Origin of the sequence: Lysinibacillus canaveralius (assembly GCF_047301505.1) — a bacterium.
Classification (GTDB): Bacteria; Bacillota; Bacilli; order Bacillales_A; family Planococcaceae; genus Lysinibacillus_B.
Genome location: NZ_CP154840.1, coordinates 4186200 through 4243870, shown reverse-complemented (window position 1 = coordinate 4243870; position 57671 = coordinate 4186200). Strand labels below are relative to the sequence as shown.

General features: G+C 39.0%; 56 protein-coding genes (2 of these 56 cut by a window edge). 36 read left to right on the top strand and 20 right to left on the bottom strand.

The window, feature by feature from the left end; all coding sequences use genetic code 11:
* The 5 genes from AA0Y26_RS21350 to AA0Y26_RS21330 all read left to right on the top strand — a co-directional run.
* Positions 1-4004, top strand: partial view of an S-layer homology domain-containing protein gene (locus AA0Y26_RS21350; protein ID WP_413364018.1) — the 3' portion only. 1027 nt of this gene lie to the left of the window's left edge; the window shows 4004 of its 5031 coding nt (coding positions 1028-5031); its start codon lies beyond the left edge, outside the window; the stop codon is at positions 4002-4004.
* 266 nt (positions 4005-4270) lie between these two features.
* Positions 4271-7339 (top strand): ATP-binding protein, encoded by a 3069-nt coding sequence (locus AA0Y26_RS21345; protein WP_413364017.1) that lies wholly within the window; start codon positions 4271-4273, stop codon positions 7337-7339.
* Positions 7320-8426, top strand: coding sequence for a response regulator (locus AA0Y26_RS21340; protein WP_413364016.1), 1107 nt, complete (start codon positions 7320-7322; stop codon positions 8424-8426). Before AA0Y26_RS21345 ends, AA0Y26_RS21340 begins: the two co-directional genes overlap by 20 nt.
* Positions 8427-8515: 89 nt before the next feature.
* Positions 8516-8665, top strand: a complete 150-nt coding sequence (locus AA0Y26_RS21335) for a hypothetical protein (RefSeq protein WP_413364015.1) — start codon at positions 8516-8518, stop codon at positions 8663-8665.
* On the top strand, positions 8662-9123 hold the full coding sequence (locus AA0Y26_RS21330; RefSeq protein WP_413364014.1) for an acyl-CoA thioesterase: 462 nt from the start codon (positions 8662-8664) through the stop codon (positions 9121-9123). The genes AA0Y26_RS21335 and AA0Y26_RS21330 overlap by 4 nt, the downstream gene beginning before the upstream one ends.
* A 182-nt stretch (positions 9124-9305) precedes the next feature.
* Here the strand turns inward: AA0Y26_RS21330 and AA0Y26_RS21325 are convergent, their stop codons facing one another.
* From AA0Y26_RS21325 to AA0Y26_RS21315, 3 genes are all read right to left on the bottom strand, one after another.
* Positions 9306-10010 carry a diphthine--ammonia ligase gene (locus AA0Y26_RS21325; protein ID WP_413364013.1) on the bottom strand — a complete coding sequence of 235 codons (705 nt, stop codon included), beginning with the start codon at positions 10008-10010 and terminating at the stop codon, positions 9306-9308.
* 138 nt (positions 10011-10148) lie between these two features.
* Positions 10149-10346, bottom strand: a complete 198-nt coding sequence (locus AA0Y26_RS21320; protein ID WP_413364012.1) for a YwbE family protein — start codon at positions 10344-10346, stop codon at positions 10149-10151.
* On the bottom strand, positions 10346-10540 hold the full coding sequence (locus AA0Y26_RS21315; protein WP_413364011.1) for a hypothetical protein: 195 nt from the start codon (positions 10538-10540) through the stop codon (positions 10346-10348). The genes AA0Y26_RS21320 and AA0Y26_RS21315 overlap by 1 nt, the downstream gene beginning before the upstream one ends.
* Positions 10541-10831: 291 nt before the next feature.
* On the opposite strand from AA0Y26_RS21315, the gene AA0Y26_RS21310 reads away from it, so the two are divergent.
* The 4 genes from AA0Y26_RS21310 (at position 10832) to AA0Y26_RS21295 (ending at position 16565) form a co-directional block, all read left to right on the top strand.
* Complete coding sequence (locus AA0Y26_RS21310) at positions 10832-12187, top strand: TraB/GumN family protein (RefSeq protein WP_413364010.1); 1356 nt, start codon at positions 10832-10834, stop codon at positions 12185-12187.
* A 202-nt stretch (positions 12188-12389) separates the two neighbouring features.
* Positions 12390-13175, top strand: coding sequence for an ABC transporter ATP-binding protein (locus AA0Y26_RS21305; RefSeq protein WP_413364009.1), 786 nt, complete (start codon positions 12390-12392; stop codon positions 13173-13175).
* Entirely contained in the window at positions 13172-14806 is a 1635-nt protein-coding gene (locus tag AA0Y26_RS21300) for a hypothetical protein (protein ID WP_413364008.1), read from the top strand. The genes AA0Y26_RS21305 and AA0Y26_RS21300 overlap by 4 nt, the downstream gene beginning before the upstream one ends.
* A gap of 190 nt (positions 14807-14996) precedes the next feature.
* Positions 14997-16565 carry a histidine kinase N-terminal 7TM domain-containing protein gene (locus AA0Y26_RS21295; protein WP_413364007.1) on the top strand — a complete coding sequence of 523 codons (1569 nt, stop codon included), beginning with the start codon at positions 14997-14999 and terminating at the stop codon, positions 16563-16565.
* 100 nt (positions 16566-16665) lie between these two features.
* On the opposite strand, the gene AA0Y26_RS21290 is transcribed toward AA0Y26_RS21295, so the two are convergent.
* The 3 genes from AA0Y26_RS21290 to AA0Y26_RS21280 all read right to left on the bottom strand — a co-directional run bounded on the left by AA0Y26_RS21290 (position 16666) and on the right by AA0Y26_RS21280 (position 21121).
* Positions 16666-17781 carry an S-layer homology domain-containing protein gene (locus AA0Y26_RS21290; protein ID WP_413364006.1) on the bottom strand — a complete coding sequence of 372 codons (1116 nt, stop codon included), beginning with the start codon at positions 17779-17781 and terminating at the stop codon, positions 16666-16668.
* A gap of 398 nt (positions 17782-18179) precedes the next feature.
* Entirely contained in the window at positions 18180-20126 is a 1947-nt protein-coding gene (locus tag AA0Y26_RS21285) for an iron ABC transporter permease (RefSeq protein ID WP_413364005.1), read from the bottom strand.
* Positions 20127-20137: 11 nt separating this feature from the next.
* On the bottom strand, positions 20138-21121 hold the full coding sequence (locus AA0Y26_RS21280; protein ID WP_413364004.1) for an ABC transporter substrate-binding protein: 984 nt from the start codon (positions 21119-21121) through the stop codon (positions 20138-20140).
* Between the two features lie 119 nt (positions 21122-21240).
* Here AA0Y26_RS21280 and AA0Y26_RS21275 point away from each other — a divergent pair, with 119 nt between their 5' ends.
* The 6 genes from AA0Y26_RS21275 to AA0Y26_RS21250 all read left to right on the top strand — a co-directional run bounded on the left by AA0Y26_RS21275 (position 21241) and on the right by AA0Y26_RS21250 (position 26528).
* Positions 21241-22065, top strand: coding sequence for an ABC transporter ATP-binding protein (locus AA0Y26_RS21275; RefSeq protein ID WP_413364003.1), 825 nt, complete (start codon positions 21241-21243; stop codon positions 22063-22065).
* A 333-nt stretch (positions 22066-22398) separates the two neighbouring features.
* Entirely contained in the window at positions 22399-22878 is a 480-nt protein-coding gene (locus AA0Y26_RS21270) for a DUF2975 domain-containing protein (RefSeq protein ID WP_413364002.1), read from the top strand.
* Between the two features lie 10 nt (positions 22879-22888).
* On the top strand, positions 22889-23107 hold the full coding sequence (locus AA0Y26_RS21265; RefSeq protein WP_413364001.1) for a helix-turn-helix domain-containing protein: 219 nt from the start codon (positions 22889-22891) through the stop codon (positions 23105-23107).
* 462 nt (positions 23108-23569) lie between these two features.
* Positions 23570-23947 carry an enoyl-CoA hydratase gene (locus AA0Y26_RS21260; protein ID WP_413364000.1) on the top strand — a complete coding sequence of 126 codons (378 nt, stop codon included), beginning with the start codon at positions 23570-23572 and terminating at the stop codon, positions 23945-23947.
* A 58-nt stretch (positions 23948-24005) separates the two neighbouring features.
* Positions 24006-24989 carry an MBL fold metallo-hydrolase gene (locus tag AA0Y26_RS21255; RefSeq protein WP_413363999.1) on the top strand — a complete coding sequence of 328 codons (984 nt, stop codon included), beginning with the start codon at positions 24006-24008 and terminating at the stop codon, positions 24987-24989.
* Positions 24990-25481: 492 nt separating this feature from the next.
* Positions 25482-26528, top strand: coding sequence for an S-layer homology domain-containing protein (locus AA0Y26_RS21250; RefSeq protein ID WP_413363998.1), 1047 nt, complete (start codon positions 25482-25484; stop codon positions 26526-26528).
* Positions 26529-26948: 420 nt separating this feature from the next.
* On the opposite strand, the gene AA0Y26_RS21245 is transcribed toward AA0Y26_RS21250, so the two are convergent.
* Positions 26949-27866 carry an EamA family transporter gene (locus AA0Y26_RS21245; protein WP_413363997.1) on the bottom strand — a complete coding sequence of 306 codons (918 nt, stop codon included), beginning with the start codon at positions 27864-27866 and terminating at the stop codon, positions 26949-26951.
* A 126-nt stretch (positions 27867-27992) separates the two neighbouring features.
* Between AA0Y26_RS21245 and AA0Y26_RS21240 the strand changes: the two genes are divergently transcribed.
* The 5 genes from AA0Y26_RS21240 (at position 27993) to AA0Y26_RS21220 (ending at position 30549) form a co-directional block, all read left to right on the top strand.
* A complete protein-coding gene (locus tag AA0Y26_RS21240) occupies positions 27993-28685 on the top strand; it encodes a Crp/Fnr family transcriptional regulator (protein ID WP_413363996.1) in 693 nt (230 codons plus the stop codon).
* Complete coding sequence (locus AA0Y26_RS21235; RefSeq protein ID WP_413363995.1) at positions 28682-28873, top strand: hypothetical protein; 192 nt, start codon at positions 28682-28684, stop codon at positions 28871-28873. Before AA0Y26_RS21240 ends, AA0Y26_RS21235 begins: the two co-directional genes overlap by 4 nt.
* A gap of 747 nt (positions 28874-29620) precedes the next feature.
* Positions 29621-30187 carry a sigma-70 family RNA polymerase sigma factor gene (locus AA0Y26_RS21230; RefSeq protein WP_413363994.1) on the top strand — a complete coding sequence of 189 codons (567 nt, stop codon included), beginning with the start codon at positions 29621-29623 and terminating at the stop codon, positions 30185-30187.
* On the top strand, positions 30174-30341 hold the full coding sequence (locus tag AA0Y26_RS21225; protein ID WP_413363993.1) for a YvrJ family protein: 168 nt from the start codon (positions 30174-30176) through the stop codon (positions 30339-30341). Before AA0Y26_RS21230 ends, AA0Y26_RS21225 begins: the two co-directional genes overlap by 14 nt.
* Before the next feature lie 4 nt (positions 30342-30345).
* Entirely contained in the window at positions 30346-30549 is a 204-nt protein-coding gene (locus AA0Y26_RS21220; protein ID WP_413363992.1) for a hypothetical protein, read from the top strand.
* Positions 30550-31160: 611 nt separating this feature from the next.
* Here the strand turns inward: AA0Y26_RS21220 and AA0Y26_RS21215 are convergent.
* The 3 genes from AA0Y26_RS21215 to AA0Y26_RS21205 all read right to left on the bottom strand — a co-directional run bounded on the left by AA0Y26_RS21215 (position 31161) and on the right by AA0Y26_RS21205 (position 33505).
* The gene (locus AA0Y26_RS21215) at positions 31161-31703 is read right to left on the bottom strand and encodes an NADPH-dependent FMN reductase (RefSeq protein ID WP_413368342.1); all 543 of its coding nucleotides are present in this window, start codon (positions 31701-31703) and stop codon (positions 31161-31163) included.
* A gap of 69 nt (positions 31704-31772) precedes the next feature.
* Positions 31773-32756, bottom strand: coding sequence for a ring-cleaving dioxygenase (locus AA0Y26_RS21210; RefSeq protein WP_413363991.1), 984 nt, complete (start codon positions 32754-32756; stop codon positions 31773-31775).
* A 308-nt stretch (positions 32757-33064) separates the two neighbouring features.
* Positions 33065-33505: an Hsp20/alpha crystallin family protein gene (locus tag AA0Y26_RS21205; RefSeq protein WP_413363990.1), complete on the bottom strand. Its 441-nt coding sequence runs from the start codon at positions 33503-33505 to the stop codon at positions 33065-33067.
* A gap of 354 nt (positions 33506-33859) precedes the next feature.
* Here AA0Y26_RS21205 and AA0Y26_RS21200 point away from each other — a divergent pair, with 354 nt between their 5' ends.
* The 4 genes from AA0Y26_RS21200 (at position 33860) to AA0Y26_RS21185 (ending at position 36647) form a co-directional block, all read left to right on the top strand.
* On the top strand, positions 33860-35152 hold the full coding sequence (locus AA0Y26_RS21200; protein ID WP_413363989.1) for a M48 family metallopeptidase: 1293 nt from the start codon (positions 33860-33862) through the stop codon (positions 35150-35152).
* Between the two features lie 166 nt (positions 35153-35318).
* Positions 35319-35903, top strand: a complete 585-nt coding sequence (locus AA0Y26_RS21195) for a TetR family transcriptional regulator (RefSeq protein WP_413363988.1) — start codon at positions 35319-35321, stop codon at positions 35901-35903.
* Between the two features lie 75 nt (positions 35904-35978).
* Positions 35979-36320, top strand: coding sequence for a DMT family transporter (locus AA0Y26_RS21190; RefSeq protein WP_413363987.1), 342 nt, complete (start codon positions 35979-35981; stop codon positions 36318-36320).
* Between the two features lie 12 nt (positions 36321-36332).
* Positions 36333-36647 carry a DMT family transporter gene (locus tag AA0Y26_RS21185; RefSeq protein WP_413363986.1) on the top strand — a complete coding sequence of 105 codons (315 nt, stop codon included), beginning with the start codon at positions 36333-36335 and terminating at the stop codon, positions 36645-36647.
* 110 nt (positions 36648-36757) lie between these two features.
* Here the strand turns inward: AA0Y26_RS21185 and AA0Y26_RS21180 are convergent, their stop codons facing one another.
* From AA0Y26_RS21180 to AA0Y26_RS21165, 4 genes are all read right to left on the bottom strand, one after another.
* A complete protein-coding gene (locus tag AA0Y26_RS21180) occupies positions 36758-37339 on the bottom strand; it encodes a YdhK family protein (protein WP_413363985.1) in 582 nt (193 codons plus the stop codon).
* A gap of 118 nt (positions 37340-37457) precedes the next feature.
* Positions 37458-38192 (bottom strand): sulfite exporter TauE/SafE family protein, encoded by a 735-nt coding sequence (locus AA0Y26_RS21175; RefSeq protein ID WP_413363984.1) that lies wholly within the window; start codon positions 38190-38192, stop codon positions 37458-37460.
* Between the two features lie 124 nt (positions 38193-38316).
* Positions 38317-38994: a response regulator transcription factor gene (locus AA0Y26_RS21170; protein ID WP_413363983.1), complete on the bottom strand. Its 678-nt coding sequence runs from the start codon at positions 38992-38994 to the stop codon at positions 38317-38319.
* A 17-nt stretch (positions 38995-39011) separates the two neighbouring features.
* A complete protein-coding gene (locus tag AA0Y26_RS21165) occupies positions 39012-40376 on the bottom strand; it encodes a sensor histidine kinase (RefSeq protein ID WP_413363982.1) in 1365 nt (454 codons plus the stop codon).
* A 331-nt stretch (positions 40377-40707) separates the two neighbouring features.
* Here AA0Y26_RS21165 and AA0Y26_RS21160 point away from each other — a divergent pair, with 331 nt between their 5' ends.
* The 4 genes from AA0Y26_RS21160 (at position 40708) to AA0Y26_RS21145 (ending at position 43894) form a co-directional block, all read left to right on the top strand.
* Complete coding sequence (locus AA0Y26_RS21160) at positions 40708-41205, top strand: N-acetyltransferase family protein (protein WP_413363981.1); 498 nt, start codon at positions 40708-40710, stop codon at positions 41203-41205.
* A gap of 127 nt (positions 41206-41332) precedes the next feature.
* Positions 41333-42055, top strand: a complete 723-nt coding sequence (locus AA0Y26_RS21155; protein WP_413363980.1) for a cytochrome c biogenesis CcdA family protein — start codon at positions 41333-41335, stop codon at positions 42053-42055.
* 284 nt (positions 42056-42339) lie between these two features.
* A complete protein-coding gene (locus AA0Y26_RS21150) occupies positions 42340-42966 on the top strand; it encodes an HD domain-containing protein (RefSeq protein WP_413363979.1) in 627 nt (208 codons plus the stop codon).
* A gap of 169 nt (positions 42967-43135) precedes the next feature.
* Positions 43136-43894: a hypothetical protein gene (locus AA0Y26_RS21145; protein ID WP_413363978.1), complete on the top strand. Its 759-nt coding sequence runs from the start codon at positions 43136-43138 to the stop codon at positions 43892-43894.
* 38 nt (positions 43895-43932) lie between these two features.
* Here AA0Y26_RS21145 and AA0Y26_RS21140 read toward each other — a convergent pair whose 3' ends face one another.
* Both AA0Y26_RS21140 and AA0Y26_RS21135 read right to left on the bottom strand, forming a co-directional pair.
* On the bottom strand, positions 43933-45834 hold the full coding sequence (locus AA0Y26_RS21140) for an immunoglobulin-like domain-containing protein (RefSeq protein ID WP_413363977.1): 1902 nt from the start codon (positions 45832-45834) through the stop codon (positions 43933-43935).
* Positions 45835-45971: 137 nt separating this feature from the next.
* Positions 45972-46409, bottom strand: coding sequence for a YiaA/YiaB family inner membrane protein (locus tag AA0Y26_RS21135; protein WP_413363976.1), 438 nt, complete (start codon positions 46407-46409; stop codon positions 45972-45974).
* 507 nt (positions 46410-46916) lie between these two features.
* Here AA0Y26_RS21135 and AA0Y26_RS21130 point away from each other — a divergent pair.
* The 4 genes from AA0Y26_RS21130 to AA0Y26_RS21115 all read left to right on the top strand — a co-directional run bounded on the left by AA0Y26_RS21130 (position 46917) and on the right by AA0Y26_RS21115 (position 50653).
* Positions 46917-47744 carry a manganese catalase family protein gene (locus AA0Y26_RS21130; RefSeq protein ID WP_413363975.1) on the top strand — a complete coding sequence of 276 codons (828 nt, stop codon included), beginning with the start codon at positions 46917-46919 and terminating at the stop codon, positions 47742-47744.
* An 83-nt stretch (positions 47745-47827) separates the two neighbouring features.
* On the top strand, positions 47828-49039 hold the full coding sequence (locus AA0Y26_RS21125; protein WP_413363974.1) for a glycosyltransferase: 1212 nt from the start codon (positions 47828-47830) through the stop codon (positions 49037-49039).
* Complete coding sequence (locus tag AA0Y26_RS21120; RefSeq protein WP_413363973.1) at positions 49023-49757, top strand: HAD-IIB family hydrolase; 735 nt, start codon at positions 49023-49025, stop codon at positions 49755-49757. The genes AA0Y26_RS21125 and AA0Y26_RS21120 overlap by 17 nt, the downstream gene beginning before the upstream one ends.
* 584 nt (positions 49758-50341) lie before the next feature.
* Positions 50342-50653: a DUF5658 family protein gene (locus tag AA0Y26_RS21115; protein ID WP_413368340.1), complete on the top strand. Its 312-nt coding sequence runs from the start codon at positions 50342-50344 to the stop codon at positions 50651-50653.
* Positions 50654-50720: 67 nt separating this feature from the next.
* Here AA0Y26_RS21115 and AA0Y26_RS21110 read toward each other — a convergent pair whose 3' ends face one another.
* The 4 genes from AA0Y26_RS21110 to AA0Y26_RS21095 all read right to left on the bottom strand — a co-directional run bounded on the left by AA0Y26_RS21110 (position 50721) and on the right by AA0Y26_RS21095 (position 54001).
* On the bottom strand, positions 50721-51101 hold the full coding sequence (locus AA0Y26_RS21110) for a DUF378 domain-containing protein (RefSeq protein ID WP_413363972.1): 381 nt from the start codon (positions 51099-51101) through the stop codon (positions 50721-50723).
* A gap of 290 nt (positions 51102-51391) precedes the next feature.
* The gene (gene nhaC / locus AA0Y26_RS21105; RefSeq protein WP_413363971.1) at positions 51392-52771 is read right to left on the bottom strand and encodes a Na+/H+ antiporter NhaC; all 1380 of its coding nucleotides are present in this window, start codon (positions 52769-52771) and stop codon (positions 51392-51394) included.
* Between the two features lie 231 nt (positions 52772-53002).
* A complete protein-coding gene (locus AA0Y26_RS21100) occupies positions 53003-53278 on the bottom strand; it encodes a DUF1450 domain-containing protein (RefSeq protein ID WP_413363970.1) in 276 nt (91 codons plus the stop codon).
* Between the two features lie 276 nt (positions 53279-53554).
* On the bottom strand, positions 53555-54001 hold the full coding sequence (locus tag AA0Y26_RS21095) for a general stress protein (protein ID WP_413363969.1): 447 nt from the start codon (positions 53999-54001) through the stop codon (positions 53555-53557).
* 148 nt (positions 54002-54149) lie between these two features.
* Here AA0Y26_RS21095 and AA0Y26_RS21090 point away from each other — a divergent pair, with 148 nt between their 5' ends.
* The 4 genes from AA0Y26_RS21090 to AA0Y26_RS21075 all read left to right on the top strand — a co-directional run.
* Positions 54150-54833 (top strand): DedA family protein, encoded by a 684-nt coding sequence (locus AA0Y26_RS21090; RefSeq protein ID WP_413363968.1) that lies wholly within the window; start codon positions 54150-54152, stop codon positions 54831-54833.
* A gap of 285 nt (positions 54834-55118) precedes the next feature.
* Positions 55119-56153 carry a nicotinate-nucleotide--dimethylbenzimidazole phosphoribosyltransferase gene (gene cobT / locus AA0Y26_RS21085; protein ID WP_413363967.1) on the top strand — a complete coding sequence of 345 codons (1035 nt, stop codon included), beginning with the start codon at positions 55119-55121 and terminating at the stop codon, positions 56151-56153.
* A gap of 409 nt (positions 56154-56562) precedes the next feature.
* Positions 56563-57264 carry a polyphosphate polymerase domain-containing protein gene (locus tag AA0Y26_RS21080; RefSeq protein ID WP_413363966.1) on the top strand — a complete coding sequence of 234 codons (702 nt, stop codon included), beginning with the start codon at positions 56563-56565 and terminating at the stop codon, positions 57262-57264.
* A 16-nt stretch (positions 57265-57280) separates the two neighbouring features.
* Positions 57281-57671: the 5' portion of a DUF4956 domain-containing protein gene (locus tag AA0Y26_RS21075; RefSeq protein WP_413363965.1), read on the top strand. The gene runs 305 nt beyond the window's last position; the window shows 391 of its 696 coding nt (coding positions 1-391); it begins with the start codon at positions 57281-57283; the stop codon falls past the right edge of the window.

Genomic DNA, 57671 nt, shown 5'->3' with positions numbered 1-57671 from the left:
ATGGCCGTCTGATTGTTGAAGGGGAAGCCAAACGTGACCAGGAATCGGTTATCAAGCTAACCGACACAAATGTCAATGAAATCGTTGTAAACCGTGATAAAACAAAAATTATTACAAATCATGCGACACCAGCTATTGAAGTAGGAAGCAATGTGTCGGAAATTGAAATTGACGGCAAAATGAATTCGATAGATTTCATTGGTAATCAAGATGTACTTGTTAGAGGTGTACTAGAAACAAATGAATTAACTATCGAAACGCCAATTAAAGTAACACTTGAAAATAAGGCACATTTACCGGTAGTAGAAACGCAACAATATGGAAGTCAGCTAATTGTCCCGAATGATAGCACAATTGGGACGCTGATTAAGCCTAATAATATAAAAAAAGAAGAGGCTGTGAAATTCCCAAATGGTGGTCAGCCTAGTATTGGGAATATAAAGGATATATCGGATGTTGATCGGCCAACAGTTCCTCCAACAACTCCCCCTTCAACAGGTGGTGGATCAACAGGTGGAGGGAATCCTGGTGGTGTTACCAATCCATTTGTATCACAAACACTAACGGCAAATAATATCGAGGACGCGGATAATAAGGATCCACTTGCTGTAGGCATGATCGGTACAACAGTTGCATCAAGTAATCCAAATGTTGCTACAGCTGCATTAACGGATGGCAAAATTAACATCACATCAAAAGGACCGGGTACAGCCATTATTTCGGTAAAAGAAGATGCGCCATCTTTCAAAGAAGCACAAATCATTGTAACGGTGGATGCCTATGGCAAAATGACACATACAATTAAACGCCCTGTTGAGGTAGCACAAGAGAAAATAACTGCAACTCCAGCACCAGATGCGGCTGATTTAGTGAAGCTATTTGAAGGCATTGATATTAAGGGGATTACCCCGGAAAATGTCACAGCTGTCACAGCAGCAGTGAAAAAAGCCATCGCTGAAAAGGGTAAGCCATTAACAGAAGAAGAATTAAAGTTAACAGTTGATACGGCGTTACTCCCATCACTGATTAAAAAGGACAATCCAAGTTTGGAGCAGGTATCTACACCTCTTGACTTAATTACATCAGGTCCAAATGGTACAAGCTTTGAATGGAAGTCCGTCACGAAAGTGGGCGACCATAACGCAAGCATTGATCTTTCCACAGGCGGCGTAACGCAAGATGCAGCAGATGATGAGAATGATAAACTCACGCTAAATGTTACAGCAACAAATGGTGTCTCAATAAAAGAAACAACAATTGAAACAACCATTTTAGAATCGAAGAAGCCATATTTAGTTAGCGCCATTCTAAATGACTTAGATAATGATGGAGATACATCAGCTAATGACACGATCACCTTTACGTTTAGTGAACCGATTGCATACACAGGAAACCCGGAAGATATTGCTCAACAATTTTTTGGGAACCCTCATGCATTTGGAAATGGACCAATTGAGGTAACGTGGTCTGAAGATAAAACACAATTAACTGTAAAAGTGATCGGCGACGATCTTTCGAGTGTATTTAAGCTTGACGCCGATATCACTTTAGCTGCAGATTCTATAAAAGATATGAATGGCGAAGCAAACGAAGTAAAGACAGTAAAATTACAGCATGCGCCATATGATTATGAAATTGTTCAAAACGATTTAACAGGCGACTTCATTTGGGAAAACGATGTAGTTGTAAGTGAAGCAGCAGGGAAAATCCAAGGGGCAATCACTTTCTCGCGTAACGGGAAACAAGTAGACGGTGTAGAGATCTCATATACAGCTGAAGATATTTTAATAGATAGCGGCAGCATGGATTCGGGGACATTTAAATTAAAATCTATAAATGTTACGAAAAATGGAAAAACAGAAAAAGTGACCTTTACAAAGGGGGAAACACTCAATGTTACCACTTTACCTGTATTACGTGTGAAAAATACTAATGAATTTATCGAGAGTGTAAATAATCAATATGTAGCAGATAAGAGAGTAAAGACAGTAAAAGTAGATAGCACTATTACTACACCAATCGAACTTACATCAAATATTGATATTAAGTATCCTGTCAGTATCGATGGACAAAATCAACTAGTACTACAAGGGATACAAATTTCTGCTAATGATGAAAAGGTTAAACTTGAGAAATTAAGAGTAGAAGGTGCTTATACTAATTCAAGCTATCGTAGTTCGGTATTAGTTTGGGGAAATGCGAAAGTTGAACTTGATGAAGTTGAAATTAACCAGATTAATACAGGTGGCTATTCCTATGCTGGTGTTCTGTTACGAAATGGTAATGCAGAACTCGATGTCAATAACTCAAAGATTCTAGCAACCTTATTACGCAGTGGCAGCAATGGACAACATGGTTCAGGAATTAGAGCAGATGGTGCCAATGTAGTAATTAATATAAAAAATTCAACTGTTTCAGGAACAACTAAAAAGCAAATTCTCAATAATGGCAATCTTAATTATGGGTATAATGCTTTTGGCATACAGACAAAGGAAAACGCAACAGTAAATATTGAAAATAGTACAGTGGCTGCAGGAGCGGAAGAGGAAGTAGTAAATATAATTAAATCATACGGTATTTACTTAGGCCAAGGTTCTAGTTTAACAATGACAGGGACTAATAAAATTCATGTCATTGGACCAAATTCAAACGCTTATGGTATTGGTAATAATGACAAATACAATAAGCTTGATGTATCAACTGACTTCGAATCGGATAAAGAAGCATATCCTGAAACGATAAAGGAATTGTATGAATATGATATTAATACTGTAACAACACTTAATAATGCTTGGTCAAAAATTGATGAAAATTTAATTAAAGCTAATAATCCATCCATGGAAGAAGTAACAGAGGCTTTAAATCTACCAGTTGAGGTAGATGGTGTTGCAGTTTCATGGGTTGCTGATACAGTTGATGGTGCTACAGTTAATGCTGATGGTACAGTTACTAGAAGCAGCAATGATGATGAAGATGATGTTGTCACATTAACAGCAACACTTACACATAATGGGATGACAAAAGCGAAAGAAATCCAGGTAACTATTAAGGAAAATAAAGTTCCGACAATTACTTCAGCAACATTAATAGATGGCGATGCTGATGGAAAAGCTACTAAGGGTGAAAGCGTTGAGCTGACATTTAGTGAGCCAGTAACTTTCAGTGAATTATTTATTGGTGATCAAGAAATCAATCAGGAGTTGGGAATGTGGTCAGAAGATCATAAGAAGCTGACAATTACTTTACAAAATGACATTACAGCATCTGATACAGTAAATGTGAAGGTTAGTAACTTAAAGGATTCTGCCAACAATTCTACCGTTGAAAGTACAGTAGAATTAACAGTACCAAACGCAGTTGAAGCGTTTAAAATTTCTGATGTAGAAATTACCCAAAACGGCTCAGAGCCTATAACAGTAACACAACAAGGAATTTATGAGTTTTCTGTTGATATAAACCTTTCCACGAATGGAGAAGGATTTGCTGTAGGTGGTGTATATGTTGCTAGGGTAAGTGGCCAAGTTTTGCAGGAAATTGAAACTCCAGAGGTAACTGAAAAATATGATGTTAATGTTTCCGTGGATGATGGAAGAAATCCAAAAACAATTGTAACTGTAAAAGAAAAGGTGGCAAGTGGAAAAGATCCAGTGCTATCCAGAAAAATAGACTTTCCAGGAACTACGTATAAAGCGGAGATAATTCAACCAAGTTTAATCCCATCGCCTGGAGCTGAGCAAATTGCGTCATTTAATATATCGGATGCAATAAAGTTGGAGGGAGCAACTACACGCAACCAAACGATTGCAATCACTATAGGTGGAGCAGCAGTTGAAAAAGTAATGACATTAAACAGTGAAACAACAGATTCAACTCTTGCTGCAGCTATTGCTGAGACATTTGCAGATGAATTTTCGAATTACACTATTACGGCTGAAAATAGCAGTGTAACTATTACTGCCAACACAAAAGCGCAAAATGCAGTGATTTCAGCGGAATTAAAATAATAAACTTAATTTAGTTATTAGAGAATAATAACTAATAAATCTTAGCTGCATCAAGCAGCCGCCCCATTCAGAATGCCCCGTAAAGGAACATACTAACCTTCGCGGGGTGTTTTTGATGAATAAATGTTTCTCGAGAAAAAATCCTTTCCCGAGTTTTCTTCATCTATTTACCATAATATTTTAAAGGGCGTTGCTATAAAAGGGATAAAGAAATAAGATAAAACCATAAAAGTAATCATATAGTTGAAAAATTCGGAGGCATGGTAATGAAAAAAAATACTTTAATCATCGCAGGTATTATCATGCTATTTATCGTTGTATTATTTTATGGTAATTGGGGATATTTATCTGATACAAACTCTAAAATTGTAAAGAATGGAATTGTAAGCATTAGTAACGAGCAATTGGAGCAGCCCGTTAAGTTGGAAGGGAAGTGGGCCTTTTATCCAAATGTACTGATCCCGGCAGAGGAGTCACTAGATAACTATAAAGACAAAAGGCTGACCATTGACGTTCCATCAATCTGGCATGAATATGTTGAAAAGAATGAAGAAAGGCTTTATGTGGGGACTTACCATGTGAATGTTCAAGTGCCTGTGGATGGCACATATGGGTTATATATTCGAACAATTCGTCAAGCGAATCGCGTTTTTATTAATGGTGTCGAAGTAGGTGCAAAAGGGAATCCAAGTACGATTCTAAGCGAGTATGGTTCTGAAAATGATGATAAATACACTGTATTTGCCCGAAGTGAAAATAAAGAGCTGAATATTGTTGTTCATGTAGCTAATCATAATTATCCGCAAGCGGGAATTATTTACCCTATTGAATTTGGCACAATGGAAAATATTCAGTATCATTACCGATGGAAAGTGTTTATTGAGGCTTTTGTAAGTATTGGACATATTGTTTTGGGGGCAATCTATGTTTTGGGGTATGCACAAAATCGTAGAAGCAAAGAGGAACTATTCTTTGGTCTTTTCGCAATATTCCTGGGGCTTTATATATCTTTCGTGAATCATAAGGTATTTTTCCTATTGTTCCCTAACATTCCCCCTGTACATCAGCTCCGTTTGCAAATAGGGGTAATACCGCTTGCAATTATGTGTTTGACACTTTTTATTCATTCTATGTACCCGCAATTCCAGAAAAAGAGAACGATCTATTTCATTATGGCTTTATTAAGTATCGTTTTCGTTCTCTATGGTATTTATAATCCCATCACGCAAAATCAGAGAGCTTCATCTATGCTTATGACTACTGTGAGGAAGTTAGCTTATATAAGTGTGACAGCTCCAGTAATTTTGTATAATGTATGGATTCTTATGCGTGTTACATTGAAGCGGCTCGAGGAAGCTCGTTATATTTTAGTAATTTTGGCGGCTGTTTGCTGTTACGGGTTTTTGCTAAGCGTTAACTTTTTAATAGAAGTACCGATTGATTACGTTGGATTTGTCCTGTTTTTATTTGTGTTAGTAGGTTTTACTTCATTATTAAATTACCGGTCCAATGAAGCGTTCGTGAAAATTCAGATGTTATCGGATGAATTACGTATACACAACCAAATGAAGGATGAATTCCTAATCAAAACTGCCCATGAATTACGTACACCCTTGAATGGTATTTTAAATCTATCCAGATCATTAATGGAAGGTGCCCAGGAGCCATTAAAACGTACCCAGCAGGAACATGTCATTCTAATTCATAATGTCTCACAGCGTTTAGGCCATCTAGTGGAAGATTTATTATTTTCATCGAATCAAATGACGCGAGAAATAAGAGTTTCACCACGTGCGGTGTCGATAAGTATCATAAATGATGTAGTAGCAGAAATTCATAGCTTACTAAATACTAACAGTCATGTACGTTTAATTTCTGAAGTGGACTTATCAATGCCGGCTATGTTTACAGATGAACTGCGATTTAAACAAGTCCTCTATAATTTATTGAACAATGCTATACAGCATACAGAAACTGGAGAAATTAGCGTTAGGGCTGCTATTCAAGGTGAATATATGGTCATTCAAGTAAGTGATACAGGCACGGGTATTCCTTCGCAAGACTTAGATCGTATCTTTAATGCTTTTTATCAAGTAAATTATCATTCTAAAAAGGAAGGGCTCGGTTTAGGTTTGAGTATTGCTAAAAATATTGTAGAAAAATTAAACGGCCAAATAAATGTAACAAGTTCAATGGGGGAAGGTACGACATTTACATTTACAATGCCCCTAGCAACAGAGGAGCAAGTGGGCAATGAGCCATCAACACAAATTGTTACAAATCCAAATATAGAGGTAGTAAGGATTGATCTGCCGCTTATCTATAAAGGCGATGGGAAAAGAATACTTATCGTAGATGATAACCATGTCAATATCAAGGTTTTAGCTGATGCATTAGCTTTAAAGGGTTATACAGTGATAGCTGTTGATAATGGTTATGATGCAGTAGACTATATTAAAAATAATCAAGTGGACTGTATGTTAATTGATTTAATGATGAATGGTATGTCAGGGTATGAATTATGTAAGCAAGTACGTAAACAATATGACATGCTAGAGCTGCCTATTATTGTTTTAACGGCGATTATGAAGCATTCAGATTTATTATTATCACTGCAGGTTGGTGCCAATGATTATCTACAAAAGCCGATTGCTATGGATGAATTGCTTTTACGCATTGAATCCCTTTTAGCAGTCCGTCAATCTTCAATAGATGCAATCGAGGTTGAAATGAATTATCTGTATTCACAAGTAACACCTCACTTTGTCTATAATACTCTTAATACGATTATTGGATTGAGTTATACGGATATGGATAACACAAGAGAGGCACTTTACTGCTTAGCTACATATTTCCGGGCAAAACTTAATGTTCATTATCGGAACAGCATGGTTTCTATTGAAGAAGAGATGGAACTTGTAAAGGCTTATCTTTATATTGAAAAAATGCGTTTTGCTGACCGATTAACTATTAAATATGATATTGATGAATCGATCAAGCTGATGATTCCTGCGCTTTCGATACAGCCATTTGTAGAAAATGCTGTTTTCCATGGTATTTCAAAGAAGCAGGAAGGCGGCACGATTGAAGTAAGTGTTCAGCGGGAGGGACAATTCGTTCGTATCAAAATACATGATAATGGCGCGGGGATAGCAGAAGAAAAACTTCAGCAGCTATTAAATGAAGAAAGCTCTCGCATTGGATTCACCAATCCTTTAAAAAAGTTCAAACTGATGAAAAATGCTAGTCTGCGTTTATATAGTAAGGAAGGGAAGGGGACAACCGTTCTAATACTATTGCCGGAGGAGGGGGAGCATGAATATCATCATAATTGATGATGAGAAGATGGCTATAGACGTTTTAAGTATGATGTTAAAGCGACTGACAGAATTTCAAATTTCTATTAAGGGGGCATTTACGAATGCGTCAGATGCCCTTATCTTTCTTGAAAAAGAACAGGTAGATTTAATTTTCTTGGATTTTGAAATGATTGATATGCACGGTTTACAAGTAGCAAAAGAGTTATCAAAAAACCGACCATCCTTACAGATTATATTTGTGACAGCACATGCTCAATTTGCGGTAGATGCATTTGAAGTGGAAGCAACGGATTATTTGTTAAAGCCAGTTCATGAAAAAAGGCTCATGAAAGCCTTGGCAAAAGCACAGCAAAAAATATTATTAGAAGCACCTAAACAAAAGAAAGAAAACCTCTTATACGCTCATACATTAGGCAGCTTTTATTTACTCGATGTTCAACATGAAGTAGTAAAATGGCGTACAAGAAAGGTCAGGGAACTTTTTTTATATTTATGGCTTCACCAAAAAAAGCCCATGCTAAATGTCGTTATAATAGAGGAGTTATGGCCGGATCTAGAGTTTGAGAAGGCAGCAAGTAACTTACATACAACGATTTATCAATTAAGAAAACTTCTTAAGGAAAATAGTATGAAAGATCCGATACAGTTAATGAATAATCACTACCAATTAAATATAGAAATTAATAGCGATTTTACTGAACTCAATGAATTATTACTTCAGGAAGAGCATGATGAAACATCAATCCAGCGGTTATTAAATTGCTATGAAGGTGACTTTCTAGCAGAAGAGGAGTACCCTTGGGCAATCCAAATAAGGCTGCGCTTGAAGCAGAGCGTTTTACACGTCCTGGAAAAGTATATTGCCAATCATCCTGCAAGTAATCCTTTATTAAAATATAACTGCCTGCAAAAGCTGCTGGAGCTGGATGAGTTTAATGAACAGTACATGCTTTTATTGTTAGATTTTTTAATTAAAAAAAACAATAAACAAAAGAGCGTAGAGCATTTTAAATACATACAGGCAAAATTGAAAGAAATAGATATGCCCGTGCCAGAAAAAATCCGAAAAATGTATGACGATTACATAATCGGTGCAACTTAATTTTTCAATAGCCTGAAGCATCTTTCACAAAGAAAGATGCTTTTTTTTATGGTATTTAGCAAGAGCAAGAATGTATGTCACCGCATTTGATGGGGTATGATGAAAAACAATTAAAAGAGGGTAGACTGGAAGTTCGGAAAGCTAAACGATTAGAAAGTAATGTTTTGGGTAAATATCAGAGCGAGAAAAAGAATAAATTAGTGCCAGCCACAATACGAAGCAAACAGGAGGAACTATGAAAACAGTTCAGCATTCTAAGACGATTCAATCACATTTGATTTTACCCCCTGATACGAATCATCATGGGACAATTTTTGGCGGGAAAGTGCTTGCGTATATCGATGAAGTGGCAGCTATCACTTCTATGAAGCATGCAGGTCGTAATACGGTCACAGTATCCATAGACTCTGTTGATTTTTTATCACCAGCTCGGGTAGGTGATGTTTTGGAATTAGAAAGCATCGTCGTTTATACAGGCAGAACATCGATTACAGTGTTTGTTCGCGTCACTTCTTTCCAGGTTAAAACAGGTGAAAGGACATTAACGACGCAGTCATTCGTAACGATGGTCGCTGTAGACGAAAACGGGAAGCCGAGCCCGGTACCCCAGGTTGTTCTTGAAACCGATGAAGAAAAGGATCTTCATGAGCAGGTAAAGCTTCGCCGGGAGTTACAATTGAAGCATAAGAAAAAATAACGGCAGGTCTTTATGATAATGATGAGTTGGAAGTATGAAGGACGAACTAACCCTCAAATAGAGTGAGAGTGAAGACAAAGTCATTTTTGACTTTGTCTTTACGTTGTTACAGCTAGTTTTTAAAGTAAGGTTTTACCCAGCCTGAGAGTTACATTTAAATAATTCACTATTCAGTAGTATTTTTATTTTTGTTTAGAATCATCTTCAAGCACTAACGGAAGGAAGGCATAATCGCCATCTTGAATGATGTCTAAAGATTGTACGTGAATTGGTGAAGTAAAGAGCGGTCCGTTAATGACCGTTGTATGAAACTCGCCGCCTTCTCCACAAGGGTCAATGCCACGTGCTTCCAGCTCTTTTATGTAGTCGGGTGTTAATACTTTTCCTAAGTCATCGATTCGCATACCTAACGTTAAATTAACAGTCACAATCATTGTTGTGAAGCCTAAATTCATAAACTCTTCAACAACCTCATGATGATTCTCTTCCCATAAAGGCATACAAAGCTGCAGTCCCGCTTTTTTCGTTACTTCCTCATGCCAGCAGCCGTGCTCAGGCATATCTAAATCGCCTGTAACTAACACTTCTGCACCAGCTAGCTTTGCCTTCTCTAAAAGCCCTATAAATGTCTGTTCATAGTCAGACCAGCTAGAAGAGGCTGTGTAGACAGGAAGCCCAATGGATTTTGCCTGAGCTTGAATCAATTCAGGCGGCATGCCATGAGAGCGGGAGCGTTTTCCTTCTTCTTCAAGCATCACAATCAACCCGACAGCTTCACCGGCTAGCTTTGCCTTATACAAGGCAAGCACACTATCTTTTCCTCCGCTAAAGGAAGCGATGAATTTCCGATTATATGCGTTATGTTTCCAGTTGTTTTGTTCTGTCATATGTAACTGCCCCTTCTTAAAAATATACTATCTTCACCGTACGGATTTTTTTACGGATTTCAATTGAATATATCGATTCCTTCCAAGTAATCAGCAAAAGTAAAAGAAGCACCGCTGCTGGTACTTCTTTTTTGACCTCTATTCAGCGTGAATTTCCTTTACTCGTCCAATCTGTCCATCTGTCAGCCTTACTTTAATGCCGTGAGGATGAGTACCCGACTTCGTAAGGATATCTTTCACAACGCCTCTTGTCAGCTTGCCTGTTCTTTGGTCTTTTTTTAAAACAATATCCACAGTTGTACCTGGTACTATGTTCTTTCGATTTTGTCCGTCCATTACACACCCATTTTTCTGCGCGTATTGCTTGTTTTTTTCGTTTGCTGGCTTTTCATTTTTTGAGGTGAAAGGTCTGCCTTCATTTTACCGTTGCCCGCAGAAGACTTATTCTTTTTGTTTTCAAGCTGCTGTTTCACAGCGTCCTGCAGGCTCATTTTTTTCTTCGGTGCTTCCGGCTGATGCTTCTCAGTCATGGAAAATTCCTCCTTTTTAAGATAGTAGTTAGTCCAGTATAATCTATTTCGCCTTCTTTGTGAAAGAATAGCCTGGATATTTTATAGATCGGGTTACAATAAACGGTAATTTTTTGCAATACGATACATATTACCAATTGGATATGTTATACTTTTTGAGTTATATTTTACCTTTTAATGATGAATGAGAACTGTATCCTCCTTGTTTTCCAAACAAAGAGGTGTGAGAAGAAAAAGCGTAATCGGTAAAATAATAAGCTTCAAATCGAAATACAAGAAGGAGAGTGCAGAATGAAAAACATATGGAAACGTACAGGTGCCGTACTGCTTGGTACAACACTCATGCTGACAACAATTGCTCCAGCAATCCGAGCAGAAGAGCCATCGCAATTAACACCGTCAATTAGCGAATGGGCTATTGGAACATTAAACGAGGGTGAAAAATATGGAATCTATCCAGTGGAATGGTATTATGATGGATTCAAAAACGAAATCCCAGTTGAGAAAGTGAACGAGCTACTGGCATTAACAGAAAAGAAAATTGCTTCACTAGGCTTGGCGGAAAATAAACAGTATAAGCCCGTGAGTGTGAAAAACGACAACACACGCGGCGATATTGTAAAGCGCCTTTATAATATTGCGGCACAATATGATTTACCGGTTGGTTCAGATGCCATCAAATATATGCAAGAGCGCAACATATTACAAGGATCTTCAAACGGATTGCAGTTAGAGAAAAAGGCTACGACGCAACAAGCTGTTTTACTGGCTGTTCGATTCGTTAAAGATACATATGCGCTTGCACAGCAAGGGGCAAAGGGACTGGCCTGGGTAGTGGAAGATGAAGATACACAAGTGTATTTACTCGGCTCCATTCACGTAGGGACGCCTGATTTATATCCGTTCAATGAAAAACTTGTGGCAGCGTTCGACGAGTCGGATGCACTGTTAGTGGAGGCAAATGTTCTGGATACGGAAGGGCTTGAATACTATACAGAAAAGGCAATGTATAAAGATGGCTTAACGGTCAAAGATGCGGTTGCGCCGGAAACATATGCAAAGCTGGAACAAGTAGCAAAGCTGTATGAGCTGCCGATGGAACAGCTGGAGCTGCAAAAGCCTTGGATGTTGTCGAGCACGTTATCGTTATTGGGAATGGAAGGTTCTTTTGAGATGGCACCAGAAGAAATGGCGATGCTTGGCATTGATAATTACTTCTTGGTAAATGCTTTGCTGCAAGAAAAGCCCGTAATTGAATTAGAGGGAACAAAAGCACAGGTTGATATGTTTGAAGCATTATCACCAGAAGCACAAGAGCAGTCTTTAGTTGATGTATTAGATAGCATTCTTCAGCCTTCTGAAGAAAATGAACATGACATTATGCAGGAATGGTTTACAAGCTGGAAGCAGGGAGATGCAGAAGCATTTACAAAAAGCTACGTATCGCAGGCAGGAGATCTGTCAGAGTTCAATCAAATGTTATTTGGTGAACGCGATGAACAAATGGCAAAGAAAATCATGAATGTGCTTGAAGAGGAAGAAGGGACGTACTTTGTAGTCGTTGGTGCGGGCCACTTCACAGTCGATAAAAATATTCGCTATCATTTAGAGCAAAACGGGTATGAAGTAGAACCGTTTTATCAATAAGAAAAACCTAGAGCCAGTTCGTCATGAACTGGCTATTTTTATTAGAAAATAAGAGAAGCATTAATAGAGAGAAAGGCACTTTTAGAAAGTGATTGCTAGATTTCTTTCATAAGAAAAACGATACTGGTTATTTATGTTAAAATTGGAACGTTTATATTTTCTGTACGTATAAGAGATAGATAGGAACTTGGGGGGAGCTAACATGAATGAGCAGGAAGTGTTAATGATAGCGAATTTGACGAAAAGCTATGGGAATAAGGAAATATTAAAAGGCGTTAACCTAAGTGTTACACGGGGAGAAATCATCGGCTATATCGGGCCGAATGGTGCTGGTAAAAGTACAACGATCAAAATCATTTTAGGAATGGAAAGGGATTATGGCGGAGAGGTGAGGCTATTCGGAGAAAATATTCAGCAGGACAGCATTGAATATAAACGAAGAATTGGCTATGTACCGGAAATAGCAGATGTATATGATAACCTTACCGGCTACGAATATTTAACTTTTATCGGACAGCTTTACGGTCTGGATCTGGATATAGCTGCAAATAAATCGCAAGCCTTAATGGAACTGTTTGGTGTAGGGGAAGCATATCATGCGCGGATTTCTTCCTATTCGAAAGGGATGCGCCAAAAGCTGTTAATTATCTCCAGCCTTTTACATAATCCGGACATTTTATTTTTAGATGAACCGATTAATGGTTTAGACGCAAACAGTGTCATGATTTTTAAAGAGATATTGGCACAGCTCGCTGCGCAGGGAAAGACAATCTTTTATTCCTCTCACCTGATGGATGTTGTGGAGAAAATCAGCAGCCGTATTATTTTATTGCACGACGGGAAGGTAGCAGCGGACGGAACGTTTGAACAGCTGCAGGCAGCCAGCACAGGGGGAACATTGGAGGCCATTTTCAACCAATTGACAGACTTCCATAATTACAAGGAAATCGGTGAACAGTTTGTCGCTGTTGTTCAAGAGGTGGAATGATGGAAGATTTTAAAATACTACAGCTGCTGGATAAGATTCGGTTTCTTTATAGTAAAATAGGCATCGATTATGGACTCATGAGGAAAATTCTTCAGGTTAAGCTGACAATGGATGAGCGCAGGGTTCCTACTTTTTATAACCAGTCAGCAGGAAAGAAAAATGAAGATCAAAAGTACGGCTATATTAAGTCTTTATGGTTTTACGTGTTGATTAGTCTTATATTTATTCCTTTTATGGGATTTGGTGAAAACTATCTGTTCCAAATGAGTATTACGTATGCGGTTCTTATTTTTATGATTATGACAACGATGATTTCTGATTTTTCCACTGTCTTATTAGATGTAAGAGATAAAAGCATTCTTTCAACGAAACCTATTGATCCAAGAACAGTGAATGCTGCGAAGTTCATGCATATTCTTATTTATTTAACTTATTTAACGATTGCGTTAACGGCTATTCCGCTTGTTATCGGGCTGTTTAGACAGGGGATTTTATTCTTCCTTATAACAATTGTTGAATTAATATTGATCAATATTTTCATCGTTGTTCTTACAGCACTGCTATATATCGCTATTCTGCGTTTTTTTGACGGAGAAAAGCTAAAAGATGCAATCAATTATGTGCAGATAGGGTTGTCATTATTTTTAATGGTCGGCTATCAAGTCTTAATCCGCTCTTTTGAATTAGTTGATTTCACTATGGCAGTGGAGTTTCATTGGTGGAGTATATTTCTTATTCCCATGTGGTTTGCTGCTCCGTATGAACTGCTGCTAAATGGAGACGGGGCCTTATCCACAATCATCTTCAGCATGCTTGCCATTATCATGCCTATTATCTCTATATGGCTTTATATAAAGCTGATTCCAGCATTTGAACGCAACCTGCAAAAGCTGCTAAGCACAAGTAAGTCAAAGCGGGAAAAACGGTCTCGTCTGAAGGAAATGCTATTGAACTTAATTTGCCGAACAAGCGAGGAAAGAGCCTTCTACCGTTTCTCTTCTCTTATGATGAAGCAAGAGCGGGATTTTAAATTGAAGGTCTACCCTTCTTTAGGATTTGCCTTTATCGCGCCTTTTATTTTTATTTTTAATAGTATGAGAATAGATGATATAGATTTTTCCGTGAGCATGGGGTATATAAATATTTATTTCAGCATGCTGATTATTCCGACCGCTGTGTTAATGCTTAGTCATTCAGCGAAGTATAAAGCGGCTTGGATCTATCAGGTATTCCCGCTCACAGATTATACAGATTTAAAAAAAGGAAGTTTAAAAGCCTTTTTACTCAAGTTATATATTCCTCTCTATACCGTTTTAAGCATTATCTTTTGCTTTATGTATGGAACAAGAATCCTACCCGATTTAGCTGCTGTTTTATTTGCCAGCTGCTTGTACACAATCATTTGCTATATAGGCTTTGGAAGTAACGTTCCCTTTACCAAGCCGAATAATGAAATCGGGGATGCGCAGAGCTGGAAAGTATTCATCTTTATGATAATTGCTGCTATAATGGCTGGTATTCATTATTTCATGGCTTCAAAAATCATGTATGGTTCGATCATTTACTTGGTGGTGCTGGCCATCCTGAATTTTGCAGCTTGGAAAATTGTCTTTCGGGGCAGAAAGAAATAGATAATAAACTTAGCGGCGGTGTGGAGTGTTCATTTCATGCCGCTTTTTATTGTCGTAAATAGTGGACAGGGTTAAATCGATAAGCCTTGGCATTCCCTATGAGAGAATATTGAGTATTGCTTACTAGTCATTATTTGAAAAAGAATTATATAATAGTAGGAAATTGCTTTTATTAATATTGGAGAAATTCATGGCTGAAGAGTTGCTTGTATATGTTCTAATGATTGTCGTTGCAGGGGTGTTAAGCCTCATTTTATGCCTTTTTTCATATGTAAAACTAACAAATGCGCCAGGTGCCAGCCAGTATACGATTGTTACGTTGCTGTCGGCTGTCTTTTCTTTTTCTTATGTTTTTGAATTAACAAGTAATACATTGAAAGAAATTAAATTTTGGTTAGGAATCGAGTATTTGGTGATGCCTTTTCTGCCGGCTTTTATTTTATTGATGTGCTTTGAGTATGCAGGACATAAAATGAGAAAGCCATTCCTATATGTTTTGTTTGGTATTCCAATGATCACCGTATTTACTCACCATACGAATGAGCTTCATCATCTCTATTATTTAACTGTTGAACTTCGAAAGGACACCCCTTTTCCGGTTGTAGATTTAGAATATGGGCCCTTTTTTTACGTTCATTCTCTTTATCTTTTTTTATGTTTTTCGATGAGTATGATGATCTTACTGCTGCAGTTAAATAAATCGTTATTTCGGTTTAAGCTGCAAATCCTAACGATGGTTGCAGGATTACTTGTACCCATCGTTGCCAATCACTTTTATTTAAACAATCTAAGTCCTTACGGAATTGACCTGGGCCCGGTTTCTATGAGTGCATCCTTCATTCTTCACGGGGTAGCGCTATTTTCACTTCAAATGTTTAATGTAGTGCCTATAGCAAGGGAAAATGTATTCGAAAGTATGCTGGAAGGAATTGTCGTTTTAAACCAGCATGGGGCCATCGTTGATTACAATAAGGCGATTCTACAGGTGATGCCAATGTTAAACTCGTTTTCCATAGGCAAGCAAATAGAAGATATCCTAGGGGAAGATAAAGAGCTTGCTGAGGTAATTCGTCGTGGGGAGGAGAGTGACTATGAACGTGTGGAAAACTCCCTTCACATATATTACCAAGTTCGTTTTTCGCCAGTTTTAAAGAGGAAAAGCAGCAATGTAGGTACTATTATTACGTTTGTTAATATAACGGAAAAAGTAGAAATGCAGAAGAAGCTTTATCAGCTTGCAAGTTATGACGGATTAACGCAAATTTACAATAGAACGCACTTTATGGAGCAATCGGTAAATAAATTGGCAGCCATCATGCAACAAGAAGAGCATGCTTCCTTGATCATGTTTGATATCGATCATTTTAAGCATATTAATGACACATACGGACATGAAGCAGGGGATATCGTGCTGACCAATATCGCCAATTTGGCTAAGAACAGTTTAGGCCCGCAAGATATAATTGGGCGGTATGGCGGGGAAGAATTTGTCATTCTTTTACCAGGGAAGGATATGAAGAAAGCCTTTGACATAGCCAATACAATTAGGGATAGAATTTCGAAAAACATGACAAATTTTGATGATAAAACGATTTATGTTACATCCAGCTTTGGAATTTCGCAGATTGAATTTACGCAGCCTAAGCAAAAAGAAGCAATGAAAATGGCAATCAGAGAGGCCGATCATGCCCTTTATGCCGCAAAGAACACGGGAAGAAATAATGTTCAAATATTCAAGGAAAGAGTGCAAACAGTATAGACAGCTTACTAGTGGTCACTAAGGCTCTTTATATTGCAGCTTTTTTAAATATATAAAACCTAAAAAAATTCCGATCTCTCGAGAGATCGGAATTTTTTAGTTAATAATCAGCCATAGCTGTATCTAACATATTTTCATAGTCATCTTCATCATAGACAATATTATAAATTTTCCACGTTCCGCCTTCTGTTTTCTTTAGATAGGCAGTTCCCGATAGATCAATTGTCATTTCAAAATTCATATCTGGTTCACTCATGGCAACTTGAACCTTCAGATTGTCTACTTTCACTTCTGCAAAACGTTTATTTAAAGAAACGATACTGCTTGAATGCTCACCTATTTTTTTCATCGTAATGGATTCATCACTATACTCAGGATCAGTTAATAGACTAAGGTTATCAAGTGAGTAAGCTAGATAGTAACCCATTGTTGTGTCATGGTAAAGGGCTTCTAGCGCTTCAGTGTTTTGCTGCTCAGAGTACAGGAACTCTTCTGTGACGTTACGGTTCACCGTTTGAATGACTGCCGCTTCATCTTCAGCAGTACCAGGCTCTTGATGTAATGCACGGTCAATCATCAATACAGCTTGAGAACGTTTCGCAAAATCATTCGGTTTGAAAGTATCTCCATACCCTTTAATGATGCCAACCCCTGCAGTTTTAACAACAGCTTCATAAGCAAAGTTACGTTGTGTTACATCCTTGAACGTTTTTCCTAGTGCTGAAAAATCTACAGTAGGATTGAATGCACGATAAATCATAACAGCCATTTGAGCACGCGTGATTTTATCATTCGGTTTAAACGTGCCATCTACTTTCCCAGTAATAACCCCTCTGCTGCTGGCAATCTGTACATAATCATAATACCAATGGGAAGGTTTTACATCAGGGAATGATTTTTGGATCTCTCCAGATGTTAAATTCATCGCGTTAACTAAAATTTTTGTAAATTGGGCACGCGTGATACTGTTTTCTGGTTTTAAAAGAACAGATGTATATTCATATTCTTCTCCATCTTCTTCATAAATCGCTGTTTCTTTATAGCCATCTATAATATCAGCATATAAGAAACGTTCTAGCTCTTCATATGCTCCGTGATTATAGCTTACATCATCAATAAAATAATCATCCATTGTTTTTTCTGCTGCTAAAGCAGGTGTTGCTGCCAAAAATCCAAACGTCAAAAGTAAAGCCAATAAAATACGAACTGCCTTCAATCATGTAACCTCTCTTCATCGAAATATCTTGTACAGGAAGATATTACTCTATTTATATCAAAAAGAATATAGTGAAAAATATGGAAATGTTAATAATGTTTTATTGCTAGTATGAAAAGATTGAAAGCTATATCTATTATCCTGTATTGAGGTGGATTTACTTTTCAAAAGTAAGGAATTCATTCAGAAAAGTACTTTTATATTGGCAAGAAATAAGTTTCTTGAGAAGGATATAAATATATTTAATCAATTAAAAGTTCCCATGAAAAAGGAAGACTTTTCTTTGATAGAAATAGGTTATAACAACCGATTCTAGAGAAAATGTCTTCCTTATAGTACAGCTGATAACAAGTATTTATCAGTATAATAAATTGTTTATAGTAAGTATCTCGTAAACTTTAATACTTCATCTTATACATTAAGTACAGTAGATAAGGGGCGCCGATAAGAGAAACGACAAGCCCGCTTGGTACTTCACTCGGCATGATGATTGTTCTGCCTATAAAGTCAGCAAGGACAAGTAAAAAGGCACCTATCATACTTGCTAATAGCCATACTGCTCTTGTTTTATTGCCAACGATGCGTCGGGCAATATGCGGTGCGACAAGGCCAATAAAACCGATGACCCCAACAACTGTAATCGTAAATGTAGTTAAGATTACTACAAATAGTAATGTAATGATTCGAATCTTTGATAAATTCACACCCATACTTTGAGCCGTATCTTCTCCAAATTGCAGCATATCTATATAACGACTAAGCAATATAGAAGGGGCGGCTACCAGGATGACTACAAGAAGTACTAGCTTGAAATCTGACCAATTTGTTGCGTAGGTAGACCCGGATAAAAAAACGAGTGCATTAGTCACGGTAAGCTTAGCTTTAATGGTTAGTACTTGAATAATTGATGAGCCAAATGCAGATAGACCGATACCGATCAATGCCACAAGAACAGGGTTGAACTTGGTTTTTCTTGCCATTAAGTAGATAACACCAAAGGCAAAAATTGTCCCCATTGCGATCCCGATTGGTAAAAGGGCAAGGCTTACAGATGGAAGAACTACAAGAAAAATCATCCCTCCTGCTCCGCCAAGAGAAGTTAAGCCAATTACACTTGTATCTGCTAACGGGTTACGTAATATTCCCTGTAATAATAGACCGCTGATGGCAAGCAACACACCGACCAAAGCGGCTGTTAATACACGAGGCATACGGAATTCAGTGATGACAAAGGAAGACCAGTCCAATATCCATGTATCTCCATTATAAGCAATAGCCATGAATGACAAAGCAATGAAGAGAACACCTACAGCTAATAAGCTAAGGGGAAGTTTGATGGGAGCTGCAGTGTTACCCAGCTTTGATTGTCCATTTGACATGAATTGTGCCTTTTTCCATGCTAAATACAATAAGCATGGAGCACCGACTAAAGCAGTTAATGCGCCGACCGGAATTTCAGAATGAGGACTAATAAAACGTCCTGCAACATCGGCTCCTACAAGTAAAATAGCGCCCCAGACCATGGAAAAGGTGAACAAAAGGCCATGCTTTTTCACGCCTAAAAGCTTTACTAAATGGGGAGCCATTAATCCAATAAAACCAATTGGCCCTACAACACTAACGACAGTACTTGCTAATACAATTGCCACTATCCATGAGACCAATTTCATGAGGGGCACATTTTGACCTAAAGATGTGGCCAAGTCCTCACCTAGCTGGAATAAATCCAACTGTTTTGCTAAAAGCAGCGCAATGACCAAAAATATTGTAATGACTGGCCAAGCAAATTGCACACCAGACCAATCGAGCTGAACAAGTGTACCTGACCCCCATAAAAATAAGCCTCCTGTTTCATTCTCATAGAGAAGCTGAAGGGTGCCGGTTAAGGAAGAAAAGAACAAGGTGATAATCATGCCAGTTAACGCTACGCGAACAGGCTCCATTTGTCTGCCAGCTAATAATAGAATCATCAGAGCGGAAAGAACAGCTCCACATAAGGCGATGCCAAGGCGAAACTCGCTTAATAGAGATGGGAAGAATACAGCAGATAGCACAATAAAGAAAAATGCACCGGCATTGATACCGAGCGTACTTGCCGAGGCAAGAGGATTTCTTGTAAGTGTTTGAAGCATGGCACCTGCAACTGCAAGCGCCATGCCTCCAATAATCCCTATAACGAGACGCGGCAGCCGCAGCGTCAACACCACATCTTGTATACGGCCGGGAGCCCAGATCTCTGTTAGAAGCTGTGAAACGGTGTAATCAGCCTGACCTTGAATAAGGTGAATGACTGATAGTACCAGCAAAATCATTATAGAAAGAATAAAATAACTCGTTTTTTTCATAACCTGAGCCCTTACTTGCTAAAAGAGCCAGCTAAACGATCTAATACTGTTAAAGCTGAAAGGGGACCGCCGAACAACCATGCATCTCCGCCTAAAGAATACAATTGATCAGTTTTTACAAAGCTGAGCCCTTGCCAAACCTGGTTTGTTTCTAATGTTTGCAGGAGAGAATCATCCTCTTGGATGACATAAATGAAATTTGTATCTTCAAGATTTGTTAATCCTTCTATGTTTAGCGTAGAGTAGCCATAAGCCTCAAACTGAGGTGCTTCATAAGCATTTGTTAAGCCCGTTTTCTCTAAAAGCTCTGATGCCATACTGTTTTTTGTAAACACACGGAACTCAGGTGCTTCTGCACCGGTAAATGCTTGAACAAGCGAGAATTCTTTTGTTGCTAGCTCTGCAGTAGAAACAGCTGCTGCTACTTCTTCTATTTTTGCATCAACATCTGCTTTTAATTGTTCAGCTGTTGCCTCAGTTCCCGTTGCCTCTGCAATTACATCAAGTGTTTGGAACATTTCATCATACTGCGAAAGGTTCTGTTCTTCAGTTGGATAAGGGTTAAACAATAGAGTTGGTGCAATTTTTTCTAAATCTGCTAAAATTCCTTCATGACGGAACGAGATGCCAATAATTAGATCAGGTTGTAAAGAGGCAATTTGTTCTAGATTAGGTTCATTACGTGTACCGACATCTACTACATTATTATCAAGCTTTTCATCAATGCTTACCCATTTATTAAAGCCTTCTATATCCGCTACGCCTACCGGCTGCATACCTAAAGCGAGCATGTCCTCAGCATATGTGTACTCTAGCACCACGACTTTTTTAGCAGCTTGAGGTAAAGTGACTTCACCATTCACACCTGAAACAGTAATGGCTTCACTGTCTGTATTTTCTTTTTTATTTTTACTTGTATCATCTTCAGTGTTTCCACACGCCGCTAATACCAATACTACTAAAGCACATAGAAACATATACAATCCTTTTTTCAACTTAAGTCCCTCCAAATAGTGGTTTATAAAAATGATAATGATTCTCATTATCCTTTACAGTTAGTAATATTATAATATAAAATAAGTTCTGTAAATACTTAAAAAATGAGGTAAATTTTATGCGCGATATAAAAGTAGACCATGTCAAAATTCAATATGATGAGCATAAGATTTTTGATGACTTACAGCTATCTATTCCTTTAGGAAAAGTGACTATTTTTCTTGGCCCAAATGGCTGCGGCAAATCAACATTACTAAAAGCGATTGCACGATTATTAAAGCCGACAGCAGGCGGAATTTATATTGACCAAGAAGACGTGCATAAGATTCCAACGAAGGTGTTAGCAAAGCAGCTTGGCATATTACCTCAATCTCCGATTACACCTGAGGGCATTACGGTGTTCGACCTAGTCAAGCAAGGGCGCTTTCCGCATCATTCATTATTTTCTGCATGGACGAAAGAAGATACAGAAATCGTAGAGAATGCTTTGCATTTAGCGAATGTATGGGATCTAAAGGACCGGAATGTTGATTCATTATCAGGGGGACAGCGGCAGCGTGTATGGGTAGCTATGTGCCTGGCTCAAAATACAGATATTATTTTATTGGATGAAGTTACGACATATTTAGATATGACCCACCAGATCGAGGTGCTTGATTTAGTGTATAAATTAAATCAAGAGCAGCAAAAAACATTTATTTTAGTATTACATGATATTAATATGGCGGTGCGTTATGCGGAGCATTTAATTGTATTAAAGGGTGGAGAAGTATATGCCGAAGGAGCACCGGAAGATATTATGACAAAGCAGCTGTTGTCTGATGTGTTTGAGATGGATTGTGAAGTAATCGCTAATCCGTTAGATACTACTCCGCTAATTATTCCAGCGGTCGTTGGCAGAAGACCTATAGGAAAGAAGATCAGCCCATCCATTTTAGTATAAGTAATTATAAAAGGTGCTTCAGTACCAATGTTTAAAGCGGTCTGCTAATCTTTTAAAAAAATAAGCATTGAGTGTGATAACAATAATTTCATTCATTGCATAAAAGAAGGAATATCGATCCGTAAGGTAATCCGCCTTTGTAGTTAGACACTTACCTGCGAATATAAATATTTGAATTTTTATAAAGCATTTCTTTGTAATGAGAAATGCTTTTTTATATTGAGTTAAAACATATTTGCAGAAAAAGTTTTTTATAAAAGAATAAATATTTATTGAAAAACGATAAATTTAATGATACATTCAAACTGATCTTAAATAAGTGAGGTGCCTTTTGTGAAAAGGGAAACATTCTTTTTAAAATTTGTCGTAATTCTTATGGGGCTTCCTGTCCTTGCCTTGTGTATATTTATATTGCCGGAAATCGCTGAATTTTTTGCTGAGCTAAACCCGGATTTTGATTATTTGCAATACCCCTTTTTAATCGGGCTGTATGTAACAGCGATCGTATATTTCGGTGCATTGTATCAGACTTTAAAGCTTTTAAGCTATATTGACAAAAATCAAGCGTTTTCGGAGCTGTCGGTAAAGGCGTTAAAAAATATCAAATACTGTGCCATCACTATCGGTGCTTTATATGTAGTATTTATGCCGCTCATATTTCTTATGGGGGAGAATGATGACGCACCAGGTATTATATTAATTGGCATGATCATTATTTTTGGTTGTATGGTGGTGGCAGTCTTTGCAGCTGTTCTTCAAAAGCTATTGAAAAATGCCATCGATATAAAATCGGAAAATGATTTAACGGTCTGAGGTGAAAATAGTGGCTATTATAATTAACATTGATGTAATGCTGGCTAAAAGGAAAATGAGTGTAACGGAACTTACAGAGAAGGTTGGAATCACAATGGCTAACCTTTCTATATTGAAAAACGGAAAAGCAAAAGCAATCCGTTTTTCAACGTTAGAGGCAATTTGCAAGGCATTAGAATGCCAGCCTGGGGATATTTTAGAGTACAGGGATGGAGAAGAGGATTCATAATAACGCAGGTAAGCGGCAGTTTTATTACGGTGATTTAGTGAAGGATAAATGTCTTCTTCGTAAGATATGGGGGATGTTTTGTATGGAAGTGTATGAAAAAACAGCTGATATAGAGAGCCGTGAAGATTTAAAAAATTTATTTCCCTTTTGAGAAAAGATTTGAATATGAATACGGTCAAATGAGAGAATATTACGCTTGAAGATTATTTAGCAGCTATGGAGTCATGGGTTGATGATATCTTATATGCTTCAGCCAAGTATGAATAAGGTAAAACAGGTTTAAAAGTCTTGCCTAATCCCATTAAACTGAATTTTGAATAGTAGATTTGTTTACAAACAGAACTATTCAGAGTTCAGTTTTTTATTATTAAAAAATCCTTTCATTTAATAAAATGCTATAATAGAATATATAATTTCTGAAAATTTAGTCTAATTTATTTTTTTGTAATAGGGGGGATTTACATGACGTTAAATGTAGGGGAAATGATCACGTTTGCAAGGACGTTTACTAAAGAAGATGTAGAGTTATTTACGAAGATTTCAGGAGATGAGGGAATTCATCACATTGCACCGGATGAGCAAGGAAGGCTTGTCATTCAGGGGCTGTTGACGGCCACCCTGCCTACAAAGATAGGAGGCGATCTGAATGTGCTGGCCCGGACGATGGACTTCGAGTTTTTGCGGCCCGTCTTTACGGGAGATACGATCATCTGTAATGTGGAAATTGAACGATATGAGAAACAGGAAAACGGCAGAACAGCTATAACAGCGGGGTTTATATGCGAAAACCAGCATGGAAAGGGAGTGTTGAAGGGAAGCTTTTCAGGCATTATCCGGTAGAAGGCAGGCGGATGGTCAGCGGTGGTGATATTCTATCATTTTCAGGAGGGAATAGGATATGGGGAAATCAAGCGTTATTTTCTTTGAAAGAAAGTTTCCAAGTGCCAATATGATTTTAGTAAAGGGGCATCAGCCAGTTCTTATCGACACGGGTTTTGGCAGTGATATAAAAAAGACAGAGCAATTGTTAAGGCAGGAGGATGTTTCACCAGAGAAATTGCATCTTATTATAAACACCCATTATCATAGCGACCATGTAGGAGGCAATTCTCATCTCCAGAAAAATTATAATATACCGATTGCCGCGCACAAATGGGAAGCAGATTTAATCAATACGTGCGATGTAGAAGCTTGCAGTGCCGAATGGCTGGATCAGCCCGTAGAACCTTATCGGGTAGATAGAAAGCTATCAGATTTTGAGGAAATTGTTATGGACGGAGGAGTACTGCAGGTCCTTCATACACCTGGTCATACATTGGGGCATATCTCTTTATATGAACCGAATCAAGGAATACTAATTTGCGGTGACCTATTCCACAACAATGATATTGGATGGCTAAACCTCTTTAGAGAAGGAGCAGGTGCCATCCATCGGTCAATTGAGAGTCTGGACAGATTAGCTGAAGTCCCGTTAAAGAAAGCCTATCCAGGACACGGACCACAAATAGATAATCCATTGGCTGCTGTCGATGCAGCTAGGAAGAGGCTAGAAAAATGGCTTCATAACCCGGAGAAAGTTTCCTGGCATGCATGTAAGCGGATTTTTTCTTTTACATTAATTATAAAAAACGGATTAGCGAAAGAAGAAGTAAATGACTATCTGCTGACATGCGGCTGGTTTCAGGACTTTGCGCACCACGCCTTTCAAATTCATCCAGAAGATTTTATCCAGGTTCTGCTTGATGAAATGATTCGTTCTAAAGCGGCTTCCTGGCAGGGAGATCGTCTGATGGCAAGCGTTTTATATGAAGCTCCTGAAAAAGAATGGATGGATAAAAATATCAAACCAAAGGACTGGAAAAAGCAGGATTTATTCATTTGAATAACGGCAATGAATGATAGTGTTATTGCTCGAATAATAGTTTTCTGACTTTAATAAGCTGATCCTATTTTTCAATTTTTACTTTTTTCTATCCTTTCTTTTTTGCTAATCCCTTTTGGCAGAAGGGGTTAGCCGTTCTTGCAGCAGGCAAAATGTAATTTTCTCAAAAAGAACATTACATCTAAAAGTTATATCTATCGACTTATGCACAAAATGGTCATTTTAGCTGTTGTTTTATTTATGTATAATATTTACATTTATATGAGGCAGAAATTATCCCCCTCTACAATTTATATGGAGGAGGATTTTCTAATTAGCAGGTATATAGTGGGGCTTTCAATAATATATCGTAAAGGCTGAGCCGTAAAAGACAAGGCCGCGGCAATTAGTTCCATGAAAAAACAACCTGAGGCTGATCAGACCGAAGAGGCCGTAAGAAGAAAGAAGTTTTTAGGGTAAGAGAAAAATCAATGAAAGAAAAGGGGAAGTTCAATGATAAAGAAGAGAATATATACAGCATCACTTGCTACAGCGATTCTATTTGCATCATTTAGCGGGGCTGCGTCAGCAAAGGAAGAGACATTTACAACGCCGGTAGCAGCTGTAGAAACGGTAGCACAAATGAATCCGGCATCATTTGAGGATCAGTATAAGCTGTTTAATTTATCGGAATTCTTTTATGAGAAGCCAGGCTATGAAGTAACAGCCGTTACGGCAAATCAATTCATCTTAAAGGTGAGTGTAGATGCAATACTTGAAAGCTACAAGAATGGGGATAATCTTTATACAGAAGGAAAAGAGGAATTCCTAGCGAGCGAGAAACAAATTCGCGCTAACTTTGGTGATAGTATTGAAATACGGATTACGAAACAAGGAAATAGTTCAAAAAAGGAAATCAAATACTTAAAGAAGTGGGAGACGTTATCTGCTGAGGATGAAGCAATCTTTTTAGATGTATTTAGCAGAGGGGTAGAACTTGAACGTGACGGAGGATACTTCCATGACACGTTAAACCACTGGGCTGAAGGGCATATCCAATTTCTTTATGAGCTAGGGATCATTAATGGGCAATCAGCGACGAAGTTCAATCCGAACGGAAATATTACACGTGCTCAATTAGCGGTAATGATTTTCCGAGCTGCAGGTCTTACTTTAGACGAATTTGAAGGCTATACTTACTACAATGATATTGAAAAACACTGGGCTGGAAAAGAGATTTCCATTCTAGATGACTACGGATTACTAGATATTTTTGATGATGCTGACTTCAACCCGGGTAAGCCAGCTACTCGTGAAGAAGTAGCAGCTATTACGTATGCGTTAATGCAGGGCTATGGCTATGAGGCAAATACTGCCGGTACGGCCTTTAAAGATAAGAACTCCATCGATCCGATTGCTCTAGAGGGTATTGCAGCCCTTCAAAAGGCAGGAATCGTGAGTGGTTATAAGGATGGCACATTTAAGCCAAAAGCAAATGTAACACGAGCGCAATTTGCGAAGATATTGACAATGGCGATTTTGGAAAGCCCTGAAGAATAACCTGGATATATTTTGACGGCTTATAAAAAAACGGGAGGCAGAATTTCTTGCCTTCCGTTTTGCATTTTATGAATGGTAGAAGGAAAGGAGAATTCGGACAAAAAAGAAGTAGCCTTCATGATTGCTGCTCTTTTTCTTATTAGGGTTTTAAAAGAACCTTAATAAAATCATCCTGTTTTGTATCAAAAATTTCCTAGGCATGCTTGTGGAATTTCCGGGGTATATACTGCTGCTTGAAACAGCAGACACAGTACAGCCGCCTGTTCTATCATTCTGGTGGAGTGTGAAAATAGTAGACGCTGTTTATAAGGGAAACGGAAGATTGTTTAAAACGACTATTTTTATAGAAAAAGAACCCCGAATAATGGACTCATGAAAAAGTACCATTTTCGAGGTTTCTCTTATTTTATAATAATGATTTTAGTTTGCTGAGGCATCGATTTGCTTAATTGCCTGCTTTCTATTTTGAAGCAGGGTGGGCAGCGTCATACCGAAGAGCACGAGAACAATACCGAAAATTTGCAGTCCTGTTAATGCTTCGTGCAATACAATGACAGATGCGAGAATTGCTACCGGCAGCTCTACTGCACTTAAAATGGAGGCTACACCGCCGCCCACTTTTGGTACGGCTACTGTAAACAGGAGAATCGGCAAGATAATCCCGAATAATCCAAGGGCCAAGCCAAAGTATAGCAGCTCTGTGCCGAATAACATTCCATTTGTTACAACTTCCGGTGCTTGGAATAAAAGGACAAGCAACATAGAGAAAAAGGACATGATCGTCATACGGCCGATTGTAGAGATACCCTCCACCTTTTTCGAGTTGAACTGCATAAAACAAGCAAAGCTGAATGCAGCCGCCATACCGAATGCCCAGCCACGCCAGTCCAGTCCGCTTAAATCCACATCTAAAATGCCGGCAGCCAAAATTGTTCCGCTGATTAAAAATACTAGAGAAATCAATTCAGGACGCGTCGGGCGGCGACGATGGATGATGCAATCCAAAAATAGGCCGATCCATGTAAACTGGAACAGCATGACAACAGCGAGTGATGCCGGTAAATAGTGGACTGATTGTCCGTATACAATACCTGTTGTACCAGTTAACAAGCCGGAAATCAGGATAACTAAAAAACCCTTACCAGATATTTTTGGTAAAGAACGTTGGGTCACAATAAAAATGATTAATGCTAATAAAAAACCTATCACATATTGACTCGTTACAGCTTCTTCCGTAGTAAAGCCATGTCCCATGGCCACCTTAATCATAGTTGATAAGATTCCGTAAGAGCTTGAACCAATCACGATGAGTAGGGGATACAATAAATTCTTGCTCATAATTACACCTCTACCTCTCTCATAAAAAATAAGTCACAAACAATTGTTTGGACTTATTACTACTATCATCATAACAATTCCTCCTATAATGAAAAGGACATATGTCCAAAAAAAGGAGATTGTTATATGAAAATAATTGAAAATATATCTCTCCTTCGAGAGAAACTAATGGAATATGAGCTGGATCAAATTTTTGAGGACGTTGAATACCGACCTTTTAAGTTATTTGCATATGAAGAGGGAGAGGTCCTTTTGAGAGAAGGAGAGGAAATGAGTCACCTTCTCTATTTAGTCGAAGGGAGGGCGAAAGCAACTTCAAGCGTGGAAACAGGGAAATCTCTGTTACTGCGGTTCAATCACCCGCTGGCGTTAATCGGTGATTTAGAACTTGTCCGTCGTACTCCCGTCCAGTCACAAATTACGGCCGTGACAAATTGTTTGTGCGTTGGATTGCCGGTTGATTATATTTACAAGCATGAAATGAAGAATACGGCTTTTCTTCAGGATCTTTTAAAACATCTAAGCTATAAGCTGCAGACGCGTACAACAGCTTCCCGCGTAAATTTATTATCATCGGTGGAAAACCGGTTGGCAAGCTATTTATTATCGATTTCGACGCCGGGGAATGAATTTGGGACAGAGCTGCAGACCGGTAATGTGGGAGAAATGGCAGATTTACTTGGTACCACACATCGTCATTTAAACCGCGTGCTGCATGACTTGACAGAAAAAGGTATTATAGAAAAAAAACATAAGCATATCCGCATTATGGATTGGGAAAAGCTGGAGGAGATGTCGCAGGGAATTCGGTATGAGTGAAAAAGGGAAGAAATGCAGTAGGAAAGCGTCGGGCAGAAGACTACAAAGAGGAAAGCAATTCATTCTTCTTAGTAACGAGTTGCACTGTAATTGGAAGTGAATATGATAGTTTTCATGACCAATCGTTAATTGCACATAATCACTGGCAGTGCCCGTTACATTTCCTTTCAGCTGGTCATTTGAAGTGATGGCTTTAATGATTTCCATAACTGCATCGGAAAATGTTCCATGCTCTGTAGGAATGATATAAAAGGGAGCAACTGATGCATCCTGAGGGGGCAAACTACAAGAGTACATATATTTGTAAGATGGCAGGCAGCTCTCTAGGGTTCTGTAGCACTACAATGGAACTTCCTTTACCCTTCCGACGTGTGCCGAGTGATTGGCAGAGGGGAACCTGGACAGAATTTTTTCGAGAAACAGCCGTAACCAAAATCCTGTATGTACGTCCTATTTGAAAATGACATAATTCATAATTGATACTTTACATCTTATAAATGATCTCCTACACAAACCCATTGGTCCAAAAGTATTTTGCTCTGTATAATAAAAAATGACTTATAAGTACTATTTTGATCGTATTCCTATGCCTATTCTCCTTTTGTTTGCATATTTGGGTTGTTTATTCTCCTTTTCATATTACTTTAATTAGTACATAAACCTTCAACAAGAATGGCTAGTGAGTTGTAAGCAGTAGATACTCAATGGATTTTCGGTAGTTTTTCGAAAAAGTCCCTTGAAAAAGAAAATATTTTACTTTCTCCTCAAAAAATGCAGCATATGCACATCTTTAGCCATTCATAAAACCCTAAAATTGTATTATTTTACTATTCTAATCATGGGATTTGGTATTTATACTCTTATTAATTAGGCAAAAGTAGGTTATAATGATAATAATAGAGAACATACGTTCTGTTAAAGGAGGTAGAGTTAAGATGAAGATTAGAGAGATTCAAAATCCGATTTTAAAGGCATTTTTGGCAAATGAGGAGCATCTGGAGCTTTACAAACAATATAGTCAGGCACCACAGGAGCATCTCAAAGTGAAAATTGATCAACACTTTCTGCATTTTTACGCCCAGGTTCGTGCAGTCTCTTATTTTTCTAAAACGATTCACTTTACCGCTCTCCATTATGATAAAAAGAGAAGATTATTTGAACATAGAAATGTGCTGTTTCTTGACCGTCCGGCAAATGAGGGAAATGAAGGTGGGGGATATAGCTCAGTATCATTAAAAGAACTGATCGAGGATGAATCTGCTTCCGCAATGTTTGGGGAGAAAATTGAAAAGAAACTTGGAGATTTTATTCAAAATCCGGCAATTTACAATGCAATCCTTACATTGAATGAGAGGCAAAAGCAGATTTTTTACCTTTCGTTCATTAAAGAAATGTCTGATACAGAAATAGCGAGAAGGCTAAACGTATCCCAGCAAGCCATTACCAAATCTAAAAATAATGCGCTAAAGAAAGTGAGGCGGATGATCGATGGCTGGTTATGAGAACATAGTTGATTTCATTAGTAATATTGGATTTCCGATTGTTGTTTCCTTGTATCTGTTGCACAGGATGGAGCAAAGGGTGGAAGGGTTGGAACGTACGATACAAGAATTGGCAAGTGAATTGGCCGGCGCTAAATCCAATGGTAAGGAGTGAATATATGAACGACTCAATTTCACCTTTAGAGTTGCTGGAATTGCTCAGGCCAAAAATCCAAAAAGAACTGCAGCAGACAGATTTACAGAACAGAGCAGACCTCGAACAGGAAATAATTTTAAAAATCCTCGAAGATCTGAAGCTGAAGAATTTTCAGGAGTTGCCGTCCTTTTTTGAACTATTGGAGAAAGAACGTCCCCCCAAGTAACGGGACGTTCCTCCAAACATTGAATGATTGGATATAACATCGCTGATTAAGGTTGCAAAAAATGTTTAGCTGGCATGAATGGGCAGATATTTATGTGTATAGAAAGCCTTTGTAAATTGATGGTGGTCCAGATAGCTGTACTATCCTCATTACCTCATTTTTGTGTATATACGAGATCTGCAGGAAATGAATTTGTTATTTTATTTCAAGGTGAGATTAGGGAAAATAGAGGGCAGGGGAAGGCTGGACTATTGTCCCTCCTTCCCGCTGTCCAAAAGAAATGCCTTAGCTTGCTGGGTCTTTCCGCACAGCAAGAAAGCGCATATGGATGGGATATATATAAAGCTATCAGTGGCTCCACTTCTCCTTTGGTTTTTATTAACGTTACGGTTATTAAAGGGAGAAGAAGCCTGAAGATAACAACCCCATTTTTAAAAAAGGTCTGAACTTTCGTTATCTGCTTCTAAAAGATTCATTGTTAAAGCCTGGCATTATAGTAAAGGTTATAGAAATATAGGAGGATGAAATAAGGGAAAGGACGGCATATAAAAGCATGCCGCCCTTTCTTTTGATGAAGGAAATTATAAAATAGTATGGCCTGATCTCCGTAATTAGCGGATTGTAGATAAGGCTTTTGTCCAAGGCAGTAATTGATCCAGCATTTGATTTACTGAATCCGCCTGTACAGGCGCTGGTTTGAAGACCGTACCGTTTTCAAAATCTGTAAATAATGACAGTGCTGGATGTACACGAACATCTGCGACTAATAATTCACCTAAGATACCACGCAAGTGTTCTGCTGCACGTGCTCCGCCTACAGAGCCGTAGGAGACAATACCTGCTGCTTTATTGTTCCATTCTGCACGCAGATAGTCCAGGGCGTTTTTCAGCGCTCCTGTAATAGAGTGATTATATTCCTGTACGATAAAGATAAAGCCGTCTTGTTTTGTAATGATTTCCGACCACGCCACTGCGCCTGATGCATCAGTCCCCGGTTCACCTAAAAGCGGTAATTTATAATCCGCAATATCGATGATTGTATAATTTGCATCGCCGCGTTTGTCTGCTAACTCCTTCACCCATGCTGCTACTTGTGGGCTTACACGTCCTTCACGAGTTGATCCAATGATAATACCAATGTTTAATTTATCCATGTTATCTACCTCCTGATTATTTGTTTCTGTACCAAAAATTTTTTTAAGAAAGCTCATCTTTTCACCTCCTTACAAATATTCTTTCTCGAATTCTCTTGTACTTCTCACTGTATCGATTGGCCGCACCATGTTTTCGATTTGCTCTCGTTTTGCTTCAAGGAACGGTGGCAAGGAAAGAATTTCACCCACTGTTTCATATGGTTCATCTCCCATGAAACCTGGACCATCTGTAGCCCATTCAAACAAAATGCCTGGGGCGACACGCGCATAGAGAGACTCAAAGAAGAAACGATCTACATAACCGGATGTGTTGAATCCAAAACCTTGCATACGCTCAATCCACTTATGCAATACATCTGTATCATGTACCCGGAAGGCAGCATGGTGTACCGTACCAAAGCCTTGGCGGCCAGCAGGCAGAACAGTATTGTGCTCAACAATTACTTGAGCCCCGTTTCCTCCTTCACCCATTTCAAATAGGTGGAGAGAACCTTCCTGTGTAATTTCCCGCATATCCATTACTTTTTCTAGAACTTCCTTAAAATAATCAAATTGTGCGATACGAATATGAATTGGTCCTAGTCCTGTAATCGCAAATTCGAGTGGTACAGGTCCTTTTTGCCAAGGTGTGCCGGATGCTACTCCTTTGTTGTGCTCGTCTGAAATGAGCATATATTGCTGCTCGTCAAAATCTACAAATGAGAGCGTGTTTTTGCCGAATAATTCTTTAATACCTGTATGAGTTACATTATATTTATCAAAACGTTTTACCCAATACTCTAGTGCTGTATCTGTCGGTACACGAAAGGCTGTTTTGTAAATTTCATTTGTACCATGAGAGCCTTTTGGAATGCCTGGAAAATCGAAGAACGTCATATCTGTCCCTGCAGAGCCTTTATCGTCTGCGAAAAACAAATGGTAGGTTTGAATATCATCCTGGTTGACTGTTTTCTTCACAAGCCGCATGCCTAGAATATAAGTGAAAAATTCATAATTTTTTTCAGCGCTGCTTGTAATGGCTGTTACATGGTGAATACCTTTTAAATAATCCATATTGATAGCTCCTTTAAATTTATCTCGAATTCGAGATAAATGTGTAAAATTTTTTAGTCCACAAAGAAAGTGTATAAAACGTATTCTCCAAGCGAAATGTTATCTCGAAAAAATATATCTTGAATTCGAGATAATAATAACATGCTCAACGGAAGCTGTCAACTATATGCTTATAAAAAGTTAAAGAAGAAACCATGCCTTTTGTCCAACACAGGGCACCAAAAGAGAGCATGCCCTGTGCAGATAGAAAAAGGAATTGAGTAAGAAAGCCGCTGCAATTGTTCAGACAAAGAATAGCTAATTATTAGCTAGCTAAAGTCTATATCAACACTGCGTGGCTTCTTTTTATTTGTCTTTATCATTCTTACCTCTAGTATGCCATTTTTATACGTCGCTTTTATACCCTCACTTGAAACAGGGCTTGGTAATGCAACTGTCCGTTGAAAAGTACTTGAAGAACGTTCTTGGCGATACATATTTTCCTTCTTCACTTCACGAATGAGGGCAATCGTGCCCCTAATGCTCAGGTATTCATGCTCTACATGAATATGCAAATCTTCCTCGTTTTCTATTCCAGGAATATCACAGATCACGATGACTTCCTTAGCCGTTTCGTGTATATCAATTTTAAGATTGCCAAACATGTTATTCTCCCAATTGAAAGCTGACGGAAATTCAGAAAAGAGACGTTCGACTTCTTTTCTTATATTAGCTAATTGTTTAAACGGATCATCTGGAACTAAAGACATATTGTAAGCCTCCTATTCTTTTCTATACACCTATCGTATGCCTTGTTCCTTGTCCGCTATCTGGATGAATATCACCAGTTTTTAGTTCCTCGGCAGATATGCCCTTGTTTATATGCTTTTTACTAAACACATTCAGACTCTTGACTTCTTTAGAGATAGAAAAGGTCCAAATCCTTATTCTCTTTTAAGCCTTTCGCATATATTATATGTTTTGTGACTATTTTCCCTGAGAGAAGATAAAATACACCTGTTACTAAAGGTTATTTGAATAAGGGGTCCCTCGTTTTTTTGATGATAAAAGAGCTTGAAGGGAAGGGTTACAGAAAATTTAATGGAAGCAGAGGTACTGGAATTTTGTACTCAGAGAATGATTTAGTTTATCGCAGAGAAAATCTTTATTTTGCGCTGCTATTGATCGTCAGCATAATGGTGTATATTGCAATGCTTATATCCATTGTGGGTATTGCGATTTTAGCAGGGATTTTTCTGTTCTATTGGTTTATACACAATTTATCAATGGTCAACATTCGCAAAAATGGTGTAAAGGTAAGTGAGCAGCAGTTCTCAGCTTTTTATGCTCAAGCAAGAGAAGTGGCAGAACGTATGAAGCTGAAGGAAGTACCAGATATTTATGTCATGCAATCTGGTGGAGTTTTGAATGCTTTTGCGGCAAGGTTCGGATTGAAAAATATGGTAGTCCTTTATTCAGATGTTTTTGCATTACTGGAGGAGCAAGGGGAAGAAGAAGTGCTGTATATTCTTGCCCATGAGTTTGCCCATATTAAACGCAAGCATGTAGGCTATGGATGGCTATTGATGCCTGGTCTTATCCTTCCATTCCTAGGTAATGCTTATTCCCGCGCATGTGAATTTACTTGTGATCGGTATGGAGCATATTACAGCCAATCATTTGAAGGGGCGAAAAATGCCTTAGTCATATTGGCAATTGGGCCTCAGCTATATAGAAAAGTCGACCAAACTGTGTTTATGCAGCAAATTTCAGCGGAGGGCGGGATGTTCAGCTGGATGGATGAATTAATGTCTACCCATCCCAACCTGCCAAGGCGTATCCATTCTGTAAGTGCTTTTTTCAACAACGAAGATACACCAGAAATCCAGACTTCTAAGCGTGGTATTGTACTAGGAATTGCAGGCCTAGTTTTGGCATCAGTACTTCTATTTGCGGGAGTATGGTGGGGGTTTAAGCAGTTTGAAGAAAGTTTCCTTCTTAACGGTATCTTTTCAGATGAGGAACTCACTTATACTTATGATACTAGTGGCATGACTGAACTAATGCTGGCAGTTGTAGAAGGGGATATGGAGGCTCTTAAAGAGTATGCGGCCGATACGGCTATGCTGAATGAAGTGAATGATGAAGGCTATACAGCTCTCCATCTGGCAGTCATGGAAAGTAATCATGAAGCTGCAGAATATCTGTTGACGCAAGGGGCAGACCCGAATACGATGGATATTTATGAATTTACTCCACTTATGGAAGCTGTTACCTATGATGACTTGTTAATGACCGAGCTTCTTTTGACTTACGGCGCAGACAAGACAATCACTAATTCCCAAGGGTATGACGCTTATGGGTATGCACTCGATTACGGGTATACTGATATTGCACAATACATTCAAAACTTTTAAAAACAGCAGGCGAAGCTTTTGCTTCGCCTGCTGTTTTGCTAAAAAGAGTGAGTTTGTTAAATAAAATGATGACAGGAATTATAGCGGTTGGATTATAGAGAAGTTTCAATAAATGATTGACAGTCAGTCATTAGATACATAGAATGAAAGACAGGGAGTGATATTCTTGGCCGCACAAGATAAAAAAAAGCTGATTATTGAAGCTGCTGCAAAGGTGTTGTTAGAAAAGGGAATAGAAAAAACAAAGGTTTCTGATATCGTCAAGCAGGCGAGCATAGCCCAAGGAACTTTTTATTTATATTTTCCGAGCAAGCTTTCTGTCATTCCGGAAATTGCTAAAGAAATCGTTGAAGATATGCTGACAGCAATCCAGAGACAAGTGACGGAGAATGCCTCTTTCGAACAGCAAATAGATGAAGTAGTAGATGCATATATGGCCTTTACAAAGGATCATCGTGATACATTGCAGCTGTTATATGCAGGCTTGGCACAAAGTGAGCATTTTTCGCAATGGGAGGAAATTTATAATCCTTTATATGACTGGGTAGGGCAGCTTCTGGAAGAAGCGAAAAAGAAGAGAGAATTAGACGGGACAGTCCCGACGCTATTCACAGCCAAGTTTTTAGTAGGTACGATTGAATCCGCAGCAGAACAACTTTATTTGTATCAACGGAATGAAGATGAAATGGCTCACCAAGCGCATATTGGTGCTTTACTCGGGTTTGTAAAGCGGGCACTAGGTATTCAGTAGAATTGAATACCTTTTGTTTCATTCTAAAAATGACTGATAGTCAGTCATAAAAATAAAAGACTGGAGATATACGCTATGAGAAAAGATTGGATATTTGTTTTACTCACAAGCCTTATTGAAATAGTATGGCTGCTTGGATTCCAGTTTGCTACAGCATGGTGGCATTGGGTTCTGATTATAGGATTGATTGGACTAGACTTTCATTTCTTATCAAAAGCCTGTGAAAACTTACCGACAGGGACAGTATATGCCGTGTTTGCAGGGGCAGGAACGTTAGGGACTGTTTTGTTGGATACATTTTGGTTTGAACGACCATTGGATTTCGCTACTATTGGCTTCATGCTGATTTTGCTAACAGGAATTATTGGATTGAAAATCAGTGACTCCCTGCCAACAGAAAAAACAGAAAAAGTCTAGGAGGTAATGAAGATGGGTTGGATATTTATATTTTTAGCTGCTGCTTTTGAAATAATCGGCGTAATCTTTTTGCGCCTCTACAGCCAACAAAAAACGATTCGCAATTTAATAGGATATATAGCGGGGTTTGCTGCTTCGTTCGCTTTCTTATACTTATCATTGGACTATCTGCAGTTAAGTATTGCCTATGTTGTATGGGTCGGTATAGGGACGGTAGGTGCCGTAGCAGTAAACATTTTATTCTTTGGAGAGAAGAAGAGCCCCCTACGTATAGCTAGCATGGCTGCAGTGATTATTGGTCTCCTCGGCTTAAAGGCAATGAGTTGATGGAGAGATGAACAAGATTCATTGTGAATACTATTATATTGTGATCTGCAAAATGCCGCCCTTCTAAAAGAGCGGCATTTTGCATGTAGCCGGGCTTCTAACAGCAGTTGCTATTCCACAGCAAGCTCACTCTCTGTTACCCATTTATGGTTTGTTACTTTTTCACCGTTTGCTGAAGTATAGTCAACCATATAGACCGTTGTTTCTTCGGCGGATTCTATCACAGCCGTTGCATCGTCCATACCTTCCATATGATCCGCCTGCAGCGTCACTTCAGTACCCGGCTTAAGAGGAGCATCCCCCGGGTTTTCAAGTTCTTCATGAATAACCCATTTGTGATTTTCTACTTTTTCTCCAGAAGTTGTAGAAGTATATGATACAGCGTATACAGTCGTATCATAGGCGCCGACGATTGTCGCTTTTACATCGTCCATACCTTCCATATGGTCTGCATGCATAGTAGCTGTACTGCCTACCGGGTAAGTAGGGTTGCTTGCTTCTGCCAACCCTTCCGGCACTTCCCCTGTGCTCGAATGATTCATGCTTGAATGGTCCATATTAGAATGATCTGTCTGCTGCTGTTCAGCCGATTCATCTTGGTCATTCACTGTCGTTGGCTCTTCTTCTCCGCCGCATGCCGCAAGTGTAAAAGCTAAGGCCATTGTTAAGAATCCTGTTGCTTTTTTCTTCATCGTTTCTCCTCCTTGTTTACGCGTTATACCACTTATATTAGCCATTATGTTTGCAAATACTGTGCAGAAAATACTTTTAGTTGAACAAGTTTTTTATATTCAACCTCCAGCTCTTCAGCTACATTTCCCAATATGTGATAGTATCTAGCATGCCGAACAAAATGATAAATATACCGGCCCCTTTTTGGATGGCTTTTCCGATGGCCATGCTCTTTTTCATAATTCCACTTCTTTTCTTGACTTGCACTAGCAGCCATAATAGCAAGAGAAGCGGGAGAGAGGTAGCAATGGCAAAAATACCCGGCAGGACCAGACCGTAGGGTGAGGAAATGACCAGAGGCATAAGCCAGACAAAATAAAGAACAAACATTGTCGGGCAAAAGGCGATAGCAAAGCAGATCCCAAGTAAAAATGAATGGACTTTACCTTTATTGCTTATTCGTGTTTCAAAAAATGAAAGGCCGCTTAAAAATGGAAGTTTTATAATTCCAAGCATGACAAGACCAGTTATGATAAGAAGCGGACCAATTACTTTACGAAAAAGCGGAAAATATTCAGTGATTTTCGCTTCAAATGCTTGCCCGAATATCCATACAAAAAAACCAATCATGCTGTAAGTAACTATTTTTCCCAGCATAAATGCGAGCACTTCTCCGTTAGTTTCCTTTAGCCGAATCGTTCGACTGCCGTAAAGCGTGATAGTGCTTATATTCCCTGTCAATTGGCAGGGCGCCATAGAGCCAATCAATCCTAGAAGAAAGGCAGATATAATCGGGGAATGGCTGAAAGAGTTTAAATACATGGATAAAGGCGTGCTCACCGTTTGACTGAATTCTGATAGTAAACTATACATAGGCTATTCCTTTCGTATAGGCTAAGAGGTGGCTATATTTCCTATAAGGGATATTGCAAGCAGAGATTCCATCCTGCCGTGTTATAGCCGAATGAACGGTAATATCATTAGGCAGCAGAAGGAATTATGTCCATTTATAGCCGATTCCCCAGACCGTTTTAATGAGTTTGTTCATTGGAAAGCCCGCTTTTCTTAATTTTTCTCGTAAATTCCGTATGTGGGAATCCACTGTACGCATATCAATAAATGCATCAAATTCCCAAGCAATATTCAGAAGCTCTTCTCTTGTAAATGTCTTCTGAGGCCGCGATAGCAAGGCTTCAATTATTAAAAATTCCTTCAATGTCAACTGAACGGCGTAATGATGATAGTGTAGGGAAAATGTTTCTTTGTTTAATTCAAAGTCTTCATATACAAGCTTATTGCTTTGAATTTGTTCGTCTCCGCTGCGTCGTAGAAGAGCATTAACCCTCGCTATCAGCTCTCCTTCATCAAAAGGCTTCGTGATGTAATCATCTGCTCCAGTGTTGAGCCCCTTCACTAAATCCGACTTTTCAGCTCTTGCTGTAAGCATGATAATGGGGACATTTGAAAATTCACGTATTTTCCTGCATGTTTCCCATCCATCCATGTCCGGCATCATTACATCCAAAATAATGAGGTGGATGCCTTCCTTTTGCATGATACTAATCGCATCCTGTCCGTTTGTCTTTTTTAGGCATCTGAATCCTGCAGGTGCTAAAAACAGTTCAATTAAATCCAGCATCCGTTGTTCATCGTCTACTAATAGAATGGTTTTCATCTTTCATATCACCCTCCTTATATCGTAATAGTGAAGGTACTGCCCTGCCCCAATATACTGCTTACTTGTATGTGTCCTCCATGTGCTTCCACCAATTCCTTCACGACAGCTAAACCAATCCCTGAACCACCAAGTGAACGGGCCCTCGATTTCTCGACCCGGTACAGCTTATCAAAGATAAAAGGAATCTCGTTTGGAGGGATGCCTGTTCCTCTGTCTGCAATAGAGATGATGGTATGGTCGCTTTTTTGTAAAACGGTTACAGTTACCTCGGTATGAGCAGAGGAATATTTTTTCGCATTATCCAATAGGTTCAATACAATTTGTTCGAGTCGTAAAGGGTCGGCATAGATTTGAAAGTCGTTTGGGCAGTTTAATGTAATCGTTAAGCCCTTCATTTGGAAGGCGGGAAGCACGAGGTTTAAGATGTTTTGGAAGTATGCATCGGCCCAAAAGAAGCTCTTCGTAATTGTAAACGAGTTTTCATCCATCTTAGCTAAATCAAGTAAATTTTTTACCAGTTCCTTCAATCGTTCTGACTCTTCTGTCAAAATGCTTAGGTAATACCTTCTTTCCTCTTCGCCGATATCACTTCGGGAAGCTACTTTTGTATAGCCGATTAAATAAGTCAAAGGTGTACTCAATTCATGTGCTACGGAAGCAAGAAATTCATTTCGCTCTTTTTTCAGACGAGCTAAATCATTCGCTAACGTTTGGATGGCGGAGGAAAGCTCCCCCAATTCATCCTGCTTGAGCTTTGGCAGCTCCACCTTGAAGTCGCCTTTATTAATTTTCTCTGTTGCTTCTTTCATTCGAATGAGCGGTCTTGTTAAAATTTTCGATAATGCAAGGTAGGCAATGAACAGCACTAATATACTGGTAATACCGGCAATACCAAAATGGAAGTTCAGCTGATCCACTAGCCGTTCAATTGGATACGTGCTTTGAAACATGACGACATAGCCCTCTTGTCCCGTAGACTGTATAGTGAAAGGGTGGGCGCTAATAAGATAAGGTGAGCCCTTCCAATCGCCGTTCAATATCTTATCGCGCTCTAAAAAATCTTCCGGCCATACAGGCGTAAGATCGTGCAGGATCGATGGATCTCTTTGTGAGCTTTTCATTACATTTCCTCGGTCATCCGTAATTATGACTTCCCGGTCCATATCCACCTCCATCAAAACGATATGGTCCATTGTTGCATCCGAATAGTGTTCAACTAGAACATCCCTATGATTGGAACCGTTTGCCAACAATCTTTCGAATTCTTCATTGATTTTAGTAGTAAGGATACTTTGGTGCAGATAGAGCATTAAAAATGCTTCCATAACAAATACCGTAAGGAAAAAGTAGACGGCTAATTTTGTTGACATCCGCTTCATTGGAAAATGACACCTCTTTCAAAAGCTAATTATAAGAATAAATTATGAAAAAAATATGCAGAGGACGGCCGGAAGCAAAAGAAGAAAGTTTAAGCAAGATAATCATTTTCAGCTTAGCTTACCTTGTACCTGCTGCTTAAAAATAATAAAAATCAAAAGTATGTTTAGTTTGCAAATAGATGGTTTTCAGATGAAAAGAGTTGAGTAGCAAATCTATCATACTACATATATTGTGTGGGTTAATTATTCACAGCGGTTTCGGTCTGCTGAGATTTTGTAATGTATAATAAATGTAAAATAGTGGTGTTATGAAAAAGAAGGGGGTTTCTGAATGATTCGTGTACTAAATACGCAGGATGTTGAAGCATATCAGAAGATAAGGCTTGAAGCACTGCGCGCAAACCCGGAGGCTTTTGGATCAACGTATGAGAGGGAGAAAGGTTTTACACTTGAGGAGGTATGCCACCGGATAGCTCCTCAGCCGGGGAAATTTACGTTGGGAGCATTTATAGAAGAAAGGCTGGCAGGGATTGCGACATTTGTCCGGGAGGATGGTCCAAAGACGATGCATAAGGGCAATGTGTACGGTATGTATGTTTCTACAGAAAACAGAGGCCTGGGGATCGGAAGAAAGCTTCTTGAAGAACTTATAAAGAAGGCACAGCAGCTTGATGGTGTCGAACAAATCACGCTTACAGTTGTTCAGGGCAATGAAAAAGCGAAAGCATTATATGCAAATATGGGCTTTACGGTATTTGGTATAGAAAAGAATGCTCTAAAAGTAAACGAGGTATATTACGATGAGGAATGGATGGTGTACTTCTTATAGAATAGTAGGCGGGCAGTCACTCTAAAGGATTAATGAATATGGCGGCGGCAGGTTATAAAAAAATAAACCATACAACCTATTATAGGGAGAGGCAGTTCTCTATAGTAAGTAGTTGCAGGAGGGTATCATGCAGACAGACATTTCTATTTTTCTTTCTTTTGGTGCGGGTGCGCTAACATTTCTCTCACCATGTGTATTTCCGTTATATCCTGCGTTTTTATCATACATAACAGGCTTAAGTATCAATGAAATACAAGCTGGTAAACTGCGGGGAAAATGGCAGGCAATCTTTCATACATTCAGCTTTTTAATAGGGTTCTCCATTATTTACTTAGTACTTGGCTTTAGTACTAGAGAGGGAGCTTCACTTCTTAATACATGGTTTTTCCAATATGGTGACCTGGTCCGTCAGATGGGTGCATTGCTGATGATTGTATTTGGTCTGGTAGCGTTAGGGCTGCTGCAGCCGAAATTTATGATGAAAGAGCACAAGCTTCACATCAAAAACAAACCGGCAGGCTATATTGGTTCGATCTTAATTGGGTTAGCATTTGCCGTAGGGTGGACTCCTTGTACAGGTCCTATTTTGGCAGGCACACTAGCCCTTGTTGGCAGTAACCCGTCACAAGGCTTATGGTACATGGCGGCATATATATTAGGCTTCAGTATTCCATTTTTACTTATGGCTTTTTTTACGGCGAGATTTACATGGTTAAAAAAGTACAGTGGTACAGTGATGAAAATAGGTGGAGGAATTATGGTAGTAATGGGCATTGTTTTGTTCTTCGATAAATTTACGGTCCTCAATTCATTGATTCAGCCATTTTTCGGGGATTTTCAAGGGTTTTAAGTAATTGGTCCTCTTCTTGTACGGTGGGAAACTGACTGCTCTCTATTGTAGCAAAAACAGCAAAATAGGCTTGGCATGGTCATCATCATCTTGCTCATACCGAAAATGCAATTAAGAAATAAAATCACCCCTGTTTATCAAAAAGCTTCTGAGAAACAGGGGTTTTCAGCAACTTGAGGGCAATTCTTTTTTGTCGCCATTTGCTGAGTTAACTAAATTTTAGAATCCCGAAGTTTAACCCATACTTTGAAGAAATAAAATCGGAGACTAAGGGAGCGGATTAGATGGAAAAGGTATTAGAATTAATGAGACTGGGACAGCGGCTGAAGGAGGAACTACGCCATAGCTGGCTTCCTGCAGGACGCCGGGAAAGCGTCGCAGAGCATACATGGAGCGTTGCATTGATGGCAATGGCAATCGAGCCTCATCTTTCAACTGAAGTTAATATGGAACATTTGTTGAAAATGATCATCATCCATGATTTAGTAGAGGCACATGCCAAGGATATTCCACTTTTCTATACGATGGATAATGAAGAGGCAAGAGCGCTGAAGCTTCAAAATGAAATGAAGGCAATTGAACAAATTCGTGATTTGATTGGAGACGAGAGCGGCAAGGCGTTATATAATATATGGCTGGAATTTGAGCGCAAGGAAACATATGAAGCAAAGGTAGCAACTGCACTCGATAAGCTGGAAGCGCAGATTCAACAAAATGAATCAGATATCCGGACATGGCTGCCAATTGAACATCAGATGGTATTTATGCTGGGACAGTATACAGACTTCGATCCGGCGTTAGATGAGCTTCGAAAGCAGGTTGAGGGGGAAGGGGAAAAGAAACTTATAGCAGCCAATATTGATACGGAAGTGCTTAAAAATCCTCAAATGCAGAGAGATTTTGAAGATTAATAGCAAGCAGTTACTGTCTTTTAGCTGTTATTTTATCTTTCATGCAAATAAATTATAGCTGTCTTTCTGCCTTCAGCTGATCTGAATCAAAGGAAAGTAATTCAGGGATAATTAGCCGAAAGGTTGAAGAAGGTGTGAGACGGGAAAAATTATTTGAAGAGGTGATATTATGGCCATGGTCCGCCAAGCAATGTTTCCATATTTTAAAAAATATATCAAGGCGCTGCCAATTACCTATACGGATGAGATACTACTTACTGATCTTTTTTTATTGGAAGAGGATACGGAAAAGGGGCTGCAAGTTTACTATACACCGTTTGAATATGTAAATCCGCAGGCAAAAATTATTATTGCTGGTATTACGCCGGGACTTCATCAAATGAAAAGGGCGTATTCTACAGCCATAACGACTGCAGGAACAGATGAGGAAATTTTAAGAACGGTAAAAAGAGAATCAAGCTTCCACGGTACAATGAGAAAAAATCTGGTAGCTATGCTGGATGAACTGAAATTGGCTGAACAACTTGGTATTGAGACATGCGGTCAGCTTTTTGGGACATGCCATCATTTATTACACAGTACCTCTATTCTGCCTCATGCTGTATTTTATAAAGGACGAAATTACAACGGAAGCACACCGAAAATCCTGAAAACACCGCTGCTTAAGAAATATGCGGAGGAATATTTCCCAGGGAACATTGAAGGGATTAAGGAAACGCTCATTGTCCCTCTAGGTGTAAATGTACAAGCAGTAATCGAGGATTTGCTGCTAGAAGGGCTGATACCTGGTCATCGATTACTACGGGGGTTCCCTCATCCTTCAGGAGGAAATGGACACCGCTTTCGGCAGTTTGCAGAGCACAAGGAACAGATGATGAAGGAGATTGAGGAATTTTTCAGCTCTCCAGAAAACAAAAAGGATAGATGAAACACCGATTTAATTCGTGTTTCATCTATCCTATTTATTTATTGAACGATCCGGTACATGAATGTAGCATAGTGCATACGAGATACTTGTTGATTTGGATTAAATTTACCCATTGAACCAGTGGTAATTTGGTTTGATGATAAAATATTGATATAATCGGTTGCCCAGTGGTGATTTGTATCTGTGAAGCTTAACAAATGAGATGGATCTCGTTCGAGATGGAAGGCATTGACAAGAATCTTTGCCAATTGGGCACGTGTTAACGGATTTTCAGGGTTGAATTTGCCATTAGTACCGTCAACAATGCCTGCCTGATACAAAGCCATAATTTCCGTGTAATAGGTGTGTGATTCTGGTACATCTGTAAAGACTGTTTTTTCACGAATCGGCTCCAGAGAAATACCACTGCGGTAAATCAGAGATGCAACATGTTTTCGTGAAATAGAGGCACCCGGCTTAAATGTTTGGTCGGGATATCCATTAATAATTCCCATTTCCTTCATAATCTGAATTTCCTTGAAGTATGGATGGGCAACTGGTACATCGATAAACGAGTTCATTTTAGCAAGTATCTTTAGATTCCTTGTTTCTGCATAACTGAATCCGAAATGGTCCACCACAGAATAAGCCACCCAATAGTTACCTGGCGAAGTAATTTCCCGGTCGATAGAAGTGCTGATTTCGTCTATCTCCATTCCCATGATATTGTAGGCTTTGGCTGTTCTAGGGAGTTTGATAGTCTCCCCCTCAAATAGGTACATATCCTTTAGTCCTGTAATGCGGGGGGCACTGTATGGAGCAACCGTAACTTGCCGAGAGACTGTTTTTGTTTCATATCCTTCCTTCTCGTAAGAATAAGAAACGGAATATAGACCTGCTTGGGTTAAATTAACTGTGCTTGTTACGTTTAATTCTCCTGTCAAGTCATTATTCAATTCGTCCGTTGCTTTAATACCTTCTAAAGGATCAAATGAACTGCCGATTAATACAAGCTTATCATCAGCACCTTCAATTGTGACTTTGCTCTTCGCAGCGACTGTAATGACGACGAAGCTTGAAATCGTATTTCCGGCTTTATCCGATACCCGGTATGTAATTGGGTACTCCCCCGGCTTCGAAGTGTCAACAAAAGAGAGGATACGAATAGAAGAAGTAATATCGCCATCTACATTATCAATTGCCTTTATTCCCTCGAGGAGATTTACTTTATCGCCGGCATAGATAGTTCTGTTCCGGATATTCTGGAATTTTGGAACTTCTAAATCGGTAAGTATTACTTCCTGACTGAAGCGAGCTATATTGCCAGCTGTATCGGAGGCCTCATAGTGGACCGTATAAGTGCCAGGTATATTTGATGGGATATCATGTTTCACCTTTACTGATGTAGACACGTTCGAATCTACATCGTCGTATATTACCAAATTTTGGGTTAAGTTAAATGGACCGGTTACATTTAATTTCAGCGTGCCCTTCTTTTGAAAAGTAGGGGGAACAATATCGTTTCCATCGAAAATAGTGAAAGAAACAGTTGAAGACCAGTTGTTTAGCGATAGTTCGTTATCTGCTAAATAACTGACATTGCCATGTATGTCACGAGCATTGATATAGGAGACGTACCACTGCTCATTGAAAGCTGCTGCTGGAATGGTATAGGTTCCGATATATGTTTCCGATGCAGCATCGTATTTCAACTGAATGCTTGTGCTGGAAATTGAACGGTATTTTGGCTTTATTTTTACATACACCCATTCCAGCATGGAATCGTCCTTTACTTTTACAGAGACGGTCACTTTCCCGCCAGGAGCTATGACCGCTTTATCAATTTGAATAGAGAGGATCTCAGGAGGTGTACTGTCAGCCGTATTTGCCATTGTATCGGCTGTACCTAAGGCAAAGATAGATAAACATGATAGAACAAAAATAATGAGTAGACGTTGCATAAAAAAAATTCCCTTCATATACTATTATCTTTATTAAATCATAAAAATAATAGGAAGAAAGGAATTGGTAGTATAAAAGAATTGTTTTTTTGATAATTGTAATGGCAAATATGGATATAAAGTGTTATTAACCCATTTTACTCCTCTGGTTTATGAATAAGCGAGTCTGATGAAACAGATTCAGTAGAGGTACGTTCCATTTGATCGCCTTCACGTTTCCGATATTCAATAGATAATACATAAATTACGAAGCAAATAAACAATGTCATGCCCCAGAAGTAGCCTTTTAAATACAGCTCCCACGTTGTATTGTAGACGGATACCATCCCCCAGCCGATTGCCAGCAAGGAAGAAGTCCATCCCCCGATTATATAAGCTGAGCCAGTCTGTTTACCATCTTCGCGGTCAAAAGAAAATTTAATCGCAAAAAAGATAGAAAACCCAGCCCATAGAATAACCATTATATAATACCCTTTCTCCATACGTACCCAGTCAGAGTTGAGTACGCCCACTACGAAAAAGCTTACCGATACAATGAGGGCAAACCAAGAGATAAGATATAAGCGGTTTTGCATGTAAATTCCTCCATTTTATAAAATTCTTCTATTGTTAATTAATATACATAATATCCCAAGTTTTAAGATGAACCTAGACTTTATGCAGCATCTAGACGTTAAATTAGTAAAATCCTACATTTCTTTTGTAGAAGCGGAAAGCCTTTTGCTTCTAACGTGGACAACAACCTTCGCTTATTTACCAATTAGAAGTTAAACATCAAAAAACCTACATATTCAAAACATGCCATTAAATTACACATATCATATCACAAGGTATTTACCCCTCAAAGATATTTATTTTGCGATTATTTTATGAAAAGAAGAGACGGTAATTGAGGATGGGATAAAAGTCCTTTCAATTATTCAAGATAAATCAAAATCAATTTGTAATTCATAAACTCTACGAGGAATTCACATTCTTTTTTCCTAGTTGTTTAGTCCTTTTTTAGAAGATTTCCGTTTATTTTGAAAATCGCTAGGGAACAGAAGTATTGATTCAATAAAACCTTGAGGAGGAATGAATGCATGTTTGAGCACCGTAAAGGATTACAGTTTGAAGTAAAAGTAGAACGACCAGACCCAATGCTGGCTAGACAAATTCAAGAAGTACTAGGCGGACAATTCGGCGAAATGAGTGTAATGATGCAGTACCTGTTTCAAGGATGGAATTGCCGCGGAGAAGAAAAATACAAAGATATGCTGATGGCAATCGGCACAGAAGAAATCGGGCACGTGGAAATGCTTTGTTCCTTAATTTCTCAATTATTAGATGGGGCAACGCCAAGTGCTCAAGAAGAAGCGGCGAAAAATCCAACAATGGCAGCAATCATGGGAGGAGTCAATCCACAACACTTAATCGTAAGTGGTTTGGGCGCCACACCAAAAGACTCTAACGGGGTACCGTGGAATGCCGGCTATATTATTGCGAGCGGGAACTTGCTTGCCGACTTCCGTGCAAACTTAAACGCAGAGTCTCAAGGCCGATTACAAGTGGCGAGACTTTATCATATGACATCAGATGAAGGAGTACGAAAAGTATTCCGAAAAATGTTAGCTCGTGACCGTTATCACCAATATCAATGGATGGCGGCAATAAAAGAGCTGGAAGAGAAAAACGGCGTTGTGGTACCAGCAAGCTTCAAGCCTGAAGATGAACTGGAAGCACAGCCGCATGCATATGAATTTTACAATTTAGAAGAAGGAACGGGAGCGAAAAACGGTCTTTGGGCAGAAGGAATGGCACCGGATGGAACAGGGGAATTTGTATTCCTAGATAATCCGGAACCAATGGGACAAGTACCAAAGCCGGCTGTTCCTCCAACTTCCCTTCACCACGACCTTGATATGCCATAAGCCAAGTGACTGTATGAGGCCTATAAGTAATTGATGCTTATAGGTCTTCCACTCCAAAAAGGATGAGAAAGGATGCGGACATAATGAAACAAAGAATACTATTCATTTCAGACCATGGCGATCCCCTTATGCCGCTCGGAAGCAAGCAGGCAGGCGGTCAAAATAATTATGTAAAACATTTAGCCCTATCTTTAGATAAACTTGGTTATACAGTCGATGTTATTACCCACTGGTGTAATCAAGAGGCGCCAGCAACCGAACCACTAGGCGAACACGGCAAAGTGTACCGCTTCAATGCAGGAAGACCAGGTTTTGTAGAGAAGGATGAGATGTTTAGCATACTACCAGCCTTCTATGCAGAAATAAAAGAGAAGATGGACCTTGAATCTTATGACGTCATCCACACTCATTATTGGTTATCTGGTGTACTCGGTTTAATGATTCAGAAAGATCATGGTATCTACTGGGTTCATACAAACCACTCATTGGCAATCGCCAAGGAGCAGGGTACAGGAAAAATTGATCCAAAACGTAAGCATTATGAAGAGCGCATTATGCAAGATGCAGATGTTATATTAGCTACTACTCCAACAGAGAAGGCGCTGATTGCTAAATTCACAAAAAATGTGAGCGATATATCTGTTGTACCAATTGGGGTTTCACCAACTTATCTGACCCCTCCGCTTACAACTAGTACTATTAAATTCCCTTATTATTTCTATGCTGGACGTCTTGAAGCTTCAAAAGGAATCTTTGACTTATTAGCAGCCTTCCGTCAGCTTCTCACAACACACGACGTTCAAGAAAATGTAAAGCTTCTTATTGCAGGCGGCTGTTCAGAAACTGTTGATCTGCAGAATCTTCGACCAAAAGATCCAAAACTGCTAGCAGCATTAGAAGGCATAGAAGACCGGGTTTATTTCCTAGGACCAAAAAAGGAAAAGGAATTAAAAGTATTGTATGCCAATGCGATCGCGACAATTATGCCTTCCCATTATGAATCATTTGGGATGGTGGCAGCAGAGGCACAAGCTTGTGGCTGTCCGGTCATTGCCAGTGAGGTCGGCGGTTTGAAAGACGTCGTGAAACCTGGTGTGACAGGGTTACACATTCCAAAATCACATGCGAAAAAACTGAGTGAAGGAATGGCATACTTCCTGACAAAACGCAGCCAGCTTGCCAATATGAGAAGACAGGCAAAAGAACATGCTAAAAATGAATTCAACTGGGCGAAGATTGCCTCTAAAGTGAATAAGCTATATAAAGGAGCAGGCTCTTATGTATCAACCCCTTAAACCATATGTCTTGGCGACTGATCTGGATAATACGATCGTCAGTCCAGATGTGCCGCATCAGGATTTATGGGAGTATTTCCAAGATAATACACCTTCATTAATCTATATCACAGGCCGCCACTATCATTCTGCTAAACAGCTGATTGTGGAAGAAGGTCTACCAATGCCGGATGTGCTCGTTTGTGATGTTGGCGCCTCTATCTATGTTGGAGCTGAACTAGAACTGGATCAAGATTGGGCCGGCCAGCTTCAATTGGCTGATTTTGATAAGGTTCAGAAGATGGCAGCAGAACTGGGCTTGGCATCTCAGGATTTGCCGACAAAATGGCGCCTTGCTTATTTTGCAACGGCTGAGCAGGCGGAAAAGCTAAAGAATGCTATTGAAGCAAACAAGCTGAGTATAAACATGATCTACAGCGGCGGCCGGGATTTAGATATTCTCCCAGCAGAAGTAGATAAGGGAAGAGCTTTGCAATATATACTAGATACGTGTAAGCACACCTCTACTGTTATTGTGTCAGGTGATTCAGAGAATGATTTGAGTTTATTCAATTTAGGTTATCCGGCGATTGGTGTAGGGAATGCATGTGAAAGCATTCGTGCTATGCAGCATCTTCCACATGTATATCTTGCAGAGAAGCATGCTGCCCATGGTGTTAAAGAAATGTGGGAACAAATCATGAATGAAAAGAAAAAGGAATCGCACGCTTCCCTCTGACAAGCAATTTGAGAATTGGCTGGAGGGAAATTTTTATCCTTGTTTTTTATTTATATGATCAACGGTCATTGTCTATAAGCCAATGCCTGTTTGTGAAGAATTCCATAAGGGACAGCCCTTAATGGAAGAGCAAACCATAGCATTTTATATCATTGAATAATAAATAGTTTCCATCCAAGCCGATGCTAAAATTTGTTTAGTATCGGTTTTTGTATTGTATATAAAAAACTAATAAATCGCAGCCGGGGAACATGAAAGAAAAGGCAGCATCTTTCGCAGAGACACTCATGCTCGAATATCTTTTACCTAGATAGCTAAAACGCCAGAAAAATATACTGTGTCGTATACGAAAAAGAAGTTTTATTTACAAACTATTTTCAGGAATGTTCATGGGAAATGAAGGCAAGAATAATAAATGAAGGGACTTTATATAATGAAGAAAGATAAATCATAATAGTTATTATGTTCTTGTGCTTCTTTTTACATGACCGGTTGTTTTTTATTAGCAGGAAGAGGACTTTTCATGGTGGAGAATGCCAGCTTAACGAAAGTTAAGCAATATTTCGATAGCAGGGTGATGAGATATCAAACTGATTGGCTTAAGTTGTATAATTGCAGTATTAAATGTCTTTGATGGTTTGGCTACCCACTATGGTTTGAAGAATGCGCTGATTATAGAAGCGAACCCGATAATGGATTTTTTATGGAAGAATAGTCCATCGCTATTTTTATTAGCGAAAATAGGGTTGTCAGCACTTATTCTCTATGTTTCCCTCCATATTTTGAAAAAGAGCGGAGCAGCTTTCAGGAAATTATATACGTTTTTATTAGCCGGTGTATCTGGTCTCTATGCCGGGATATTGTGTCTTCACATCGTATGGATATTTTCATTGTAAAGGTCTGGCTGGGAGCTTTATATGAAATGAAAATTGGCGGCCTTTACAGACCGCCAATTTCTGTTTACTAACGCTCAGACTTCTTTGAGTTATCTGTTTGTTTGTATGCTGAGTTGTTAGTACTACTGTAATTTGGATCTGAGTTGAACGTATCTGCGTTCGAAAAGTCTTCCTCCTCAGCAACCTCTGTCTGATAGCTAGGATTTCTGTATGTGGCATTAGAATTCGTAGCGGCACTAGAAGCTTCGGCTTCCGCTAAAGGTTTCGTTAGCAGAGGAATACAGACGAGCCCGGCAATCCCTACGATTGCATAGATAATACGGGAAAGAACAGAGTCTGTTCCTCCAAATAATGTGGCAACTAAATCAAATTGGAAAAAACCGATAAGTCCCCAGTTGATTGCACCAATAATCGCAATGACTAAAGCCGTTCTATAAAGTGATCCCATTGTTCACACCTCCTTTATTTTTCAGGCAAATAAGCCTTCCTTTTAAATTGCCCATTTTTCCGAAAATCATGGATGAACAAAGATTATTTTTTGTACATAAAATGAACGACTCTGATGCACCTTATCTTTTCAAAGGCTATTTTAAAATTCAAGGTTCCATTACATGAGGTTATAAAATGCAGCAATCACTAGTAAAAGGAGTTTCTCAGCATGTGCTGCTGCTTAATATAAGATAAATGGTTATTTTTGAAAAAATAAAAAGAGAAACCTGTTTTAGGTTTCTCTATTCATTATATTTTTTTAGCGATGGTCAGGTTTAACCAGCCGAATAGGATGGTTAGGATTGGACTCAAGAGACAGAAGAAGGCAAATGGTAAGTAGTCCATAACGGGCACTTCAAGCATCGAAGCGATAAATAGACCGCAGACACTCCATGGAACAAGTGGATTAATAACAGTTCCGGCATCTTCCATAACGCGGCTCAGGCTTTTTGGCTGTAGTCCCATTTCATCGTATTTGGATTTGAAGGCTTCGCCTGTCAACAAAATTGATAAATATTGCTCACCAACAAGGATATTGATACCGATTGCTGTAAAAGCAGTTCCAGTAATTAATGCACCAATCGATGCCAGCAATTCTTCTACTTTTGCTAAAAGCGTCTGGATGATGCCGAGGGCAAATAACAGACCACCCATACTCAGGCTCAATAAGACAAGCATGATGGTAAAGAACATACTGCTAATACCGCCGCGTGTTAATAAGGAATCGATCACTTCTACACCCGTTTTTGCTACATAGCCATCATACAAAATGGAGAAGTAGTCCGGGAGCGTTAGCGATATATGCAGCGTCGAGAGAGCAAGAGCTGCAACCGAACTAATCGCGAGCGTGAGAAAAGCAGGGATTTTAAACAATGTACATACAATCAAAACAATAAGCGGGATGATAGCATACCAATGGACGAAATTTAACTCTACCAAAATTTCCTTATAAGAGCTGATGACGTCTGTCTTCATAGTCTGGATAGATGGAGACAGTACGGTGTATAGAATAGCACTAATTAAAAAGGCAGGAATCGTCGTCCAGCTCATATTTTTTATATGCTCAAACAAATCGATGCCTACAATGCTCGCAGCCAAATTTGTCGTATCTGAAAGAGGCGACATTTTATCACCGAAAAAGGCACCTGAAACAATGGCCCCTGCTGTCAGGGCAAGAGAAGCATCAATTGCTCCGGCAATGCTGATAAATGCTAGACCGAGCGTAGCGACAGTGGTTAGTGAGCTGCCAATGGCCGTACCAATAATTGCCGTAGTGACAAATACGATCGTGTAAAAAAAGCTTGCACTAACAATCGAAAGGCCTATATATAACAGAGTTGGAATCGTACCGCCTACAATCCAGCTGCTAATCAATATACCGATCAGCAGGAAGATATAGATAGCTCCGATTCCTGCCTGGGCGCCGGAAAGCATGCTCTCTTCTAGCTTTTTAAAGGGTACTCGTTTTAGTAACCCATAAAAAAGTAAAAAGAAGATGGAGCACAGAATAGGAATATGCGGGGTAGCTCCAAACTTACCGATAGAAATTGAGATTGAAAGTATAACGAATGCTACAATAAAAAACGCCTCTAAAAAAGAGGGACGTATTTTTGCTTCAATAGAAAACATATGACGGCTCCTAGATGAAAAATAAATTTACTTCATCGCTTCAACTCGCGAAAGTATATAGCTATTGTAACACTCTTAGAGCATAAGTCAATAGTGTGAAAATTGAAGGGAAAACAGAGTAGAGAAAAGACTATTTTTCAACAGGAATGGACGATCAGTAGTATATGTTCAGACGTTCTATCTCTCTTAAGTTTTTATGAAAATCCTATTTCAAATAAATATCGCGTTATTTTATCCGACTAATATATTTTCCTCCATTTTCTCCTCAATCATTTGTAGTAATTCTTCTGAAGTGTCAGCTTTTACGATCTCGCTATTTACAATGGCAAAAAGACAAGAATCACAAGTTTCACAGTGAGATGTACAGCCTGCTTCCTCAATAATGACATCTTCTCTACCGGTCAATTCGTCATAAGCATCGGCACTGCCAAATGAAAGGTTTGAAATACAAAACTCAACATGGTGTTTAAGGGGTTTATCTTTGCGTTTAAATAAGGATTTGAACATTGCATAGACTCCTCGATTTTTCTTTTATTGTACTCATTTTTCAAGAGCTGGTGCAATTGCCCATTTGGCTGATTGACAAATTGCAAAGAAAAAGAACGGAATACTGAAATGATAGGGAAGAGTCAGTGATTAGTCGGAATCAGCCGCATAAGGTAATAGTAAGGGTATTAGAAGATAGAAGAAGTAAGTCGACCGGCAAGAATTATATATTGATTGCAGTTTATATAAAGAGAAAGGACGCGGTTCCCTTATGTAAGGGGATACCGCGCCCTGTTTCTACATGCGGCGTCGCATCACATCTAAATCATCCAGATGACTACGGGCCTCTTGATCTGCCTGCTGTTTTAATTCATATACTGATTGCTGCTCTGTTGGAGTATCTAAGATTAAACCTTCGGGTGTTTCTTTTCGGGCATAAATAACAGTGGCACCTTGTGAGAGCTCATTGCTCAAGTAGGAAATTTCTGCTTCTGTTAAATCAATCTGACGCAATGTTTCTGATTCAGCGTCTTCGCCCGTAAAGAATGCTTTAAACTTATCCATCCAGTTTCCCGCTTCATGGGTGTGAATATCAGAATCCAATTTAATGTTTTCGTAGTTATCTATATCTTTAGAAAAAATGTGAATCTCATGTTCAGAAAAACCTTCTGATTTAAGTGTTTCTAATTTATAGAAGAAATCTTCGTGGCCATTCGTTACTTCAATTCGGTAATGTTTGTCCATCTTTTTCACTCCTTCTAACTTGTATTAGTACTTTCTTTCCCGCTCTTCTTTCTTTAGAAACACGGTTAAGGAGATGTAATGCAACTGTAAAGAAATTGCAGAGGAATAAGGACAAAAAATGCAACAATAGCAGAAATGAGGTGAGAGAATGCACGCATTTTTACTTGAGATGAAGCAGATAGACGTAGCCATTCATCATTTTTTATCAGATTACGGTTATCTGGTTTATATACTTTTATTCCTGTTAATTTATTGCAAGACTGCGTTTATCGTTCTGACATTCCTGCCAGGAGATGCTACCGTCTTTGTTAGTGGAGCACTCGTGGCGATAGGGGAATTGAATGGCTGGTTTTTGCTGGTGCTTCTGTTTACAGCAACAGTTTTGGGGGATGTACAAAACTATTGTATCGGCCGTATTGGTCGTAAAATGACGGGTAGATGGTGGATCCTTTCAAAAAACACGATGCAATCGGCAAATGATTTTTTAAAGCAATATGGAGAAAAGGCGATTTTATTTTCTCGCTTCATTCCGCTGATGAGGACAATGATTCCTTGTGTGACGGGGTATACCCGATACTCCTTTCGTGCATTTTTAACGTTTAATGGCCTTGGCGGGATTGTGTGGGTAACTTTATGGCTCGGTGCAGGGCTGCTTTTAGGACAAATCCCTATCATTGAACAGAACATGGCTATTTCAATTCCTATTATTTCATGCATTCCATTTATTCCACCAATTATTTGGTATATCATAAAATCTGGCCGGAAGAAAAAAGGGCTGGCAGACTGTAGCGCCGCCAACCCTGTTGAGTATGTAACAGTTATACTTGAATAAGAGACTGATTAATTAGTACACCAATTCCCACAGCAATTAAAATCCCTAAGCAAGAGACAATAACGTAAGTTGGTTTTAACATAAAATCGCTCCTTTCATATTACCAACATTATAAAAGCACAGGGGAATTTTGGATGTGAAAAAAATCACACTTTGTTCAAAAATCACGCAAATATTTACTAGTCTGTGGGCAAAATTTAAATAATTCGCTGCAGGTAATAAATAATTAGCCATTTTTGTGTTATATTTATTGAAAATTTTGTCTTTAAAAGGAGCTTACACAAGATGTTAACTTTCTCTGTTCCACCGCTTCATCATGAAAAAATGGCTGAAGCAAGGGAGTATATTGATTCTTTAACAAAACCGCCAGGGAGCTTAGGCAGGCTGGAGGAACTGGCGATTCATCTTGCTGGCATGACAGGAAACGTTCAGCCTGATATTCAGCCAGCTTCACTCGTTTTTTGTGCTGACCATGGAATTGTAGAGGAAAATGTCTCTGCTTCGCCCCAGGAAGTAACTTATGAAATGGCTATAAATATGGCAGAGGGGGGAGCCGGAATCAGTATATTTAGTAAAATGATTGGTGCTCCATTGAGCGTCTATGATTTAGGCATCATGCGTCCTGTGCCGCATAACAAAGTAATCAATAAGAAAATCCGTGAAAAAGGAACGGCTAACTTTTTGAAAGAGCGTGCAATGACAGAAGAAGAGGCATGGCAGGCAATTAAAGTTGGCTACGACGCGGCCAAGCAGGCAATCAAAGAAGGAGCAGGCTGTCTAATTCTCGGAGAACTGGGGATTGGAAATACGACTGCGAGTAGTGCTATTTCAGCAGCTATCCTTGACATCGATCCAGAAGCGGTTGTCGGACGTGGATCGGGCATTGATGATCAGCAATTAATCAGAAAAATTGAAGTTTGCCGTGAGGCACTGGCTTTTCATAAACCTCAAAAAAATGATGCAATCGATTTATTATCAAAAGTCGGTGGCCTTGATATTGCGGGGATGGCTGGCGCAATGGTTGGAGCAGCAGAAATGCGAACTCCTATTTTATTGGATGGATTCATTTGTACAGTCTCAGCCTGTATGGCGGATTTACTTGCCCCAGGAAGTGTAGATTATATGATTTTATCTCATAGCTCTGTAGAGCCTGGACATAAAATTATCGCTGACTATCTGCATAAGCAGCCGCTTGTACAGCTGGATCTACGGCTTGGGGAAGGGACAGGCGCTGCTGTTTCTTACCCAATTATCAAGGCAGCGAATGTGATGGTAAAGGAAATGGCAACATTTAGCGGGGCGAAAGTTTCACAAAAATAAATAGCAGCTATAGAACAAGATGTAAATAATGAGTTTCAAAAGCGCGTATAGGCACCTGAAAAGGTGACTGCTACGTGCTTTTTATTTTTTGTAAATAAATTTCGAGATAAGGAAGTTACCCTGCTTTTGCGATCTGTATTCTTCTGCAACAATGTTTCCGAATTCTTCAACACGAAAAAACCTTTCACATTATTTGTTAAATAACTTTTGCCTTCCACGCTGTTTTATCACGATATCGTCATAATCGAGGTAAAAGGGACACTTTACACCTTTACTCTGACATTAAAAAAATTTCACATAAAAATTACTTGAACTTATGTTTGACACATTCGGGGCGTAAAGTACCGATTATCAGTGAGATATCCATTGGTGTATGACTAGTGAAAAGAAGGATGAAGGAGGAAGGGAAATGCCGATTCATACATCATTTAATCCGAAAGGTAGAAAGGAAATGAAATTTGGCATTACGCATATGGATTATATAATGCTGCGTAATAAATTACGTTATGTGATGAGATCTGATCCACATACAGGGCCAACTGGACATTATTTAATCCGTTCATGTTACTTTGACAATTTCGATAACAAGGTGATGAACGAGAAGAAGGAAGGTTTTTTAAATCGCGATAAATACCGTGTCCGCAGTTATGGAAAAAGCTTCGCAACCATTAATTTGGAGAGAAAGTCAAAACGCAACAATTTGACCTTTAAAACGAAATGCAGGTTGACGGAGCAGGAATTTAAAAGCATGCGAACTGGAGAGATCGACTGGATGGAAAATGACGAAAGGACATTGCTGCAGGATTTATTCCGTGAAATGAAATATAAGGGATTAAAGCCGATGACGGTTGTCGACTACGAGCGTGAAGCTTATATCTATCTTTACGGTAATGTGAGGATTACGTTCGACAGTAGGGTGAAATCAAGCCTAAGGAATACAGATATGTTCAATGCAGCCTTGCCAATGGTCGATGTATTAGAGCCGAGCGAAGTCATTTTGGAAGTGAAATATGATGAATACCTGCCGGACATTATAAAAATGATGCTGCAGGGACTTAATGTAAAGCAAGAAGCATATTCGAAATATCAATTAAGCCGTATGTACGGATAAATTAGGAGGAATAGTCATGTTATCTTTATTAACTGCCACAACTTTTGATGATATTTTCAAATCAAGTTTTCTAGAGAAGACATCATCGTTTTCTTTAACAGATTCATTAATTGGAATGATTGCCGCATTCTTTCTCGGATTATTTATTTATTATGTTTATAAAAAAACATTCAACGGGGTTATTTATTCACATTCATTTAATATCTCCCTTATGGTCATGACGTTGACGACAGCGCTTGTCATTATGGGGATTAGTCAGAATGTACTGTTGTCGCTTGGTATGGTTGGGGCACTATCGATCGTTCGTTTCCGGACACCGATTAAAGATCCAATGGATTTAATTTTCTTATTCTGGTCAGTTGCTGTTGGCATTCTTTGCGGAGCAGGCTTCATTCCGCTTGTTGTTA

What these genes read in the sequence shown, in the direction of transcription:
- AA0Y26_RS21345 (WP_413364017.1), top strand. Translation starts at nt 4,271, where the DNA reads ATGAAAAAAAATACTTTAATCATCGCAGGTATTATCATGCTATTTATC.
- AA0Y26_RS21340 (WP_413364016.1), top strand. Translation starts at nt 7,320, where the DNA reads ATGAATATCATCATAATTGATGATGAGAAGATGGCTATAGACGTTTTA.
- AA0Y26_RS21335 (WP_413364015.1), top strand. Translation starts at nt 8,516, where the DNA reads ATGGGGTATGATGAAAAACAATTAAAAGAGGGTAGACTGGAAGTTCGG.
- AA0Y26_RS21330 (WP_413364014.1), top strand. Translation starts at nt 8,662, where the DNA reads ATGAAAACAGTTCAGCATTCTAAGACGATTCAATCACATTTGATTTTA.
- AA0Y26_RS21325 (WP_413364013.1), bottom strand. Translation starts at nt 10,010, where the DNA reads ATGACAGAACAAAACAACTGGAAACATAACGCATATAATCGGAAATTC.
- AA0Y26_RS21320 (WP_413364012.1), bottom strand. Translation starts at nt 10,346, where the DNA reads ATGGACGGACAAAATCGAAAGAACATAGTACCAGGTACAACTGTGGAT.
- AA0Y26_RS21315 (WP_413364011.1), bottom strand. Translation starts at nt 10,540, where the DNA reads ATGACTGAGAAGCATCAGCCGGAAGCACCGAAGAAAAAAATGAGCCTG.
- AA0Y26_RS21310 (WP_413364010.1), top strand. Translation starts at nt 10,832, where the DNA reads ATGAAAAACATATGGAAACGTACAGGTGCCGTACTGCTTGGTACAACA.
- AA0Y26_RS21305 (WP_413364009.1), top strand. Translation starts at nt 12,390, where the DNA reads ATGAATGAGCAGGAAGTGTTAATGATAGCGAATTTGACGAAAAGCTAT.
- AA0Y26_RS21300 (WP_413364008.1), top strand. Translation starts at nt 13,172, where the DNA reads ATGATGGAAGATTTTAAAATACTACAGCTGCTGGATAAGATTCGGTTT.
- AA0Y26_RS21295 (WP_413364007.1), top strand. Translation starts at nt 14,997, where the DNA reads ATGGCTGAAGAGTTGCTTGTATATGTTCTAATGATTGTCGTTGCAGGG.
- AA0Y26_RS21285 (WP_413364005.1), bottom strand. Translation starts at nt 20,126, where the DNA reads ATGAAAAAAACGAGTTATTTTATTCTTTCTATAATGATTTTGCTGGTA.
- AA0Y26_RS21275 (WP_413364003.1), top strand. Translation starts at nt 21,241, where the DNA reads ATGCGCGATATAAAAGTAGACCATGTCAAAATTCAATATGATGAGCAT.
- AA0Y26_RS21260 (WP_413364000.1), top strand. Translation starts at nt 23,570, where the DNA reads ATGACGTTAAATGTAGGGGAAATGATCACGTTTGCAAGGACGTTTACT.
- AA0Y26_RS21255 (WP_413363999.1), top strand. Translation starts at nt 24,006, where the DNA reads ATGGGGAAATCAAGCGTTATTTTCTTTGAAAGAAAGTTTCCAAGTGCC.
- AA0Y26_RS21250 (WP_413363998.1), top strand. Translation starts at nt 25,482, where the DNA reads ATGATAAAGAAGAGAATATATACAGCATCACTTGCTACAGCGATTCTA.
- AA0Y26_RS21245 (WP_413363997.1), bottom strand. Translation starts at nt 27,866, where the DNA reads ATGAGCAAGAATTTATTGTATCCCCTACTCATCGTGATTGGTTCAAGC.
- AA0Y26_RS21240 (WP_413363996.1), top strand. Translation starts at nt 27,993, where the DNA reads ATGAAAATAATTGAAAATATATCTCTCCTTCGAGAGAAACTAATGGAA.
- AA0Y26_RS21230 (WP_413363994.1), top strand. Translation starts at nt 29,621, where the DNA reads ATGAAGATTAGAGAGATTCAAAATCCGATTTTAAAGGCATTTTTGGCA.
- AA0Y26_RS21225 (WP_413363993.1), top strand. Translation starts at nt 30,174, where the DNA reads ATGGCTGGTTATGAGAACATAGTTGATTTCATTAGTAATATTGGATTT.
- AA0Y26_RS21220 (WP_413363992.1), top strand. Translation starts at nt 30,346, where the DNA reads ATGAACGACTCAATTTCACCTTTAGAGTTGCTGGAATTGCTCAGGCCA.
- AA0Y26_RS21215 (WP_413368342.1), bottom strand. Translation starts at nt 31,703, where the DNA reads ATGGATAAATTAAACATTGGTATTATCATTGGATCAACTCGTGAAGGA.
- AA0Y26_RS21210 (WP_413363991.1), bottom strand. Translation starts at nt 32,756, where the DNA reads ATGGATTATTTAAAAGGTATTCACCATGTAACAGCCATTACAAGCAGC.
- AA0Y26_RS21205 (WP_413363990.1), bottom strand. Translation starts at nt 33,505, where the DNA reads ATGTCTTTAGTTCCAGATGATCCGTTTAAACAATTAGCTAATATAAGA.
- AA0Y26_RS21190 (WP_413363987.1), top strand. Translation starts at nt 35,979, where the DNA reads ATGAGAAAAGATTGGATATTTGTTTTACTCACAAGCCTTATTGAAATA.
- AA0Y26_RS21185 (WP_413363986.1), top strand. Translation starts at nt 36,333, where the DNA reads ATGGGTTGGATATTTATATTTTTAGCTGCTGCTTTTGAAATAATCGGC.
- AA0Y26_RS21180 (WP_413363985.1), bottom strand. Translation starts at nt 37,339, where the DNA reads ATGAAGAAAAAAGCAACAGGATTCTTAACAATGGCCTTAGCTTTTACA.
- AA0Y26_RS21175 (WP_413363984.1), bottom strand. Translation starts at nt 38,192, where the DNA reads ATGTATAGTTTACTATCAGAATTCAGTCAAACGGTGAGCACGCCTTTA.
- AA0Y26_RS21170 (WP_413363983.1), bottom strand. Translation starts at nt 38,994, where the DNA reads ATGAAAACCATTCTATTAGTAGACGATGAACAACGGATGCTGGATTTA.
- AA0Y26_RS21165 (WP_413363982.1), bottom strand. Translation starts at nt 40,376, where the DNA reads ATGAAGCGGATGTCAACAAAATTAGCCGTCTACTTTTTCCTTACGGTA.
- AA0Y26_RS21160 (WP_413363981.1), top strand. Translation starts at nt 40,708, where the DNA reads ATGATTCGTGTACTAAATACGCAGGATGTTGAAGCATATCAGAAGATA.
- AA0Y26_RS21155 (WP_413363980.1), top strand. Translation starts at nt 41,333, where the DNA reads ATGCAGACAGACATTTCTATTTTTCTTTCTTTTGGTGCGGGTGCGCTA.
- AA0Y26_RS21150 (WP_413363979.1), top strand. Translation starts at nt 42,340, where the DNA reads ATGGAAAAGGTATTAGAATTAATGAGACTGGGACAGCGGCTGAAGGAG.
- AA0Y26_RS21145 (WP_413363978.1), top strand. Translation starts at nt 43,136, where the DNA reads ATGGCCATGGTCCGCCAAGCAATGTTTCCATATTTTAAAAAATATATC.
- AA0Y26_RS21140 (WP_413363977.1), bottom strand. Translation starts at nt 45,834, where the DNA reads ATGCAACGTCTACTCATTATTTTTGTTCTATCATGTTTATCTATCTTT.
- AA0Y26_RS21135 (WP_413363976.1), bottom strand. Translation starts at nt 46,409, where the DNA reads ATGCAAAACCGCTTATATCTTATCTCTTGGTTTGCCCTCATTGTATCG.
- AA0Y26_RS21130 (WP_413363975.1), top strand. Translation starts at nt 46,917, where the DNA reads ATGTTTGAGCACCGTAAAGGATTACAGTTTGAAGTAAAAGTAGAACGA.
- AA0Y26_RS21125 (WP_413363974.1), top strand. Translation starts at nt 47,828, where the DNA reads ATGAAACAAAGAATACTATTCATTTCAGACCATGGCGATCCCCTTATG.
- AA0Y26_RS21120 (WP_413363973.1), top strand. Translation starts at nt 49,023, where the DNA reads ATGTATCAACCCCTTAAACCATATGTCTTGGCGACTGATCTGGATAAT.
- AA0Y26_RS21110 (WP_413363972.1), bottom strand. Translation starts at nt 51,101, where the DNA reads ATGGGATCACTTTATAGAACGGCTTTAGTCATTGCGATTATTGGTGCA.
- nhaC (WP_413363971.1), bottom strand. Translation starts at nt 52,771, where the DNA reads ATGTTTTCTATTGAAGCAAAAATACGTCCCTCTTTTTTAGAGGCGTTT.
- AA0Y26_RS21100 (WP_413363970.1), bottom strand. Translation starts at nt 53,278, where the DNA reads ATGTTCAAATCCTTATTTAAACGCAAAGATAAACCCCTTAAACACCAT.
- AA0Y26_RS21095 (WP_413363969.1), bottom strand. Translation starts at nt 54,001, where the DNA reads ATGGACAAACATTACCGAATTGAAGTAACGAATGGCCACGAAGATTTC.
- AA0Y26_RS21090 (WP_413363968.1), top strand. Translation starts at nt 54,150, where the DNA reads ATGCACGCATTTTTACTTGAGATGAAGCAGATAGACGTAGCCATTCAT.
- cobT (WP_413363967.1), top strand. Translation starts at nt 55,119, where the DNA reads ATGTTAACTTTCTCTGTTCCACCGCTTCATCATGAAAAAATGGCTGAA.
- AA0Y26_RS21080 (WP_413363966.1), top strand. Translation starts at nt 56,563, where the DNA reads ATGCCGATTCATACATCATTTAATCCGAAAGGTAGAAAGGAAATGAAA.